Raw genomic sequence first — 57671 nt, 5'->3', positions numbered from 1 at the left:
GCACGGCGTTGCGGTGGCGGAAAGTTTGAAGGCCAAAGCCTAAACGCTACGCGCCGATCAACAGTCATGCGTGCGAACGGTCATCGAGAATGACGGCCGTTTGCACCTTGTCGCGCAGCGAAGGGTCGCGAACCCATGCGCCGTGAACTTTATTGTGCATGGGAATGAATATCCGAGAGCCGGGGGGGCGGGATATAATATCCGCGACATCACACATATTTGTTTCAGGATGTTTGTCGTCAGGCGGTTATCACATGCCTAAAACGGCTGTCTGGTGCGCGGTGCAGTCTGGGGCGAACTGGTCTCTGACAAAATCTTCCCTGATTTACGGGATTTTTCAGGGAATATCGCAATTTTGGGCGCCTGAATTGCTGCTGATCCTGTTAGGCAATGAAGGTTTCCGTGCCTTGGACACGCAAATTCGCTAAATAAAAAACAGGGAATTAATTTGGCCGTAACAGAGAAATTGTAAAATCTTCATTGCATTTTCAGAGATTTACGGTGAAAAAATTGATGGGCGCTACTTGCGCGGCATCGCGTTGACGTGTAAACCGAACCCAGTCATCAAAGGATGATTGGTCCCTTTTATAGCAGAGCTTGATTGGGATTGAGGGCTGAGCCCTCCACTCGGGGATCGCTCCGACGAACACAGGAAGGTTGTGCCTTCCGATGAGGGGCTGAGCCTCGACCGAAGTGTGAGCAATGACAGTCTGGTTCGGCCAGGCGTGTCCTGAGGACGTCATTGCGAAGTTCGGAACTCTCATTCCTCTGTTCGAAAAGGCGATTTGCCATGTCATCATCATTGCGTCCGGCGCACGTGCGTCTTCCTCAAGCTAAACTTTCTCGTATCGAAGCCCCCTGCAATGCACGCACCCATTCCAAGAAGCAGCTGCGGCAACTGGCCCGGAGCATCACCACGTTTGGTTTCACCAATCCAGTGCTGGTTGATGCATCTGGCGAAGTGATCGCGGGACACGGCCGACTGGCCGCCGCGCGCATGTTGGGGCTATCCGAGGTTCCCACCCTGTGTCTGGATTGGCTGACCGAAGACCAAAAGCGGGCTTATGTTATTGCTGACAATCGGCTGGCTGAGAAAGCCGGATGGGACCGGGAGCTGCTCGCTATTGAGCTTGGCGAACTTGGCGCGCTTGAATTTGACGTAACACTTACCGGCTTTGAATTGCGTGAGGTTGAGCTCATCATCGATGCTGGCGCCACTCCAGTCGAAGACGACGGTATCGAAGAGCCCGTCGTGGGGCCGGCAGTCTGCCAACTTGGTGATCTGTGGCAACTGGGTCAGCACCGCCTGTTATGTGCGGATGCTTTGGATCCTGCGAGCTACACCCAGCTAATGGGCCGCGAGAAGGCACGCGTCGTGGTTACTGATCCGCCCTATAATGTGAAGATCGGTGGGCATGTTTCTGGACTTGGTCGCAATAAACACCGCGAGTTTGTTCAAGGTTCAGGGGAGCTGAGTTCAAACGAATTTACGCAGTTCCTTTGCGGGTCGCTGGAAGCCATGGCCAAGGCGAGCCGCGATGGGTCGTTGCATTATGTGTTTATGGACTGGCGGCATCTGCCCGAACTTTTGAGTGCGGGCCAGGCTGTCTATGATAACTGGCTCAACCTGTGCGTTTGGGCAAAGAGCAATGCGGGTATGGGTTCGCTGTATCGCTCCCAACATGAGCTGGTCGCAGTCTACAAGAAGGGTAAGCGTCCCCATGTTAACAATGTCGAGCTCGGCGCCAATGGCCGGCACCGTTCGAACCTGTGGACCTATGCCGGGGCCAACACTTTCAAGGCAGGGCGCGAGGTGGAGCTTGGTTGGCACCCGACAGTTAAACCGCTTGACCTCATCTGCGATATCCTGCGCGATGCCAGCGATCCAGGAGAGATTGTACTTGATGGGTTCGGGGGCTCCGGCACGACATTGATTGCTGCTGCCCATAGCGGACGGACAGCGCGCCTTATCGAACTCGATCCGCTTTACTGCGACGTGATCTTGCGGCGCTATCAAGCCACCTTTGGTGAAGCACCGGTTCACGTGCCAACAGGCCAGTCATTTACGCAGCGTGCCCAATTGGCCGGGATGGGAGGCGACCATGTCTGACACCTACGACAACGACGAAGGCAAGGTGGGCTATGGCAGGCCGCCAGTGCACAGCCGCTTTAAGCCTGGCCATTCAGGTAACCCCAAGGGGCGCCCAAAGGGTCAACGCAACCTTGCCAGCGAAATTGCGCGGGCCATGGCAATGCCGGTGCCTGTAACGGTCAACGGTAGGCGCAAAAATGTGAGCACGATGACTGCACTTGTCTGGCGGCTTCGTGAAAAGGCGCTGGGCGGGGACCACAAATCTTTGCAGCTGCTCATCAACCTGCATCAAGTTAACCATTCCGATGACAAGGGACAGCAAAGTCTGAGTGCTCTTCTGGCCGAAGATGCGGCGATCCTGCGTGATGCAGGCCTGCTTAACATTGGGGAGCACGGCGATGAGCGCAATGGATAGCCGGATTCTCGACGCTCTGCTCCGCCGCAGCCTGCACAGCTTTGTGCGAAAGGCATTTACGACAGTGAGCCCGGGTGAACAGTTCTTGCCCAATTGGCACCTTGAGTCCCTTTGCCATCACCTTGAGTTGGTGCGTGCCGGTAAAATCCGCCGGCTTAAGATTGAGGTGCCGCCGCGCTCGCTTAAGTCTGTTTGCGCCTCGGTCGCATTCCCAGCCTTTGTCCTTGGCCATGATCCGACCGCCAAGATTATCACGGTCAGTTATTCCAACGACCTTGCTGCAAAGCACGCGGCGGATTGTCGTGCCGTCATGCCGGCGCCATGGTACAAAGCGCTCTTTCCTGAAACGCGGCTCAGCGCTGATAAAAACCAGGAAAGCAATTATGAAACCACGAAGCGTGGTTACCGTTACGCGACCTCTGTCGGCGGAACGCTTACGGGTCGCGGTGGCAACCTCATTATCATTGATGACCCGCTCAAGCCTGAAGATGCGATGTCGCAGACAAAGCGTGAGGCAGTCAACGCATGGTACAGCCGGACCCTATTGTCACGGCTTAACAACAAGGCGAACGACGCAATCATTCTCGTCCAGCAGCGGCTGCACATGGATGATCTGGCGGGTCACGTAGATGCGCTCGACGATTGGGTTACACTGAGATTGCCGGCAATTGCCGAGGAAGATACGCAGGTCCCCATAGGACCAGGCAAGGTATACGACCGCAAGGCGGGTGACATCCTCCACCCTGCGCGCGAAACGCTGGCGATCCTCGAAGGGCTTAAGCTGGCACTAGGCTCGACGATCTTCTCGGCGCAGTACCAACAGTGCCCGGTTCCGCCCGATGGCGAAGTTGTGAAGTGGGCCTGGTTTAAGCGCTACGCGGCTGCGCCACCGCAACATGCAATGACTATCTGCCAGTCATGGGATACAGCGTCAAAGGCGGACGAACAGCATGATTTTAGCGTATGCACAACATGGGGCGTGGCAGGGGGGACCTTTATCTTCTCGATGTCGAGCGGGCGCGGCGAGATTTTCCATCGCTAAAGCGGCGCATGGTGGAACTGGCGACCCAATGGAACGCCCGCAATATCATCATTGAAGATAAAGGGTCAGGCACATCGCTGATCCAGCAGCTGCGCACCGAGCATCATGGTATCCCTTATCCAACCGCGTTCCTGCCAAGGGATGACAAGATCACCCGTTTGCATGCGCAATCAGCCCGCATCGAGGCTGGTCATGTTTGGCTGCCGGAGCGGGCGCCTTGGCTTGAGGATCTTCGGGCCGAGATCGCGAGCTTTCCGCATGGTCGTCACGATGACCAGGTCGACTCTATCAGTCAGTTTTTGAGCTGGCACTTCGATATGCGATCGCGGTGCGTGCAGTTTGCGAGGATAGGGGGCGTATGACGCTTGCGCTTGCTGCACCATAACCGAAAATAGAAATGCCCATTAGTCCTCTTTTGGCGGGAACGGAAGCAAGAGGGAGTGCCCCTGCTATTCGTGCAAAGTATTCACGCCCAAAAGGTCGTTCGCTTATACTAGAATGACGGTCCGCCAGAGACCCAGAATTTCAAATTCGTAATCTGGACGGAGATCGTAGTCGCGCTAGGTCTAAATAACAAATAGAGAACAAATAATTGGCGCTTTCAAGCTATGGGTCTCAAGCATGAGCAGCTGGGCGCCTTTGTAACGAAAAAGCCTAAATCCGAAACCAGTTTCACGCATTCGTCGTTAAGATAAAATAGGTTCAGGTTCGCAAAGTTACCCGGCCCCCCGGGTCAGCCATGGCAGTCGAAGTTACCTCTGCGACGTGATTGTTGGGTACTTCATGAAAAGAACACATCCTTCCATACAAGGGATTATAAGTCAGGCATTTTGATTAGTGACCTCACCTAATGCGCCAATGAACTGGTCAGTGCATCGATTCCAATCGAAACTCTGGGCATATGCAGCAGCGTCGGCTTTGCGCACTGCAAGCGCTTTCCGAATGGCACAGGACAGGTCGTCGCTTAAAGATCCGATCGGTCGTGACAATTCGGACCAGGGACCGCGACCATCCGGACCGATAATATCTAAAGGACCAGGGACGGGAAATGCAGCGACCGGAAGTCCAGATGCCAACGCTTCGATCATCACCAACCCAAATGTATCGGTTCGACTTGGAAACACAAAAACGTCTGCGGTGGCATAGGCGCTTGCCAGTTCAGTTCCCTTGAGCGTTCCCAGGAAAACGGCATTGGGATATTTTATCCTTAATTCAGACAGGGCAGGGCCGTCGCCTATAACGACCTTACTGCCTGCGACTTCCGCAGATAGAAAGGCTTCCAGATTTTTCTCCACGGAAACACGGCCCACGGAAATCATGATGGGTTTGGGTAGGTTTGCCAACCGGGGATGGTCGGGCTGATCTCCATGAAAAAGGCCATGGTCGATGCCGCGTGACCATAAGCGGGTATTGGGGATACCCCGCACTGAAAGCTCATCCATAAGACCCCTTGTTGCGGTCAGGACGGCACGAGATGGCTTATGGAACATCCGCATGATTGGCCAAAACCACTCAGCGGATAGCCCCGTTCGTACAGCAAGATAATCCGGAAAGCGGGTATGAAATGCCGAGGTAAAGGGCACATCATGCGCAAGGCACCATGCCCGTGCGCTCCAGCCAATTGGGCCTTCGGTCGCGATATGGACAATGTCCGGAGCCATGGCATGTAAAGCCTTGCGCACGCCAAAGCGGGGCGCCAGCGCAAGGCGGATTTCCGAATAGCCGGGGCAGGGAATGGTGGTGAACCGGTCCGGTGCGATCACTTCGACGGTATGTCCGCGCGATTTCAGGCGGTTGACCGTTTCGGTCATCGTCCGAACAACGCCGTTGACTTGCGGCAGCCAAGCGTCCGTTGCGATGGCGATCCTCACGCCGCGATCGAAGCCCGCTTTTCGGCAGCTTTACGGACATGCTCGGCCCAATCGATAATCGCCATGGATCCGTCTTTCGCCTCGGTCAACGCTGTGCAGCTTTCGACCCAGTCGCCGTCATTATAATATGTAATCGATCCAAACTGCCGGATTTCGGCAGAATGGATGTGACCGCAGACAACGCCCTGAACACCGCGAAGCGCGGCCTCGCGCGCCACCACTTCTTCATATTGCCCGATAAACTGTACCGCGTTTTTGACCCGCATTTTCAGATAGGATGAAAGCGACCAATAAGGCATGTTCAACCTGCGGCGCACCGCGTTGAGAACGACGTTGGCTTTCAACAGCAAGGTATATGCTTGATCACCCAAGAAGGCGAGCCAGCGGGCATATAGCACGATGCCGTCAAACGCATCGCCGTGCGTTACAAGCAAGGCACGGCCGTCGGCGGTGTGGTGGATCGCCTCCAACTGCACCTCGACCCCGCCAAAGCTCAGGCCTGCGTAATCACGGAACATTTCGTCATGATTGCCGGGAATATAGACGACGCGGGTCCCGCGATGCGCCATTTTCAACACCCGTCGGATGACTTCATTGTGCTGGTCTGGCCAATACCAACCCTTGCGTAACCGCCAGCCATCGACAATGTCGCCGACCAGATAAAGCGTCTCACATTCGATAGAATGCAGAAAATCGCTCAGCAGACCCGCCTGGCACCCTGCTGTCCCCAAATGCACATCAGAAATCCACACCGTGCGAAACCGCATCTTTGGTTGGTAGCTTTTGGGTTCGGGCTTATCGAACCATGACGGCAGTTTTGGACCTTTTCCATCGCTTTTAAAAAGCAGGCTGTCGCTTAATTCAGTGGTTGTCATATTGCCCATCCCCCGTTGTCTTAATGAAGCCCTAAACGACGGATGAGTCATGTGCGTGGCAGATCAATGACAGTTTTTTTGCCGTTAAGAATTGCCAATTGTCATTATCGGACCGCAGGCATCTCTGCGTCAGGCAGAAGCGCACCCATGGCTTTGGCAAGCGTTGGTGCGATGGAGCGCATGTCGATTTCACCTAGGCTGCGTCCCTTGGCAACGCCTTTACCCATCATCATGAAGCTTGACCGCATCAATGGACTATGGGGAAAATATCCGTGCATGCCCTTGCTGCCAGACGCGCTCACCAATGGCGCATCCGGTCCCTTGAAACCGCCTGCATACGCATTGGGGGCATAGCTGATGTAAAAGCTCGCTTCCGGATTTCCGCCAAGGCGCGCTATTTCTGCGGGCTCTGCAATTTCTGCGATGCAGTTTTTCGGATCCGCCTTGAGTTCAGCTAACACCCTCGCGACACGCGCTTTCAGCGCGGCATCATCCGGACGCGATAGAATGATCGCTGACGATCCGCCTGAGTTCCAGGGGCTGGCTTCCCAGCTTTTGATTTTGCCGTTACCGTCGAGCACAATCAGGCCAGCGTCGATGAAGGCACGGTACAGGTTGATTTCGGTGTCGACCTTGGAAAAGCCATGGTCCGATACGACAGCAATGACGCTATCGGGATGCGCGGCCATTTGTGCGGCAATGATCTGGCCAACGACCTTATCGATCCGGGTTAAAGCAGCATAAGCTGCGGCTGTATCGGGACCTTTTTCATGCTGCTCATGGTCGAGCGCGGTCAGATACACAGTTGTGAAATCGGGTTTTTCGCGCCTGATAAGCGCGGCGGCAAAACGGCCGCGGGTTTCGTCACCCTCTATGCTCTCGTTAATGCCCGGCGCGTAGCTGCCAAGGTCTGTTTCAAGCGTTTCGATAAGGCCGGGCGTCGCAAGCGCCTTTAGCAGCTTTGCATCATCATTATGCCCAGTCCGCCATATCTGCGGGATGTTCCATGTAACGGCTTTTGCCTGAACGCTGACCGGCCAGTGAATATTTGCCGTGCGCAGTCCGGCCTTGGCAGCCGCATCCCACAAGGTGGGGACTTTGAAATCTGTGGCGTACCAATACCATCCGCCTTGGTTGATCTGCATGGGATCAAAGCTGTTATTGCCCACAATGCCGTGCTTTGCGGGGCTAACACCCGTCAGCAAAGTTGCATGGCTGGGATAAGTGACGGTCGGAAGAACGCCCTTCACCTTATCAGCGTAGGTTCCGTTCGTAATAAATTGTTTCAGGTTGGGAACCTGCATGCCGCGCTCTTCGGACTTCAAAATGTCTGCGGGCTGCAAACCATCAATTGAGATCAGCAGCACCGGCTCGGCCGAGGCCGCCGACGGCAGCGCGCTCACAAGGAGCGCGCTGCCAATCAGCAAAGCCGATTTCATCAGAAACCAGCTTTCAATGTTACAAATATCTGGCGCGGTGAACCCGCCAGCAAGGTTTGGTTATCGCCGCTATTGCCAAAGCCGTTTGAACCAATGGTCGAGACATAATCTTTGCCGAACAGATTCGTGGCATTCAGTTGCAGTTCAAGCGGTGCACGGAGCCCCGCATCCAGGCGGTAACCCACTGTGGCGTCAACGAGGACACGGCTGGGTACCGAGCGATCATTCAAATAGTTGAAGTAACGCTTGCTCATGTAATTGGCACCAACGCGTCCGAAGAATGCGTCACTGTCATACGCAACTTCGCCGCGCAGCAGATGCTTTGGCGTGTCGACGACTTCTTTGCCCTTCGTGGCAATAACCGCCGTTGGGGTGATAACGTTTTCACGATATGTTGCACCTGTGTAGCTATATGATGCGAACAAGGTCATGCCGCCGCCCAGACGTACATCGCCTGCGGCTTCAAAGCCGAGCGAGCGGACGCTGCCGACATTTTGAAGAATGGCAGGGTTTCCAACGATGCCTGCGCCGGTTTGTACACCCAACAGGCGGTTGCGGAAGTTGACATAATATACACCGATCACGCCGTTGAAGACATTGTCGTTGTAACGTGCGCCAAGCTCAAACGTGTCTGAGCTTTCTGGTTTCAGGCCACGTGCGAGCAAAGCGTCGAAGCCCGCTTGTGTCGTCGCGAATGGTCCGCTTGTTGCTGATGAAACAAACGCGCGGGTGACTTGAGTGAAACCGCCGAAGATTTCGGCCTTTTCCGTCAGCTTATATGCAACGCCTGCATGCGGCTGGAACCAGTCTTGTGACTTGATTTTGCCGGCAGCCAACGAACCCTGAATACGTGGGTCGGATTCATTATTGACCTGGAAACCCTTCCAACCAAGGTTGATAGTCAGATCGCCAAGGCTGATCTTGTCCTGCACATAATATTGCAGCGTGTCGGTGTTGAAATCGAACAGCCACTGCGTGAAGAACGGGTTGCGCAAGAACTTAGTGTGATCAAGGCCAGGCGTCGTGTTGCTTTCATAGGCATAAAAACGACGCGCTTGCGTGAAGTCATTATGCTCGTACCAGCCACCGACAGTCACTTCATGGTCGCCAACTTCAGCGTTCAGCGAGCTGAATACGCCGCCACGTTGGATGTCATACTCGGTTGTGCGCGCCGACATGGGCACGCCATTTGGACTTGGAACATATGGAGTGCCCCATGTGCCTTGACCGGTATTATTGTGATAATATGCTTTGATCTTGAAGGTCACGCCATCGGCCAAAGGCGCGGTCAGGCCATAAGAAGCGAGCGTATCTTTACGCAGGCCTGATGCATCATAATAGCTGTCGTCGAGATTATTGATTGGGGCAACATATACACCACGAGCCGCGGAAATCGCCTTGGCATAATCAGGGAAATAGTTGTCATGGTCATAACCGAGGCGATTAATCATCTCGAGCGAGAGATCCTGATAATCCTGCTCGGCGCGGTCGGAATAGGAGAAGAATCCGTCAAATTCGGCATCACCCACGGGAATGATGGCCTTGGCGTTTACGTGCATGCTGCGCTGTTCGCCGCCGCCCTTCCACTTGTCGGCATTGTGGTAAACGCCGGATAGAAATCCGCGAACGCCGCCCGCTTCTCCAAAGTTGATGCGGCCAAATGCGCGCATCGTGTTTGACGAACCATAAGTCAGGTTCGCATCAACGCCGAAGCCGTCGCTTGGGTCCGCCGAGAAAAACTCGAGCGTGCCGCCAAGGTTGTTCGTGGCTTGTGTGCCAATTGAACCCGAACCTTGCGAAACGCGGGTAACGCCGATGTTTTCCGAAATGATGGCGCGGCCAATGTGCAGGCCGTTGTTGTTGCCATAGCTTGAATCGCCCAACGGAATTCCGTCGAGTGTGTAGCCGAGCTGGTTCTGGTTAAAGCCACGGATCGAGACCCGGCTTGACCATTCATATGTCCCAAACGGGTCGGCAGATTGAAAGCTTACGCTTGGCAGCTTCTCAATGGCCTTTAGCGGGCTGGTGCCTGGCGCGAGGATCAGAAGTTCTTTGCTCGACACTTCTTGAACCTGACGGGTCTCACCCTGGCCGAATACGACGATTTCGGCTTCTTCTGAGTCGGCTGTTGTTGGTGCAGTCGTTTGCTGCGCCATAACTGGCACAGATCCGAAAGCGACTCCGGCTAAAAGCATCACAGTAATTTTACGCATTTGGTATCTTCCCTGCATTGGTTTGCAGCGCCCAACTAGGGAAGGGTGGTGGCACTTTGATGCGGTTCTTGTGCGACTTTGATAGAAGTTATGTGTCTGAAATATTACCGAATTTAAAGCGCGGATTTTGCATCATCAAACAAGTGGCCAATATATTACAATTTTATTGCAGTGATGTCATATAAGTGTCATATTTAAGGCAGAGATGAGGAGAACACGGATGAAACTGCTATTCGTAGGTGCTTTAGTAACTGGCCTGATGGGCGGTGCAGCCCACGCCCAACCGACCATGAATATTGAAACAGCCTACCCAAAGGGGTCCATTGGCTATGAGGCTCTCGTAAAGGGCGACAATGAACGGGCAGTTTCTCAAATACTGACAAGCGCGCAAGTGAGCCGGCATGATCCTGCGAAGCTGCTCAACCTTGGCCGTGCCTATGCGCGTATGGGCCGTATGGAAGAGGCTTCGAATATGTTCGCCGCCGCGATGCAGAGCCGTGATACCGTCGATCTGGTGCTCGCCGACGGTCGCGTGATGAATTCAAAAGACGCTGCGCGTAAGGCCTATGCCGGTTTGCAGATGCGGATTGCGACGCGCTGATCCAAATGTACTGACGTAACATCTCACGTCTAACGCTTTATAAAAGGCGGGCCTAACGGCTCGCCTTTCGTCTTTTGTAGCGCATAATTTTGCCGTGACCCGCCTGTTCTGCGGCTGTCATATATCTGACGCAAAACATTCTTCTAAATGCAATGTGATAAGCACAGCCATGTCACAGCTCGCCCCTATTTGCCGCATGGTCAACGGGTGGGGCCTTATGATGATTCGATTCTGGTCCGTTGCATTTGCCCATATCGGGCACGTCTTATTTGTTGCGGAGATTTAGAATGTTAAACCCAAAATTGCGTGGGATCGTGTACGCGACGGCAGCAGCTGCCCTCGTCACCGGCTGTGGCGCAGATGATATCGCATCACCAGGCACTGGTGGTAACATCACCATCAACAACCCGGCTGCACCTCCGCCGCCGCCACCACCGCCACCGCCAACTGCGACAGTTACACCTGCGGGCGGCTGCCCAACGATCGCTGATGCGCAGGGCTTGACCGACAGCGGTACGATCACTGGCCCAACCGGCACATATCGCGTCTGCACATTGCCAGCGCGCGTCAACACCACCAGCACATTGCCAAAGATTGCGGGCGTTCTGTATCGTCTTGGTGGCCGTGTTGACGTTGGTACAGACCAAGGTCCTTCATCGACAAACAATGTCGTCACACTTAACATCGAACCAGGCGTTATCGTCTTTGGCGGAACCGGCGTGTCATGGTTGAATGTTAACCGCGGTAACCGCATCAACGCTGTTGGTACGGCTGCCCTCCCAATCATCTTCACCAGCCGTGACAACGTCCTCGGTCTCAACAACGACAGCTCGATTGGTCAGTGGGGCGGTATCGTTCTTAACGGCCGCGCACCCATCACCGATTGCGCAGCACCTGCTGCAACTCCAGGCACTGTTGCTTGCGAGCGTCAGGTTGAAGGCGCAGTTGACCCGGCACTTTATGGTGGCGCGAACACCGCCGATAACAGCGGCCGTTTGAGCTTTGTCCAAATCCGCTTCTCGGGCTTTGTCCTTTCGGGTAACTCCGAACTGCAATCGCTGACCACGGGCGGTACCGGCACCGGTACTATTCTGAACAACATCCAGTCGTTCAACAGCTCTGACGATGGCGCAGAATTCTTCGGCGGTAACGTCAACATGAAGTATTTCGTGTCGATTGGTGCGGATGACGATAACTTGGACACGGACACCGGCGTAAAGGCGAACTTCCAATATGTATTGGCAGTGCAGCGTCCAAATGCCGGTGACTCGATGATCGAAGCTGACTCGGACAACGCTCTGGACGGCAATACGCCACGCCAGAACACACGCCTGTCGAACTTCACCTTCATTCAGCGCAACAACACCGGTAACCTGTCGGCAATGTTGCTGCGTGGTGGTACCGACTACAGCATGTTTAACGGTGTGGTTGTCAGCCCATCGACATCATGCCTGCGGATCAGCCGTCCACAGACCATATCGGCAACAGCAGATGCAACCATTGACGAAGCTGGCGCACCAGTATTCCGTTCGGTTGTTATGCAGTGCGGATCGCCAGCGTTTGTTGGTTCGAATGGTGTAACAGAGGCGCAAGTCAGCGCGGTGTTCGGTTCGGGAGCGAACAACAATAACAGCGCGTTCACACCAAGCTTGACGTCATTGTTCATCAATGGTGCCACCGAAAACGCAGTTACAGCGTTCAACGCCAGCAGCATCGCTTCTTACTTTGATGCAACAACCTATATCGGTGCTGTCCGTGACGCCAACGACCTTTGGTATGCAGGTTGGACCTGCAACAGCGCGACGGCCAATCTGGGCACCAGCGTAACCGGTCTCTGCACCTCACTGCCAACATATTAATAGCTGGCGGATAATATCGGGTGAGGTGCGGCCAAGCGGGCATGCACCTCACCCTTTTTTCGAATTTATAAAAGGGAATTACAATGTTGAAGCCAGTGGAGGCAATCAGACTGTTGCTTTTGACGTCGGCGCTCGTTTCGCCTTCCATGCTGATGGCGCAAGACGCCGCAGCGGAACAGGCCGAACAAGCCAGTGCTGAAGCAGCACCAGCAGACACGCCAGCAGACGCAGCCGAGCCAGTCGAAGAGGATGTCGATGTCTCTATTCCGGGTGGCGAAGAAATCGTCGTGCGCGGATATCTGGATCGCAACATTTCCAAGAACGCGGCGCAAGTTGTTTCCGTGCTGTCGAGCGCGGATATTGAACGTACCGGTGAAGGCGACATTGCCGGCGCACTATCGCGTGTCACTGGCCTAAGCGTCGTTGGCGGCGGTTTTGTCTATGTTCGTGGCCTTGGTGATCGTTATTCGCTCGCTTTGCTTAACGGTTCTCCGCTCCCGAGCCCTGAGCCATTGAAGCGCGTTGTTCCGCTCGATCTTTTTCCCACAAGCGTGATTGCATCTTCGCTTGTGCAAAAAACCTACTCGGCAAACTTCCCCGGTGAATTTGGCGGCGGCGTTATCAATCTGACCACCAAGGCGATCCCGCGCGAAACATTCCTGACGGTCGGCGGTGACTTGAGCGCCAATAGCGAGACCACCAATCAACTGGGCTACACATATTATGGTAGCTCGCAGGATTGGAGTGGTTTCGACAATGGTAACCGTAACCTAAAGCCCGCGCTTGCATCCTATCTTGCCAGCGGCGCACGCATCAGCGCGGGTAACGTTGATACGCAGGCTATTGCCGGCGAGCTCATCACCGGCCGGAATGCTGTTGTTCAGCGTGACAAGAATCTGCCGCCCAATGGCTCAGCCACGATTACCGGTGGCACGAACGTTGAAATTGGCGATGACGCCACTATGGGGGTCATCTTCAACGCTGGTTACAGCAACAAATGGCGTACCCGCGACACGATCCAACAAACGGCATCGACGCTTGATCTGAGCCAGAAAGAGCTGGATTTCCAGAAAGTCATTACCGACAACCGTATGGTTGTGAACGGCTTGCTTGGCTTCGGTATCGAAGTGGGCGAACAAAAAATCCGTTGGACCAATCTGTTCATTCGCGACACGCTGAAACAAGCGCGTCTTGGCGTCGGCACCCGTCAGACCACATCGCCCACCGCGACATTGTTGCAACAGGATACAGCATGGTTCGAACGCCAGTTGGTGGATAGCCAGCTGGTCGGTGAGTTCAAACTGTCACCTGACGTGAATTTGAGCGTCCGTGCAGCCTACGCCAATTCCCAACGTGAAGCGCCGGATGAAATCGGCCTGGAATATTACCGCAGCAACATCACGTCGGATCCTTACGGCCAATTGTTCATCAACCGTCTTAACAACGGTCAACAGGGAAGCGCTGAAGTCAGCTATTCCTATTTGAATGAAAATCTGTGGGCCGGTGGTGTGGATCTGTCGGCAAAGGTCACGCCGGATATTACCGCAACGATAGGCTATGCCTATTCCGACACGGTTCGCCGCACCGAACGCCGTGACTTCCAGTTTGTTGCACCCGGCGGCACGCCGATCGCGCCGTCATTATTCCGTCCAGACCTTTTGCTGCAGCCGGGCATTATCGATTTTTACAACATTGCGTTGATCGATACCAACGAAGCAAACCCCGTCTTTGATGCAAGCTTGTTGAACCACGCTGGGTATGGCCAAATTCAGGCGTTCATTACGCCAGCAATCAGCCTGAACCTTGGTGTGCGTTACGAAACCGCTGAACAGACCGTTGTGCCGGTTCAGGTGTTCACCACGCCAACAGCATCGCTTGCCTCCACCAGCTTGGATCGGAGCTATTGGTTGCCCGCAGCGACGCTGACGTGGGACATGAATGAACAGATGAAGTTCCGGGTGAGCGCGTCGAAAACCATCGCGCGTCCGCAATTCCGCGAACTGATTTTCCAGAACTTCTACGATACCGACTCCAACCGTCTTTTCCGCGGTAACCCGCTGTTGACGGACAGCCAGTTGTACAATGCTGAAGCGCGCTATGAATGGTATTTTGACCGTGAGCAACGTTTCACTATTGCCGGTTTCTTCAAGCGTATCGACAGTCCCATCGAGTCGTTCTCAAGCTTTGATGATAACTCAGTTATCACCAGCTTCGCGAACGCACCGAAGGCTGATTTGTACGGGGTAGAAATCGAAACGCAGAAATATTTCGATCTCTCTGCGATTGGCGACGAAGGCTTTTTTGCGACACGCCGCGCGGTTGTCATTGCCAACTACACCTACACCAAATCAAAAATCAGTGTGAAGGCTGGGGACACGGTTGCGGTGTTTAACGCATCGTCCACCAACGCCCTCGACTTCTTCACCGACGGCTCGCCATTGACGGGGCAGGCGGATCATCTGGTCAATCTGCAATTCGGTCTCGAAGATACCGAGCGCCTGTCGCAGCAGACCATCTTGTTCAGCTATTCGACCGACCGGGTTACCAGCCGTGGTGCATCGGGTCAGCCGGATATCAAGGAAAAACCTGGTATCCAGCTCGATTTCGTTGCGCGTGAAGGCTTTACGCTTGGCGGCAAAGAAGCTGAATTGAAACTCGAAGTCCGCAACCTGACCAACACCAAATATCAGGAGTTTCAGGAAAACGGAGCGAACAAGATTTTCTACAACCGTTACAAACAAGGCATCAGCGCCTCAATCGGTGTAGAGCTTAACTTCTAAAGGGAATACAGCCCCCTGACTCGCGGCGGCATGTTGGATTCAACATGTCGCCGTCATTTTGTCTGGCACGCTGCCTTCGTTTGTGGGCGTCACTAAACTGTCATTTAGGAGTCACTCGACGGTCACAGCCGCGCGTTAGGGCGGTATCATCAAGCGGATTCGTCCGGGGGGATTCAGTGGCAATGACATGGGCAGAAAGGGTTAAAGCGCAGTCGCACCGCTTAAGTTCTGTGTCCGCCGGTCGCCTGATTCTTGGCGTTCTGGCCACATTGACCGCCGTTCAAACGGCGCGTCTGTTCTGGATATTGATAACGCCCGTTGGTCCAGTCAATGACTGGCGTGCGCCGTCGGTCAATGTGGTACCACAGTCCGCCCGTTTGGCGCTATTTGCCGGATTTGACCCGTTTTTTCGCAATGACGCGGCCGCAGATTCCACCCGGAATGTCACATCGTTAAGCCTGACATTGTTCGGCGTCCGCACCAATGAAAGCTCGGGCGGTGGTTCGGCTATCATCGCTGGTGAAGATGGCGTGCAGAACAGTTTTGCCATTGGCGAAGAAGTCGCGCCCGGCGTAACTTTGGATTCCGTTGCCTTTGACCATGTCATTTTGTCGCGCGGCGGCGTCAAAGAATCGCTATATCTCGATCAGTCGGTGCCTGCGGAAACGGTTGGTCCGCCTGCATCAGGCACGTCAGCCACGCCAATGGCGCCCGGCGGAGGCGTCGGCCTGAATGCCGAGACGCTTCAGAAATCGATCGGCTTTGCGCCGCGTAATGAAGGGGGCAGGGTCACCGGTCTCGTTCTGCAAGCCCGCGATGATGGCACGATGTTGCGCCTCGCCGGATTTCAGGCTGGCGACATTGTCGTTGGCATAAACGGCCGTCCGGTATCTTCGGCGGCTGACATTGCTTCTCAAATCAGGCCCGGAGCCCGCTTAAGCGTTGAAGTTGAACGCGGCGGCGCAAAGGTCCCCATTGCTCTAAATCTGGAACAACCGTGATCCGTAAATTTACCCTTTTGCTGGCATGCAGCGCGCTTGTTTTTGCCCAGCCTATCGCCGCGCAGCAGACATTGAATGTGCGTGATGCCGATATCCGTGCCTTTGTTCAGGATGCGGCCCGCGTCACCGGACAGACGTTCATTGTCGATGGCCGCGTGAATGGGAAGGTATCGGTGGTTACGGACCGGCCATTGTCGCGTTCGGAATATTTTGAGGTGTTCCTCTCGACACTGCGCGCAAACGGCCTTGTCGCGATTCCCATTCGTGGCGGTGGTTACCGGATCCAACCTTCCGACGGCGCCGCAACGCAACCGACACGCGTCGGTAGCCGGTCCGCAACATCAAGCCAATTTGTGACGGAAGTATTCCGCCTTCGCTCAATTGATGCCACCTCAGCCGTTGAAACGCTGCGTCCATTGATAAGCCGCGAAGGTTCGTTGACGGCCAACAAAAGCGCGAACAGCCTTGTGGTCGCCGATTATGCCGACAATATTGGCCGCATCCGCGATTTGCTCCGCCAGATTGACCGCGACAGCGCAGCGACGCAGATCGTCGCACTCGATAACGCCGGTGCGCGTGAAATAGCCACCGCACTTCAGGCGCTGGCTGGTCAAGGCGGCGGCGAGGGCGCGAGGCCGCCTGTTTCCATCGCGGCCATTGACAGCAGCAACGCCATTGCCCTGCGTGGTGACCCGACGTCGGTTGCGCGCTTTGCTGCGATGGCCAAAGAATTGGATGCGCGCGCACAATCAGGCGCCGAAATTCGCGTGTACCGGCTTGAGCATGCCAACGCCGCTACCTTGCTGGAGACCGTCCAGTCGTTGATTGGCGGGCAGAGCGGATCGTCTGTATCTAGTAACGTGCCACCTGTTTCTGCGCCAGCTGCAGGCGGCGGCGCTGCCGCTGTCGTTGCGCCTATCGTTGCATCTTCGTCGGGAACCGGCCCCAATGGCATTGGTGGCCGTGGCCCCGTTGTGGTGACCCGCTATGAAGGCACCAACGCCCTTATCATCGCGGCAAACCCCGAAATGCAACGCACGTTGGGCGAGCTCATCCGTCAGCTGGACACACGGCCCGAACAGGTTTTGGTTGAGGCAATCGTTGTCGAAATCGGCAATGAAGCGGCGAAAAAGCTTGGCGTACAATTCCTCGTCGGTGGCAAGGACGCGCCATTTGCGGCGACAAATTACGCCAACGCTTCACCCAATATCCTGACGATTGCGGGCGCAATTGGTGCCGAAGAACTGACGCGCACCACGACGACGGTGAATGGCAATACGACCACGACTGCGACGAATAGCGCGCTGGGTGACAGCCTTCAGGAAGCAGCGGCGGCGTCGATCCTGAGCGCTACTGGCGGCTTTGGTGGTTTTGCGCTGGATATCGGTAAGAATGCGATCTTTGGCACGATTATCAATGCGATTGCGGCGGACACCGAGTCCAACTTGCTGGCGACGCCGCATATTGTGACGCTGAATAACCAAAAGGCGAAGTTCCTCGTCGGGCAAGAAGTGCCCGTGAGCAGCGGCGAGCAATTATCCGCCAATTTCGAAAACGCCTTCCGGACGGTTCAGCGTCAGGAAGTGGGCATCAAGCTTGAGGTGACCCCGCAAGTGAACGCGCAGGGCGACGTGAAGCTGTTCCTTAAACAGGAAGTGTCGAGCGTTGCAGGGCCGGTGTCATCGCGTTCCAGCGACCTCATCCTCAACAAGCGCGAGTTTGAAACGACATTGACCGTTGGCGACGGCCAATTGCTGGCCATTGGTGGCTTGCTCAATGACGATGAACGCCGCACCATTGAGCGTATCCCGCTGTTGAGTGACATTCCGCTCATTGGCGAACTGTTCAAATCACGCAGCCGCAGCCGCAGCAAAACCAATTTGATGGTCTTCATTAGGCCGACCATCTTGCGTAGCCGCGAAGATGGCGACCAGTTGACGGCCCGACGTTATGACTATGTCCGCGACATGCAGTTGACGCGCAATCCAGATGCCGAACCAAGCATCGACGAATTGCTGCGCGATTATATGGGCACTGTGCCGCCCGTTGCGCCGGATGTGCGGACAAATGACATCATGATCGGTGCTGATGGCAATTTGACGCGGCCCCAGACAGGTGGCCCGTTGCAACCGGCGGAGGTTCCCGCAAGCGCGGTCTCTTCCGCCACTGGGGATCCGCAATCATGACATCGCACGAGGAGACAACCGAGCAAGCATCCAATATACCGGTCGAGCCAGACGTCGCCATTGCACCGGCTTTGATCGCACCTCTGGTCGATTTACCTTATGCCTTTGCCAAGGCGCATGGTCTGGTGCTGCGGCATGAAAGCGATGGTCGCATTGTGGTGGCGATGCGTGAGGGCGCTGATCCGTTGATGTTGCTTGAGGTCCGGCGCTATCTGTCGATGCCATTTGATGTCGAAATGGCCGACAATGCGACCTTTGACCGTTATTTGTCCGACCATTACGCGATGGACGGCAGCGCCGCGGCGATGGCTGGTTCAATCGGCGCCAATGACGGCGATTTGCTGTCGGATATGTTGCCGAGCGCGGACGATTTGCTCGACAGCGCCGATGACGCGCCGGTTATCCGGTTAATCAACGGCATCATTGCTGAGGCTGTCCGCCAGGGCGTATCCGATATTCACGTCGAGCCATATGAAACGGGCCTTGTCATTCGCATGCGCGCCGACGGCGTGTTGCAGGAACGCCTCCGCTTGCCTGCTAATGTCGCACCGGTTGTCGTCAGCCGTATCAAGGTCATGGCGCGCCTCGACATCGCTGAACGCCGCATTCCGCAGGATGGCCGCATCGGTCTGACGCTGGGTGGCAAGCTTGTCGATGTGCGTGTGTCGACCCTGCCAAGCCGTGCAGGCGAGCGTGTGGTCATGCGTATTCTCGATAAGGAAAATGCCGGCATTTCGCTCGATTTGCTTGGCATGTCGGAAGAAACGCTAAAAATCCTACATGAAGCATTGGCTGAACCCAATGGCATCATCTTGGTCACAGGGCCAACGGGGTCGGGTAAAACGACGACCTTATATGCCGGTCTGAAGAGCTTGAACGACGGAACACGCAATATTTTGACGGTGGAAGATCCCGTGGAATATGCGGTGGATGGCATTGGCCAGACACAGGTAAATTCCAAAGTCGGGATGACTTTTGCCGCAGGACTGCGCGCCATTTTGCGTCAGGATCCCGATGTCGTCATGGTCGGCGAAATCCGCGATCGTGAGACGGCCGATATCGCCGTGCAGGCTGCGTTGACGGGGCACCTCGTGCTCACCACCGTGCATACCAACGATGCACTCGGTGCGATCACGCGTATGCGCGATATGAAGGTTGAGCCATTCCTGCTCGCCTCAACCTTGCGTGCTGTCGTCGCCCAGCGATTGGTGCGCCGTCTATGCCCAAGCTGCCGCGAAACAGTTCAGGCCGATGGTAACGCGGCGTCGTTGTTGGGCTTTGACAAGGGGACAGCGGTCTACAAGGCCGTCGGTTGCCCAGAGTGCAACAACACAGGGTTCCAGGGTCGCATCGGGGTGTTTGAAGCGGTCCGTGTCGATGACACCATTCGCCGTCTCATCAACGATGGTGGCGACGAAGCAATTTTGGCGCGACATGCCTTTGTTAATCAACCCAATCTCAGCGCGGCTGCACGCAAGCTTGTTCGCGCCGGTCATACGACCCCTCAGGAAGCGATCCGAATTTCGCGCCGCGAAGACATTGTAGATGCCTGACTTCGCATATCATGCGATTGACCCGGATGGCCGCGAGCAACGCGGGCGGATAACTGCTGCCAATGACGATGCGGCGCGCGATCGCCTTATATCGAAGGATCTATATATTGTGAGCGTCGCGCCAGCACCCGCGCGCGCGCCTGTCCTCGCCAGCCTGCCGATTAAGCGGCAGCCGCGTTTGAATGCCAAGCAGCTCACTTTGTTTACCCGGCAATTGTCGTCATTGGCGCAGGTTTCTCCGCTGGAGGAAGCGTTGCGGACGATCAGCCGTCAGAGCGAACAGCCACATGTCCGGAAGATACTGACCGAAGTGCATGCAGGCGTGGTCGAGGGACAGCGCCTGTCCGAAGCCATGCGCCGTGAAGGCAACAGCTTTCCCCCATTATACCGCGCAATGATTGCCGCGGGCGAGGGGGCGGGCACATTGCCGCTTATTACGGAACGTCTCGCGATATTGCTTGAACGGCAGGCCGAGATGCGCGGCAAGTTGATTGGTGCGCTGGCCTATCCGGCGATTTTGTCACTGGTTGCGATTCTGGTGGTGATGGGGCTCATGGTCTCGGTGGTCCCGCGTGTTGTTGAACAGTTTGACAATGTCGACCAGCAACTGCCGCTGATTACGCGCATCGTCATCGGCATATCGGCGTTTTTGGCGAATTATTATTGGGTGATTATCATCGCCTTTGTCCTTGGGGGCTTGCTGTTTGTGCAAGCGCTTAAGCGGCCGGCGTTCCGCTTGTCGGTGGACCGCACGGTGCTGCGCATTCCGTTGCTTGGGAAGCTGCTGCGCAACTTGCATGCTGCGCGCATGGCGCGCACCTTGGCAACAATGGTCGCTAGCCGCTTGCCGTTGCTGGAGGGCCTACGCCTGACGGGCGGCACCATTCGCAATAAAGTGCTCTCCGCCGCCAATGACGATATCGTCGAATCGGTGCGGAGCGGGGGCAGTCTGTCGGGTGCGATGCGTACAAGCGGGGTTTTCCCACCGCTGCTGGTATATTTGACCGCAAGCGGCGAGAGCGCCGGGCAGTTGGATATAATGCTCGAACGCGCGGCGGAATATCTTGAGCGCGAATTTGATAATTTCACCAGCACCGCTTTATCGCTTCTTGAACCGCTCATCATCGTTGCAATGGGCGGTGTCGTCGCTGTCATCATTTTGGCAATTTTGCTGCCGATACTTCAACTCCAAAACCTCACGGGACTTTAGTCATGCTCCGCATCATTTATAATCTTTTCACTGACACAAGCCGTCCGTCGGCGAAATTTAGCCGTAAGGCTGCGGCGGCACAGCGTAATGGCTTCACCTTGGTCGAAATGATGGTGACATTGTTCATTCTCGCGCTGCTGACGACCATCGTCGCCCTCAATGTCTTGCCCAATCAAGACAAGGCGATGGTGCAAAAGGCAAAGGCTGACATAGCTGTCTTGGGACAAGCGCTTGAGACATATCGTTTGGATAATCTGACCTATCCAGATGCTGGTGCCGGATTGCAGGCATTGGTCACGCCGCCTGCCGCTGCAGGCATGCGCAGCGCGGGTTATATCAAAAAACTGCCGTCGGATCCGTGGAACCGCCCTTACCAATATACAATGCCGGGCAAGAACGGCGCCTTTGACATCTACTCGCTTGGTGCCGATGGCGCGCCGGGTGGCGAGAATGAAAATGCTGATATTTACGGCGACTAAGCCGTCAATCCATCCTCATATGAAAGCGGATGAACGGGGTTTCACTTTGGTGGAACTGATGGTGGTTATTTTCATCATCGGCATTGCGAGTGCAGCCGTCGTCATGACGGTGCAGTCAACCGATCGCGGTGCACGCGACGAGGCGGAGCAATTTGCCGCGCGCGTTGCCGCCTTGCGCGATCACGCCATATTGCAGTCGCGCAGCATGGCGGTAACCGTGCGCCCGTCGGGCTATGGTTTTGAGGCGCGGAATGCTGGCGCGTGGCAACCATTGTCTGGGGCACCCTTTACGCCGACAGACTGGAAAAGCGGTACCTCTGTGCACATGGCTGGTGCACGGCAAATGCGCATCGCCTTCGACAGCACAGGCATGCCATCAAGCGCGGCCAATATTACGCTAAAGCATGATGCGGTGACCGTGACACTTGCGCTGGCCGCGACCGGAGACGTGCGCATTGTCCGGTAATTCACAACCAACACAAAATGGCTTCACATTGTTGGAGATCATGGTTGCGCTCGCGATTTTCAGCCTTGCTGCGCTGGCGATGGTCCGCCTGCAGGGCTATTCGGTGCGCTCCACGTCCAATTTGGGCGACAGCAGCATGGCATGGCAAGTGGCGCGCAATGTGGCGGTCGAAATCCTGTCAAACCCCGCGCCGCCAACCTTAGGCGAAACACGTGGCGAAGAAATGAATGGCGGCCAGAATTGGCGCTGGACAGCAACCGCAAGCCCGACCGACAACACGCGCCTCGTGATGGTCGAAATCGACGTTGTCGGCACCGGCAATGCGGCCTTGCGTAAGGCGCGTCTGACGATCGCAAGGCCTGTTGAACAATGAATGCGGCGCGGCAATCGGAGGCGGGATTCACGCTGATTGAGCTGCTTGTGGCGCTGGCCATTTTTGCGCTCATTTCGGTTGCGGGCGTTACGCTTCTGCGGTCAGGCACAGACACGCAAATTGCGGTCAAAGAACGTCTTGGCGAAATGGCGCTTTCACAACGGCTGACCAACGCGCTGGAGGCAGACCTTGCGCAAGCCATCGCGCGGCCGGTGCGCGACCAATCCGGACAGCCCGTGCCCGCCTTTACCCAAGGCGATGCCACTGTGCCCGGTGGGATATTCGGGCTGGTGCGGGCCGGCTGGTCCAATTTCGATGGCGCGCCCCGCGCGGGCCTACAACGCGTGACCTATGTGCTTGAGAACGGCGCGTTGAAACGTCTAAGCTGGCCCATGCTGGACGGTGCTGCGCCTGCTGACGCGGCAACAATGCTTGAGGATGTTGTTTCAGCGACCGCCGAATATCGCGACGATAAAGGGCAATGGCGGAGCGATTGGACCGCAACCGATGCGAACGCCTTGCCGCGCGCGATCGCCCTGACGGTTACCGTCAAGGGCAAGCCTGAACAGCGTATGTTGTTCCTTGTAGGGCCGCAGACACGCATCTTGCCAACGCCGAGTGCAGAAGAAGGGGCGGCTGGCTGATGTTGCCCAAATCATCTGAACGCGGCGCGGCATTGCTGTCGGTCTTGCTGATGGTCGCGGTACTTTCGGTCATTGCAGCGACGACGCTGGACAGGCTGACGCTGTCCAGCAAGTTATCCACCAATGGTAATGCTTTGGCGCAGGCGCGGATGTTTACCTATGCCGCTGAATCGATTGCGGCGGCGCGGATTGAGGACTTGGTCGCACGCGATGCTGCGCAGACAACTTTGGCAGGCGGCTGGCTGGGGGCACCACAAAGCCTGCCTATTCCCATCGGTACGGCAACGGCGACAGTGCGTGATGCCGGGAATTGTTTTAACCTCAATAGTTTGGTCACAAAATCGGAGGAACGATATCAGGCCAGCACGGCGGGTCAGGATCAGTTGACGTCGTTGTTGGTGGTTCTTGGTACCGATGAGAATGCTGCTCGCGCAATCGCAGCTGCAGCAGCAGATTGGGCCGATAGCGATATTACACCGTTGCCGAATGGCGCTGAGGATGATGCGTACCGCGCCGCGCCTGTGCCTTATATGGTTGCCAATCGGCCTTTCGCCCACCCGAGCGAACTGCGCGCGGTAAAAGGCGTGAGCCCCGCCATTTATAGCAAGCTGCAGAACTGGATTTGCGTTCTGCCCGAAACCATATTGTCGCCGTTGAACGTTAATACCTTGTTGCCCGAACAGGCGCCATTGTTGGCGATGCTTTTCCCGCCAGGTAAATTGAATATCGCGACCGCACGGAGCTATCTCGCCAAGCGGCCATCGAGTGGCTATGGCAGCCTCATTCGATTCTGGGCTGCCCCCGAGCTGGCAGCGTTGGAGCCGGCACCTCTGGTTCAAGGGCAGGTAAAACTGACGAGCAATTATTTCTTGCTGGATACACGGGTATCGCTTGGGGAACTGGCGCTCGCTGGCGAATCGATGATCGTCGCTTCGCCTGCGCCTGCGCGCGTCATTTGGCGCAGTTGGGGGGAAGAGGAATGACCGTCGTCATCCTGCGCTTCCCTTCGTCCGACGTCGATGATCCCGCACTTTTCCGCGTGACGGACGGCGTGTGGCAACATGCCGGTGCATTGTCCGAATTTATGCCTTCGGCGGATGACGAAACAGTGATGGCTGTGGTCTCACCTGCTGATGTGCGCTGCAGCTGGTTTTCGCTGCAAGGGCTGGAGCCGCGGCAAGCCGAAGGCGTGGCCAAGTTACGCGCCGCCGAACAATCACTTGGACTGGTGCACACGAGCGCGGCGCAGCATGTTGGCGATAATTATGTCACAGCCACAATTGCACCCGAAGTCATGCAGCGCGGATTGGATCGCCTAGCAGCGCACGGCGTGAATCCAGACATTATTTTGCCCTTTGGCCTCGCAATTGATCCGCCTGCGGACGTGGTCGTCACGGCCGATTTTGAAGGTTTGAACGTCCTTCGCAGTGCGCAATTTGCAATGCCGGATGAGCCTGTTTTCCGCAGCATTTTTGCAGGCGAGACCGCCGTTGAGACTTTGGACGCGGACACAGTGCGGACAATGCTTTGGACAGCGAGCCAGCAACCGCTGCTAAATTTGCGCGAGGGTATCTTTGCCAAGAAAGTGCGGTCCATCTGGGCAACGGCAGAACAGTTGAAATGGATTAAGCGCCTGTGCATCGCGCTTGTTGTGATCAGCACGCTGACCATGTTGGTGACGCTCGGGAAATATTGGAGCGCAACCAGCAACGAAAATAGCATCGCACTTGCCGCGGCACAAAAGGTTGATCCGGCGATTACCGATATTGATCAGGCGGAGGTGCAACTCGCTGCTGCCATGCGCAAACAAGGCATATTGCAGGGGCGCTTTTCGCCATTATCGGCGGCATTGTGGCGCAGTGTGAAAGCGTCGCCCAATGTATCGGTGCGTGACATGCGCTTTGCCCAAGATGGCGTTCTGACGGTCGTTTTGGCTGCGCCCAGTTCAGACAATATCAACCAGACGTTACTCGCCATTCAGCAAGATGGTTACCCCATCACCGCCACACCGCGTACAGACGCGACGGGCGCGACGCTGGTCGATCTTACGATGAGGATGCCATGATAGCTGCAGCACGTATGTGGTTTGCTGCGCTAACGCGGCGTGAGCAATGGCTGGTCGGTTCAGCCGGCGGGCTGACGGCGTTCGTAGTGTTGGTTTTTGGGATTATCATGCCGGTGTTATCCGCCGTCGAGCAGGCAAAGCTTGACCATGACACCGCGGTGCAGCGTCGTGGGCGTATTGTCGCAACGGTTGATGCGGCACTGGCAAAGCCACGCGTTGCCAGTGCAACGGCTCCCGCCAATATCGATGTGCTGATTACACAAAGTGCGGGCGAGAAGGGCTTTGACATCATCACGTCCGGCAATGCCGCGCCGGGCCAAATGCGCTTTCGTATTGATCAGGCACGTGCGCCTGCTTTTCTTGCATGGCTGACGGAGCTTGAGAGCCAGAATGTCACCGTAAGCGGCCTTACATTGCGTACAGGCACGAATGGCAGTGTCACCGTCGATGCCCAGTTGCAGCAGGATGCGCCATGAGCCGCCGTCTGGTTGTCATGTGGGCTGTGTTGCTGATGCTGTCGGTGATCCTATTCATGCCGCTGCGGGCAATCGTTAGCGGTGAGGGCGTTTCGGCGCGCACAGTGGGTGGCATCATCTGGGACGGGTCTATCCGTGACTTGCGTCTTGGCAAATTGCCCATTGGCGATGTGAATGCGCGTCTTTTGGTTGGGCCACTGTTTTTGGGCCGCGCGGACATCCTATTGTCGCGGGGCAATGCACCCTATCGCCCCGGATTTACCGGAACAGTGTCGCGCGGCTTTGGCAGCATGTCCGTCAATAATCTGAACGCAACACTTCCGATCGCAGCGCTTTTTGCGCCTTTTCCAGCTGAAAATATCCAGTTTGAAGGCTTCTCCGCGAAATTCGCGGCGGGCCGGTGCATGCAGGCAGGTGGGCAAGTTCGCCTGATCATGTCGGACAGTTTGCCCGGGCTGAACCTGCAAAATGGCATGCTTGGACAACCGCGCTGCGATGGTGCTGGGATTTTGCTGCCCTTGGTCAGCCAATCCGCAATGGAACGCGCCGACATCCGGCTGTCCGCGGACGGCATCTACACGGTGACCGTAACGCTTGACGCCGAGGCGGTAGAGCAGGGTACGATGCTGACGCTTGCCGGATTCCGTCCGGTCGCTGGCGGCTATCGCCTTGTGCAAAAGGGCCGGTTCTGAACAGCGCTCTGTTACATTTCAGCGCGATAGTTGCGGGATTGCCTTTATGGTTCCTGCTAGCCTCACAACTGACGGTGGGCGCGATCTGGGGAAGCTTCGTCGCCGCCATGTGCAGTCGGTGGCCGACTGGCAAAAGTGTGGCAACTGGGCGCTCTCACTGCGATAACTGCGGGCATCAGATTGCTGCCTATGACCTAGTTCCAATTGCCTCTTACCTAATGTTAAAGGGCAAATGTAGACATTGCGGTGGGCCTATCGGACTGCTGCCTTTGGCAACCGAATTGATCGCAGCCTTAATCGGTGCCGTGGCTGTTCTCCTGCTTCCGCCAGCGCAAGCCATCGCAGCGGCTGTGTTTGGCTGGCTATTACTTCCGCTCATCATGCTCGATTATCAGCACCTTTGGCTACCAAACCGACTGGTGCTTTTGTTAGCGGTCATGGGTGTTCTGGTGGGCCCGATGCTCACACCCGACATCGCCTGGACAGGCAGGGCCACAGGAATGGTGGCAGGCTTTTTGAGCTTGGAAATTATTAGGCAGGCTTACAAACTTTTTAGGAAACATGATGGCATGGGTGCTGGCGATCCTAAGCTCTTTGGTGCTTTGGGAATCTGGTTGGGTTGGCAGGCCCTGCCGATGACGTTGCTGATTGCGAGCGCCATCGGACTAACTGTGGTTTCCACCCTGCATGTAATCGCCAAACATCAGCGCAATGCACTTCCATTTGGAAGCTTTCTTGGCGTTGCAGCATTCGCCATCGTCCTGATAGGATGAACAAATTTATGCAGTCGTCGCAATTGCTCATTTGTTTTGGATCACTGAAAGGCAACTTCAAGTGAAAGTGTTACAACTCCAAATATCAAACTTCCGCGGAATTTCCTCGGGGGTAATAAACCTGCACGGGCATACGCTTTTAGTCGGTGCTCATGGAAGTGGCAGAACTAGCATTTGTGAGGCCTTGGGTTTGGTCCTGAGCGTGGATGCTCTGAATCGCCATCCTGTCGTTGATGAATATGATTTTTATAATCGTCAGTATATCGACAGCAACAACCAACCAATTGAAATACGGTTAAATGTTATTCTGACTGATCTTTCGGTTGAAGACCGGTTTTTATTCAAAAAACATATAAGGGCATGGAACGATGACATGCATGGCTTCGCCGACGACGTGGATGACCGCTCCTTGGTAGGCGACGGGTCCCACTTGCATTGGGTGCTACCTGTGGTTTTTATTGCTAGATACGAACAGAACGAGCAGGATTTTATTACAGGAACTTTTTTTGATTATCCTTCGGCGCTAGATGTCGACAGCGCACAAGTCGATCAATCGTTTGGTGGCGGACGGACCATTTTTGGGCGAGCCGAAAAGCGTCACTGTGGATTTATTTTTCTTGGGCCTAGCCGGAATACTTCGAAACTGTTGAGCCTGCATAGCGGCAGCTTGCTGGAACGAATATTAGTTCTAGGCAGGAAAAATTTTTCCGACAGTTGCGAGCCGCCGCCGCCGTCTTCTAGTGGCAGCATAAACGTGGAATCCCCAGCAACTGGCCACAAAGGAAATGCGCGCCTTAAATCTTTCATAACGCGCCCATTAACTGCTGAGACGGCACGCTACGTGTTAGAAAATTTGCCTTCCGGCAAAAGAAGCGCTGATTTAATAGAAAACATCGCTCTGTTCACCGGTGAATGTTTGGATCGAATTGACCTTCCTGTAGAGAAGCGAGGCACTGGTGCACATGGTTTGTTGCTAATCGAACTCCTTGAATCACTGTTGGAATTGAAGGGCAGCACTGCGGTCAATCTGGTTATTGAGGAACTGGAAGAAGGCCAGCCCACACACATGCTCGTGCAACTCGTTCGTTTGATTTTGTCGGGAATAAATCAGGTGATCACGACAACCAACTCCCCAATTGTAACGGCGTTATTCGAAACGCATAGCATCTTAGCTCTGTCAAACAACGCAAGACATGAAGTTTGCGCGTCATCGTTTGGGCGAAAGAATTTACCAATTGAGTTGAGAAAGTCGCAACACCGCCAGTTAACCAACGCTATTTTAGGTCAATCTGTTTTCGTAGTCGATAGTGAAGCTGCCTCATCGGCTTTTCGAGCAGCATCTCTAGTGTTTCAAAAATCGTCAACACATGAAGAGTATGCAGAACTTGCTCAGGCTGGAATTTTTGTATTCGCGTGCGGTAATGCGCACCTGGTGCCCCAATTTGGTCCTATGTTTAAAGGAATGCAAAAGAAGGCTTTCGCATTCTATAATTTGCCTGCGAAAGATTTTGATGATGAAGCCTCGTTGAAATTGGAAGATTATACTGCTTCGTGGCAATCGACGAACGAAGATTTTGAGGCTCTTATAATTTCGGAAACTTCTCCTGAGGTTCATCGCAGATTTCTTGAAGTTGCTGATACATTCGATACCTACCCCAGACATTGCGGCACGTACGATGCATTCCTACATGGCGACGACGAGGTTAGCGAAATTGCGATTTCTGTACTTCGCGATCGGCGCGATTGCTCAGACGATATGGTGGGTCTCTTCATCGAACAATGTCGATCGGTAGATGAGCTCCCGATTACGGTTAGAAATATTTTGTCTGAAATACATCACTTGACCGCTACAAGATTTTAATTGCGAGCAACTGTCTTTACATCCTAAAATCCAGTGGTTTCTTCTATGCGGGCTAATCTTCCGATATCCTGCCATAAAATCGCCATGTAATTACAGGCTAATCACCCTAAATTAAGCCGCTTTATAATGTGTCCACAAGATGGTGTCAGCGATAAATTGGCAACAAGCTTTATCCTATTAAGGATTTACCCGAAGGGTCGACAGGACCTACCCAATAAGGTCAAAGTCAAGCAGGTTTTAGATCAGCTTGTTGAACTTAGCTGCCCCAAAGGGTGGCCTGTTGAAACTCGCGTTAGGGGGCGAGTATGACATCAATTCTTACATTGCCAAGCAGCAGGTTTGTCCGACCTTTGTATGGTGGATAATTTGCGAAGCAAAATAGCGCGGGCGAAAGCCCCGACGAGCGCATCCAAACCACCTGCATCAAAACGCTGAAACGGATCCTCCAATGAGATGTGAAATTGAGTAAGATTAACGGCGCAAATATCGAATTACCATTGGCTGATGGTGGCGATTAGTTCTGCGCGGATCTGAGCTTGTTCCCATGTCTTGATAGCATAATTGGAAGCGTGACGGGCGGCATTTGGCTGCAAAGCTGATATTTACATCACTTCTTACTGCAGCCGCCACGGTGCGCCGTACGGAATAAACCGAGCATGTTCCACTGGACTTCATTTCCAATTCGAGCAGTAGGGTAGTGTATAGCGGCGCTAGTGAGCGCTGCTTGCCCCGCTGGGCCTGATCCACGGTGCTTTGGGTGGTGGAGGCAGGCATGAGGCCTACTCACAAAGAGGGCCACTCATGCAACCCATTACTGATGATTCCTGGCTGGAAGAGCTCAACGTCCTTCCTGCCCTTTCGACAGCAGAACTGCACGCCTGCTGGGAGCGGCTTGAAGGTACTAAGCCCCCCAACATCTCAACCGGCCTACTGCGTCTGCTCTACGCTCAGCGTACCCGCGAACATGCCTATGGCGGCATTCCTGCTTGGGTGCTTGCTGAGTTCGATCGCGTATTGGTCGAGAGCCGCAAGCCAAGAGAGAATAAACGCGTGGATTCTGTTCGGCGCTCTCTGTCTGTCGGCACCCGCCTAGTCCGAGAATGGAATGGCAAGACAATCAGCGTTGAGGTGAGAGAAGAGGGATATCTGTATGCGGATAAACTCTATGGCTCTCTGAGTGAGATTGCGAGAGTGGTAACAGGCGCACATTGGTCAGGTCCAAGGTTCTTCGGGATGAAGCGCCGTGGTTGAGAAGGTATTCCGCTGTGCGGTTTATACGCGCAAGTCCCCCGAGGACGGGCTGGAAAAAGAGTTTAACAGCCTCGACGCGCAATATGAGGCCTGTGCTGCTTATGCGCTGAGCCAGAAGCATGAAGGCTGGCATCTTCTGCCTGAGCGTTATGATGATGGCGGATATTCAGGGGGGAATATGGAACGTCCTGGCCTTAAGCGTCTGCTGAGTGATGTGGCAGATGGCAGGGTCGATATCATCCTTGTCTACAAGATCGACAGGCTTACCCGAAGCTTGTCTGACTTTGCCAAGATCGTCGATGTGTTGGACACGGCCAAGGCGAGCTTTGTGTCCATTACCCAGTCGTTCAACACTACAACCAGCATGGGCAGGCTTACGCTCAACATGCTTCTCTCGTTTGCCCAGTTTGAACGTGAGGTCACAGGCGAACGGATCAGAGATAAGATCGCTGCCTCAAAACGCAAAGGCATGTGGATGGGAGGCCCTGTTCCTCTGGGATATGGTCTTGAGAACAGGCGGCTGATCCCGAACCCCAAAGAAGCGATGCTCGTCCGATACATCCTCGAACAATATCTCAAGCACCCATCCGTTCAGGACCTTGGCAATCATCTGAACGCCCAAGGCTATACGACCAAGGTTCAGCACCGGGCCAGCGGCCCGCACAGGGGTGGATGTCGTTTTAGACGAGGCACGCTTTATCACCTGCTTTCTAACCAGATCTACCTTGGCAAGATCGTCCACAAAGGACAGGTTTATGACGGTGAGCATGAAGCTATCGTCTCTCAAGACCTGTTTGATGCCGTCCAGGCCAAGCTTAAGGAGAATGCTTCGGGCAGCTCTAGGCGCCTTAAAGCACAACATCCAAGCCTGCTGACAGGCCTCCTGTTCGATAGCGAGCAGCGACCTATGACGCCTGTCCATGCCACTAAGGGCAAGACTACCCGCTATCGCTACTACATCACGCGGGCCCACAAGGCAGACACCACGCCCGTCTGGCGCGTCAACGCACATGACATAGAGCAGCTTACAACTGACCGTCTGGCAGCTTATCTTAACAGCCCAGCAGAGATCGCAAAGCTCGCAGGGTCTGACGTCGAAGCAACCACGCTCCAAAATGCACTTGCCCAAGCTGACCTTACAGCAGCAATGCTTCAAAGTGGCGCAGCCAATAGCAAGTATGAGCTTATCCACAGGCTTACAGAGCGGATTACACTCTATGCTGACCATATTGTTGTTCGGCTAAGGCCAGAGAGGCTGGCATCTCTTCTGGGCTTCCCGGCATCTGACGAACAAACGGCGGTTGCTTTAACGGTGCCTGCCAAGCGCGCCCGAAAAGGACACCAGATAAGGCTGGTTATACCAGACGAAGAAGAAGCAGGGCGGCCAGCGCCGCCCAAGCGCAATGAAAAGGCGATCTTTAAGCTGGCTGAGGCGTTCGAAGCCCGCAAGCTTGTGATGGAGAACCCCACCTTATCGCTTGCAGCACTCGCAAAGGCGCATGGACGGTGTCACAAGCACCTAGCGAAACTCATTGAGCGATCTTTCGTCACTCCTGAAGATCTCGTCGCCATTTTCGCCGTCAGATCGGCTGCGCAGCCGGATTATCTCCATAAAGGCCTGGCAAGCACGGCTTTCTGGGATTGGCGAAAAGCTGATGTCGGAGACGCCAGCACCAAATGCAGGTCGCAGACCCTCTAAACCAGATGCTCACGAAAGCGTCTCGCCCATCGCAAAAATCAAAAAACTAGCCTAAACTGGCCTTTTGAGAGCTGCCTGGGGTTAGGTTTTTGAGTGTCTGGGTGACGAATACAGACTGTCTGGTGCGGCCAAGAAGACTCGAACTTCCACGGGCTTTCGCCCACAACGACCTCAACGTTGCGCGTCTACCAATTCCGCCATGGCCGCACGCGCCTCGACAGGTAGGAGGGGGCCACTAGCAAAGCCCGTTGGCCGGCGCAACAGGCTTTATCGGTTTAGAAGCGACCGGGACAATGTCGGAAATCGGTACATGATTAAGCTTGGCCGGCGATTGGCCGTATTTCCCGCCCATGGCACCGCCATGCACCACCATTAATTGTTGCCAAAATTGGTAAATGGTTCGTTTACTATAAGCATGATTCTCACCGCAGTCCTTTTGGCGGCGGCAGCAGCTGCAGCTGCTGCTGGAGGCCCCATCCAACGTCGCAGCGCGGTGCGGGTTGCAACGGCGACAGTGACAATCGTTCGGGCAGAGCGCATTGCACCTGCTGTGGTCGCGCAAAGGGCGCCAAAACAGGATCGCCAAATCAGTGTGCGGGAAGCCAAGCCGCTGGTTGAGTTTTACTGAAAGGCCATATGGCCGACGCGATATCGGGGCATCTTTTCGACGCCGGACTATTTTCGGCGCAGTTTGAACACAGCATGTTGCGCCAGCAGGTTGGCGAAGCGATCACCGCGCGGCTTGTTCCCAGACAGAAACCACTGGCCTTCAATCTCGATATTCCGGTCGTGTAACAAGCTTCGGAAATCGTCGATGGTCACATGGTGGATATTGGGTGTGTCGTACCAGAGGTGTGGAAGTTGCTTCGTGACGGGCATACGTCCCCCAAACATATGGGCAAAACGGATGCGCCACTGGGCGAAGTTGGGGAAGGAGACAAATGCCTCCCGCCCGATCCGGACCAGATGGTCGAGAACCAGATCAGGCCTTTTGGTCGTCTGCAATGTCTGGCTGAGAATGGCATAATCAAAGCTGCCGTCTGGATATTCCGCCAAATCGGTGTCGGCATCCCCTTGAATGACCGATAGGCCCCGGGATACGGCGGTCGCAACATCGTGCGCATTCAGTTCAAGACCGCGGGCATCCACATTTTTGGTGTCACGCAACGCCGCCATCAACGCGCCATCGCCGCAGCCAACGTCCAGCACACGGGCCCCCTCGCGGACTTCGCGGGCGATGATGGCAAGGTCAGGGCGAAGTGCGCTCATGATTGCTCTCCAGCGCGCAAGAAACCGTCCACGATGCGGTTCATCTCCGGCGCTTCCAGCAAGAAGGCATCATGGCCAAACGGGCTTGATAGCTCAACAAAACTGACCGCAGCACCCGCAGCGTTTAACGCGTGAACAATGCGCCGCGATTCGGCGGTCGGATACAACCAATCACTGTCAAAACTGATCAGGCAAAAGCGTGTTTTTGTGCGTGCAAATGCTTTTGCCAGAACGCCGTCATGCGGTTCGGCAAGGTCAAAATAGTCCATCGCTCGCGTGATGTAGAGATAGCTGTTGGCATCAAAGCGGTCGACAAAGCTAAGACCTTGATAACGCAAATAGCTTTCAACCTGAAAATCAGCATCAAATCCGAAGCTTTTGGCATCGCGGTTTTGCAGGCGGCGGCCAAATTTCTCGGTGAGGCCTGCCTCCGATAGATAGGTGATGTGCGCGGCCATACGGGCAACGGCGAGGCCCGACGATGGCGCCTCGTGGCCATAATAAGCGCCATTGTTCCAGCGAGGGTCCGCCATAATGGCCTGACGCCCGACCTCGTGAAAGGCGATATTCTGCGCGGAATGGCGGGCGGTAGACGCAATCACGACCGCAGACTTCACCCGTTCGGGATATAAGGCTGCCCAGCTTAACGCCTGCATGCCGCCCATCGATCCGCCCACGACGGCCTCCAGCGTTTCAATGCCCAGATGGTCAAGCAAGAGCGCCTGCGCGCGCACCATGTCGGGGATGGTGATGACGGGAAAACCCATGGCGTAGGCGGCACCCGTTGTGGGGTCGATGCTGGCGGGCCCTGAAGAACCCATGCAACTGCCCATGACGTTGATGCTGATGATACAATGCCGTGCAGGATCGATGGGCTTGCCTGGCCCGACCATACGCGTCCACCAACCGTCCTTGCCGGTCATGGGATGCGTGGACGCAACATATTGGTCGCCGGTCAGCGCATGGCAGATGAGAATGGCGTTCGATTTATCGGCGTTTAATGCGCCATAGGTTTCATACGCGATATCGACAGGCACAAATTCCGCGCCGCTGTCCAGTCGCACTGGTCCCAGCAGGCGTATCTTCCTATCCAGACCGAAACGCGTATCTTCTTGCATAAGCAACGCCATATCAGCGTGGCCGTGCGAAACAATAGAAACTCTTTAATGTGCGTTGGCCAAATAGGGCGAGCGTTGCGCTTCGCTGCTTGCGCCGCTATGGCCGCGGGCATGAACACGCCTACCGCCAAACCATGGATCGAAGCCATCAGCGCCTATACCCCCGGCAAAGCCAAGTCGGATGATGGACGGGTGCTGATAAAATTATCCGCGAACGAAAATCCGCTTGGGTGCAGCCCACATGCGGCCGCAGCGCTGGTCGATAAAGGCGCATCGCTTGCGCGGTATCCTGACCCTGCCAGCACCGCGCTGCGCGAGGCGTTGGGCGCAGCCTATGACGTCGACAGCGACCTGATCGTTTGCGGTACCGGTTCTGACGAACTGCTGAACCTCATCGCCATGGGCTATGCTGGCGCTGGTGATGATATCATTTATGTCCGCTACGGCTTTTCGGTGTACGACATCGCCGCGCGGAAAACCGCTGCCAATGTGATTGTCGCCCCTGATAAGGATTATGGCACGGACGTGGATGCGTTGCTGGCGTTGGTGACGGATAAGACACGCGTTGTTTTCGTCGCAAATCCCAATAACCCGACCGGCACCTATTGCAGCGACGCCGAAATCGCACGGCTTCATGCCGGCCTACCGGGCAACTGCGTCCTTGTTTTGGACCAAGCCTATGGCGAATATCTTGAGGATGACGGCCCTGCCGCGCTCGAGCTTGCGCGCCAGCATGACAATGTCCTGATTACGCGCACTTTTTCCAAAATCTATGGCCTTGCGGCCGAACGTATTGGCTGGTGCTATGGTCAGCCGGGCCTGATCGCGACGCTCAACCGCGTGCGTGCGCCGTTCAATGTCACCACTGCAGGGCAAGCCGCAGCGATTGCCGCGCTTGGCGATACAGATTTCGTGACGCGCAGCCGCCAGCATAATGCCGAATGGCGTGACTGGATGGCAGCAGAGTTTGCGGCATTGTCGAACTATGGCGTGAAAGTCATCCCGTCGTGGGCGAACTTCCTGATGATATTGTTTGAAGGCAATTGCAGCGCGGAAGCTGCCTATAATGGTCTTATGGCCGAAGGCTATATCGTGCGCTGGTTGCCGGGGCAGGGCCTTGGCAGCGGGCTGCGGATTACGATTGGCACCGAGGATGAAAATCGCGGTGTCATGGCGGCGTTGCGCAAGATATTGGAAGCGCACGCCTGATGCTGCCATTTGCGCGTTTAACGGTGATCGGGCTTGGGCTCATTGGCTCGTCCGTCGCCCGTGCCGTAAAGGCGAACATGCCGTCGGTGCGGATCACCGGCCATGATGCCGATCCGCTTGTTCGTGCACGTGCGGTCGAATTGGGCATATGCGACGATGTCACCGATACCGCGGGCGCGTCGGTCATGGACGCCGACCTTGTCATTTTGTGCGTACCCGTAGGCGCCATGGGGGCAGTGGCGGCGGACTTCGCGTCCGACCTGCCTGCCGACGCCATTGTCAGTGACGTCGGCTCATGTAAGCAAAGCGTTGCGGACGCGCTTGCGGCCGTTCTGCCTAACGCCATGATCATTCCCGCCCATCCTGTTGCGGGTACGGAAAAAAGCGGCCCGGATGCGGGTTTTGCAACCCTGTTCAAAGGGCGGTGGTGCATATTGACGCCGCCCGAGAATGCGCCAGAGGCTGCTGTCGAGCGCTTGCGCAATTTTTGGCAGCGCCTTGGCGCGGATGTCGAAATCATGGATGCGCGCCACCATGATATGGTGTTGGCCGTCACCAGCCATCTGCCGCATCTTATTGCCTATACGATTGTTGGAACCGCCGATGATCTTGAAGGTGTGACGCAAAGCGAAGTTATCAAATATTCCGCCGGTGGTTTCCGCGATTTCACCCGCATCGCCGCGTCCGATCCCGTGATGTGGCGTGACGTGTTCCTGTCGAACAAGGACGCTGTGCTTGAAATGCTGCAGCGTTTTTCGGAAGATTTAAGCGCCCTGCAACGCGCCATCCGGTACGGCAAAGGCGACGAGTTGGAGGCGTTGTTCAGCCGTACGCGTGACATCCGGCGGTCGATTGTCGAACAGGGCCAAGATGATGACGCGCCCGACTTTGGACGCAAGCATTAATTCAGCGCGTTAATCGCGGCATGCACCCGCGCTTCAATGTCTTCGCGCGGCAGGCCGGTGGGCAGTTCTTCGCCTACCTTGTACGTAATCGTCCCCGATTTCCAGATACCGGTCCTGCGCGGGCTTAAGGTGCCGCTGTTGACCGCAATTGGTACGACGGGCAAGTTTATGAGCTTATACAATCCGGCAAATCCCGATTGCAGCGGCGGTTGGCTGCCCGGCGCGACGCGCGTGCCTTCCGGGAAAATCACAATGGGTCGCCCGTCGGCGATCATCTTTTTCGCCAAAACGAGCATCGCGCGCAATGCGGTGGCGCCGCCGTTGCGGTCAACGGGTATCATGCCATAAGCGCGCGCTGCGGGCCCCCAAAAGGGTATGTCGAACAGTTCTTTTTTGGTGACCACGGCGGGCTTGTTAAACATACGGGGCATGTCGATTGTCTCAAACATGCTTTCATGCTTGATCGCGTAGAGCACGGGCTTGTGCGGCAAGTGGCCTTCAATTTTAATCGTGATGCCCAAAATCCGGCGGTAGCAGGCATATTGCCAGCGCGACCAGCCGCGTACCGCCCATTGCATCAGCGGAATGGAAAACCACTGCGCGAAAAACGCTGTGGCAACGAAAAACACCGATCCAGTGTAGAAAATGGCAATGTATAAAGCAGATCGGATCATCGCGATCATCGGCTACATACCCAGCAGAGACGCGACAGCCCGCAACCAATATTTATTATATTCTTTGAACAGCGCGCCCAGCGATGGGTGCGTCGATACGGCATCATTGGTGACAGCAACATTGGCGGACAATTCCCGGTCGAGTTCAAAGCGCGCGCGCCGCATATGCCAATCATGCGTAATAAGCCGCAAACTGGTCACTTTGTTCCGTTTTGCCCATGCCGCCGTTTCCAATGCGTTCGATCGCGTATCGACCGACTGGAAACCCAGATCGATGCAGCATTTAAAATATTTCGAAGAACCCGGATATTGCGCGGCAAGCTCCCGCGGTTTTACATCGCGGTCGACCCCGGAAATCAGCATTTTTCGCGACTGCCCCGATGCCAATATCTCAAGCCCGCGGTCAATCCGGTTCGGACCGCCCGTCAGGACAACGACGGCGTCGGTTGGAGTGATTGCGGCGGGTTGCGGCAAAAGCAACGCAAACCAGGCGAAGCCAAGCATCCAGACAAGCAACACAAAAGCAATGGACCGTCTGATCATAAAATTCTCTTTAACGCCGAAATCACCGTCATGCGAGCCATAAGCATAGCAAGCGCCATTACGGCAAGCGGAATGAGCGCGAGGATTGCCCAGCCATAATATGGAAAGTGCGCACCAGATAAAAGCCCAGGCTCAACGGCCGCAAACCGGTCACCCACGGTAACGATAACAACTGCTGCAACTATGAAACCGACGGCTCCCCCGAGCAATGCATCCAAGGCAACGCGGCGTTGGAATAGGCGTGCGGCCTGAACATCGGTGCCGCCCATCATGTGCATAATCTCTATCGTTTCCCGATGGGTATTCAGCGTGCTTCGAACCGCCAAAATCACGACAGCCGACGTGGCGACGAGCAGTAAAAGGAACACGGCCGCCGCCAGCCATAGCAGCGCGCGCATGAGTTCGAAAAACGGCGCCATCCAACTGCTGTGCGAATCCACCCGGATATTTGGCGCAACCGAACGCAGCGTTGACTGTAACCGGGTGATCGTTTCGGCAGTGGGTACAGAAGCGAAGCGCACATCCACCAACGCCGGGACGGGAACATCTGCGTCAATAACGCCTGTGCCCAGCCATGGTTCGAGCAAAGCACGCACTTGGGCATCGGGCACGGGCTTTACCTCTGCAATGCTGTCCAACTTGCGCAGCGCGCGGGTGACTGCGGCACGTTGCGCCGCACGCTGTGCAGGGTCTGACTCGATGATTTGGACAGTCACTTGCCGCGCAAGATCCTGACCCCCTTGGCGCGCAGCCTCAGCAAGCGTCAGCCCGCCTGCCGCCACCAGCAATGTCAGAAACAACATGATGGCAATCACCCATGGCATCGGCCCTGATAAACGGCCCTCGGGGATGAGCTTGCGGTCATGCGCAGGAAGGACGAAATCCAGCAGCATCAGTTGTCCAAAACCAATGGCCGTGGCGGGTGACGCAGGGATCCGGTGGGATCAGACAGGCGGCCTTTGTCCAACCGCATCATCTGCGCGCCTTCAATCTCTTGCAGCAAATGGATGTCGTGCGTTGCGACCACAACGGTGGTTCCCAGCTTGTTCAGCGCAGCAAACAGCTGAAGCAACCGGCGGGCCATTTCCGGATCGACATTTCCGGTCGGTTCGTCGGCCACAAGCATTTCAGGGCGGCCAATGACAGCGCGGGCAATTGCGACCCGTTGCTGTTCACCGCCCGAAAGCGTCGCTGGCCGTGCATCCGCCCGCTCGGTAAGGCCAATCCATGCCAGCATTTCAGTGACTGGGCCGCGTAAATCCTTTTCTTGAATGCCGGCAATCCGCAACGGCAGAGCGATATTGTCGAAGGTCGACAAATGCGCAACGAGGCGAAAGTCTTGAAAAACGACACCAATCCGGCGCCGAAAACCTGGCAGGCGGTCGCGCGGCAAGGTGATGGTGTCATGCCCGAACATACGCATTGCACCTCGGCTTGGGCGGTGCGCGAGATATAATAATTTCAGCAACGACGTCTTGCCTGCGCCCGATGCGCCGGTGAGAAAATAGAAGCTTCCCGGGTGCAAGGTAAAGCTGATGTCGGTGAGTGTTTCCACCCCCGTTCCGTATCTTAACCCCACATTGTCGAATTCCACCACGCTCTGCATCGATGCGATAAATGCCACAAACGGCATGACGGGGCAAAGGCTATTCATGCGACCAGCGGCCGATGAACCTGCACCGTCCACAGCATTTTATGAAAGAGGGTTGCAAGTCACCGGCTGCTGCTGTTTATGGGCAGGAATGCTGCTCGTCTGTCCATCCTGCCGCACACGTTATGTTGTCCCTGACAATGCCGTTGGCGTTGACGGCCGCCAAGTGCGCTGTGCTAGCTGCCAGCATAGCTGGTTCCAGGCAGCGGTTGTGCCCGAGGTAGCACCGGCACCCGCCGTTGTTGCACCCGTGGACACGCATAGCGCGCCACCCGCCGAGGCAACAACGCCAGCGCAGGCGGTGCCACCGGCTACACCCGTGGGTGAGCCCGCGCCCGCACCCGTTCCGCAACCTGCGCCTCCGGCACCGCCATTCGTTTCGCCAAGTGCGGTGGACGCAGAACGCAGAAATGATGCCGGCGCGACTGAACCTGCATTTCCAAATTTTGCTGAAATGCGCGCTGGATCAGCTGAACCAGCCGCAGCCTCTGCGGAACCTTCTGTGCCGCGGGGCGGATTATTGGACGATGCGCCTGCGCAGAGCCGTTTTGCCCATGAGCCACCGTTCAAGGCCCGCCGGAATCCTTCGAAGATGTGGACGATGGCGGCTGTCGCCTTTGCCATTTTGGTAGCCGCTATTGGCGGCGCGGCATCCTATTTTGGCATGCCCGATTTCGGCCTTTCAAGCGCGGCCGCGGAACCCGATCTGACCATCGTTTTAAACGACAATCTCGAACTCAACGAACGCGAGGATGGCACGCCATATTTCATTGCGAGCGGCAGTATCGTTAATCCCACAGCCGTGAAGCAAAATGTACCTGAAATGCTGGTCACGCTGAAGGATGCGAGCGGCCGGTCCGTCTACAGCTGGAAAATGAAGGCAAAGACACGCACGCTTGGCCCCGGAGAAAAGGTCGATTTTAGCGAGGCACGGCTTGACGTTCCGCTGGCTGCCAAAGAAATCAGCGTCGGCTGGGTCCTGTCCGGAGAATAAGGACGCGCAATTTCGCGCGTGCATTCCATGCGGTCGCGGTATTTGGCACAAGGTCACTTGAACTCACAGACGCACTTGGCTATGCGCTCCCCACGGCCAACAGGCCAGCGCCGCCTTAGCTCAGTTGGTAGAGCATCGCATTCGTAATGCGGGGGTCGTAGGTTCGAATCCTATAGGCGGCACCATTTCCCTCATACACTTTACTTCGGCCCGTATTGGGCCTCACCGGTTTGACTCCAGCTGGGCTGCAACTGGCTGTTTATTCAGTACATAAGTCACTTCAGCTTGACCAAGCGCGACTTGCGCGGCAGGAAACGCGGTATGAACAATCTGACTGTTAGCGAAGCCGTACTTTCCCGCCGTTCCATCCGGGCGTTTAAGCCTGATCCCGTTCCTTTGGATGTGCTGCATCGGGTTATGGATACCGCGCGGTGGGCGCCTTCTGGCTGTAACTTCCAACCTTGGGAGGCAACGATCCTCACCGGGGAGCCGCTCGCGGAGCTGCAGAAGAAGATGTTGGCTTCGCCGATGCAGGACCCGCCTGAATATTCATGGTCAGAGCCCGAAGTCATCCCGGAATGTAAGGCGCGCCTGCAACAGGTTGGGGCGTCGATGTATCAGGCAATGGGTATTGGGCGTTCCGACGCCGATGCGCGCAGTCAATTCGTGCACAACAATGTCATGTCGTTCAAAGCGCCTGCTGTGCTGATGTGCTATTTCGACCGCCGCATGGGCTCGCCGCAATGGTCAGATGTCGGTATGTGGCTGCAAACAATCATGCTGCTGCTGCGTGGCGAAGGTTTAGACACATGCCCGCAAGAATTCCTCGCCATGCATGCAAAGCTTATCAAGGAATTCATCGGCGTGTCGGATGAGACGCATATTTTCTTCTGCGGCATTGCCATTGGCTACCGCGATGAAGAGGCTGCGGTGAATGCTTTTGATCGCCAGCGCGAGCCGGTTGAAGGCAATGTGCGCTTCATGGGTTTTTAGTCGCAGGATCGCGATGGTGCCGGTGGCATAAACGCGTAGACTATGGCGTCGCCGAGCATCGGTAGACTATCGGCGCACCCCAACATCCTTCATAAAATAGCGACCCCCGGGCCGGGGCGTTCCACCATGATCAGTGGCGAAGTGCCTTCCGGCGTTTTATACTCGGCAGCAATCGCGGCGCGGACTTTATCGACGCTGGTCGCTGGCATGACGGCGACACAGGCGCCACCAAAGCCGCCGCCGGTCATCCGTGCGCCGCCCACGGGACCGATCGCGCGTTGCAACAGCGCGACCAATTCATCAATGGCCGGAACGGTAATCTCGAAATCGTCGCGCATCGATGCATGGCTTTGCGCCATCAGGGCCCCAAGCGTGGTCAGGTCGTTTTTCGCAAGCGCGTCCGCTGCATCCAAAGTCCGTTGGTTCTCGGTAATCACATGGCGTGCCCGTGACATCGTGACGGCATCAAGCCCCGCCGCCGCGAGCATATCGAGGTTCGCATCACGCAGCGCGGCGACACTCATTGCTTTGGCGGCTGCCTCACATTGGCGGCGGCGTTCGTTGTAATGCCCGTCGACGAGGCCACGTGTGACGCCGGAATGGACAATCATGATCGCAATATCATCGGGTACGGGTGCATCTGTCAGCGCAAGGCTTCGGCAATCGATCAAGAGCGCATGGCCGGCTTTACCTTGGGCGGAAATGAGCTGGTCCATGATCCCGCATTTGGTGCCCACAAAATCGCATTCCGCACTTTGCGCGATTTGCGCGAGGCGGCTGTGGTCAATCTCGATATTGGCCAGAGCGAGCATGGCCTTGCCGACAGCGACCTCAAGCGAGGCCGATGACGATAGGCCTGCGCCTTTGGGTAAGTTACCCGCGATGGCTATGTTCGCGCCGGTAAGCGCATGCCCGTCATTTTGCAGGGCCATTATCATGCCGCGGACATAATCGGCCCAGGGCTGGTCCGTATTGCGTCCGATGGGCTGTTTGAGGTCGAACGCGTCCACCGCGTTGTCAAAGTCCACAGCGACGACATGCACAGCATTGTCGTCACGCCGGCTGACGGCAACCATCGTCGACGGGCCAATGGCGCAGGGCAGAACAAACCCGTCATTATAGTCGGTATGCTCGCCAATCAGGTTCACCCGTCCGGGCGCGCGGGCCAGCAGATCAGGCGCTGACCCAAATTGTGCGGCAAAGGCCGCACTGACGTTGTCATATAGCGCCTTGTCGAGCGGGGTCATGCTGTGGCCCGGTAATGGATTTTGCTTTGCGCGCGCAACTGTTCGGCCGCCGCTTCGGGCGTCAGATCACGCTGTGCTTCGGCAAGCATTTCATATCCCACCATGTACTTGCGCACGCTCGCGGAACGCAGCAGGGGCGGATAAAAATGGGCATGCAGTTGCCAGTGCGGTGCGCCCGGTGTTGCGCTCGGTGCGCCATGCCACCCCATCGAATAAGGAAAGCTTGTCTGGAACAGATTGTCGTAAGCGATCGTGACGGACTTTAGGATGTCGGCCAAGTCATGGCGTTGTGCTGAAGTCAGTGCACTTAGCCGCTGGACAGCAAAATGCGGGAGCAGGAGCACCTCAAACGGCCAGCTCGCCCAATAAGGTACAACCGCAATCCAATGGTCATTCATGGCGACGGTACGCGCACCGTCCCCTGCCTCTTGGGCCGCATAAGTGAGCAGCATCGCGCTTTGATGTTTGTCGAAATATTCGGCCTGCGTTTCGTCCTCGCGCGCCGGTTCGGCGGGGACATAATCGGTCGCCCATATTTGCCCGTGCGGGTGCGGGCTTGAACAGCCCATCATCGCGCCTTTGTTTTCAAAGACCTGCACATAGGCATGGTTGGCCGACAACTCGGCTTCCTGCGCCGCCCAATTGTCGACGACGGCCGCGATCTCGGCCACGGGCATTTCGGGCAATGTCTTTCCATGGTCCGGCGAGAAACAAATGACTCGGCATGTGCCATGGGCAGGTGCTGCACGAAATAAAGCGTTGTCCTCGTCGGTTTCGTCGCCGTCTCCGGGCATCAGCGCGGCAAAGTCATTGTCGAAAATGAAGACATTTTTGTAATCGGGGTTGTGTGTCCCGCCAGCGCGTTCATTGCCCGGGCACAAATAGCAGTTCGCGTCATGGCTTGGCCGCACTTCATTATCTGGCCTGTCCTGCTGCCCCTGCCATGGACGCTTTGCCCGGTGCGGCGACACCAAAATCCATTCGTTTTTCAGCGGATTGAAACGGCGGTGGGGCTGTTCACTAAACCGCATCGGGCAATGTCCAATCAATCGGAGGCTGACCCTTGCTAGTCAGAAAGGCATTGCATTGCGAGAAATGTTTGCAGCCCAGAAAGCCGTTATAGGCGGACAATGGCGATGGATGCGCAGCCTTCAGCACCAAATGGCGGCTGGCATCAACATTTGCCGCTTTCTTATGGGCATAGGCACCCCACAGCATGAACACGACCGGATCTGGCTTGTCATTCACGCGCCCAACAATCGCGTCGGTAAACTGCTCCCATCCTTTCCGGCTATGCGAAGCGGCCTTCGTCATTTCGACCGTCAGGACGCTGTTCAACAACAGCACGCCTTGCTTTGCCCAATGCTCCAAAAAGCCATGGGTCGGACGGCGTATGCCGAGATCGCTTTCCAGTTCCTTGTAAATGTTCACAAGGCTTGGCGGCGGCCGGACGCCCGGCGGCACGCTGAAGCTCAACCCATGGGCTTGACCCGGGCCGTGATAGGGATCTTGCCCCAAAATGACGACCCGCACCTGATCGAGCGGGGTCAGTTCAAGCGCACGAAACCATGCGGATCGTTCCGGATAGATGGTTTTGCCAGTCGCCTGCTCGGCCTCCAAAAACCGTGCAAGTGCGGCCATGCCTTCGCTGGCCAGCGCCGCGCTTAAGGGTGCTTCCCAGCCATTTGGAATGGAAAGCCCGCTCATTCTGCCTTTGGCGGGGCCGTCAGCAAATCGGTCCAAGCCTTGACCTCTTTCGATGTCGCTGGCCCAAGCAGCTCCATGGCGTGGCGCAGCCGTTCACGAATGATGTCGCGGCCCAGATGCGTAATGGCGTCAAACAAGGGCACGCCCTGCGCGCTGCCGGTTATGGCCAGATAGAATGGCCGGATAACATCCTTCAACTTTGCATCCAGAACTTCGGCGGTGCGGCGCAATGTTCCCTCAACACCGTCCCGGTGCCATTCGATCATTCCGTCAAACTGCTGCAACGCAATCGTATAGGCTGCGCGTTGCGCATCTTGCTCCAGCTTCACGCCATCGCGCAGCCGTTCAAGCGTCATGCCTTCAATGCGGTTCATGAAGAACATGGCGGTAAGCCCACCAAGATCCGACATTTTGGTAATCCGCGCCTGCGCCATTTCGGCGATGGGCGTCAGATAGCTGTCATTCAATGCCCATGCTTTTACGGCGTCCAGAAACTCCGAAACGCTCAATTCTTCGCGCAGATAACGGCCATTCAGCCAGTCCAGCTTTGACGTGTCGAACACGGGACCGCCGAGCGATATGTTGTGCACGTCAAATTCGTCGATAAGCGTTTGGAGCGAGGTTTTTTCGTCTTCTTCGCTTGCGGATTTAATGAACAGTCCTAGAAAGTTCTGCATCGCCTGCGGCAAATAACCTGCGCGCTGATAATATAAGATGCTCGTCGGGTTCTTCCGCTTTGACAGCTTTGATTTGTCGGCATTGCGCAGCAACGGTAAATGCGTGAGCACTGGCGGTTCCCAACCAAAATATTGATATAGCAACAAATGCTTTGGCGCCGACGAAATCCACTCTTCGCCGCGCATGACATGCGTGATGCCCATCAGATGGTCATCGACAACATTGGCCAGATGATAGGTCGGCAATCCGTCTGATTTCATCAGGACCTGCATATCGACCACCGAATATTCAAACTCGATCTCGCCGCGCAACGTGTCCTGAACGATGCATGTGCCGGTCGTCGGAATTTTCATGCGGACAACATGCGGCACGCCGTCTGCGTCGAGCTTCACGCAGTCGTCGGCCGTCAATGAAAGGCAGGTGCCGTCATATTTGGGCGGCAACTTTGCGGCCATTTGGGCCGCACGCGAGGCGCTTAGCTTTTCAGGCGTGCAATAGCATTTGAACGCATGGCCATCGGCCAACAGGCGGTCGCAATGTTCGGTGTAGATCGCGCTCCGTTCCGACTGGCGATAGGGCCCGTGCGGTCCGCCAACATCCGGACCTTCATCCCAGCTAAGCCCAAGCCAGCGGAGCGATTCCAGAATCATTTTTTCCGATTGCGGCGTTGACCGCACTTGATCGGTATCCTCAATCCGCAGCAAGAATTGCCCGCCATGCTTCTTGGCAAAGCAATAGTTGATGAGCGCGATATAGGCCGTGCCGACGTGCGGATCGCCAGTGGGTGAAGGAGCTACCCGGGTACGGACGGGACGGGTGATGGCATTCATGTTCAGTGCTTCTTTCAATCTCGGTTTGGCGGTCCTCTATCAAGCCCCGCCATGCTTGTCATCTTCGCGCTGCAATTGTGAAAGGGCGATATGTCGGTTGGGCGTAAATCGAGGTAGGGTAAAGTCTACCTAGCGCAAAGCCGATAACAGGCGTAGCTGACTGACCAATGACGCTTATTTCCCCCCGCTTGCTCTCGCTTGGAACCGCTGTGCCGCCGCATCGCATTACGCAAGATCAGGTCTTGTCGATATTGGCGCAGGCCAAAGGTCATGCCCTACCGGCGCGTATGGCGGATATTCTAGGCAATACCGGCATTGATCAGCGGCATATTGCGATGCCGCCTGAATATTATTTTGCGCCACGCTCGTGGGCCGGTCGCGCAGCGGTATATGCCGACGCTGCAGCAGTTCTGTTTGAGGCTGCCGCGGCACAGGCACTTGATCGTGCCGCCATCAATGCCGCCGACATCGGTCAGATTGTGTTTGTGTCAACCACAGGAACCATGACGCCAAGCCTGCCCAGCCGGATGATCGCGAAAATGGGATTTGCACCCGATACACGATGCGTGCCCTTATTTGGCTATGGCTGCGCGGGCGGGGTTATTGGACTTGGCGTCGCTGCGGACCTGTTCCGCGCCAATCCGGACAAGCCCGTCCTGCTCGTAAGCCTTGAGCTGTGCAGTCTTGCATATGACCATGCGCGGATGGACAAAAAAGATATGGTTGCGCTGGCTTTGTTCGCCGATGGCTGCGCGGCGGCGGTGGTTGGGGCAGGGCCCGGCCCTGTGCTTTCCGCCTTTGCCAGCCATGTGTGGCCCGACACGCTAGATATGATGGGCTGGGAAATCGGCGACACGGGCTTTGATCTGGTGCTTGCGCGGGACATTCCTGTATTCGTGAACAGCCATTTTGCGCCCGTCTGCGACGCATTCTTGGCGCGGCAAGGTCTTGAGAAAGCCGAGATGGCCGAGCCTGCCTGTCACCCGGGCGGCGGCCGCGTTGTCGATGCGCTTGCGGACTATCTGGGTGATGATTTGGCAATGACCCGTTCGGTGCTGCGGGCGCATGGCAATATGAGTTCGCCAACGGTGCTATTTGTGTTGGACGCTTTGTTGACGGCTGGGCCGATTACAAAGCCAACCTTGTTGACGGCGCTGGGCCCCGGATTTGTCGGTGCGATGGGAATCATAACGCCATGATGCTGTTCGACTGGCCATTCTGGGCACAGGCGGTCTTTGCCTATGTCATCATACAGCGGCTTGCCGAGCTTGCCTACGCCAACGCCAATACGCGGCGTTTGCTGGCCGAAGGCGGGCGTGAGCATGGGGCAAAGCATTATCCGTTGTTCATATTGCTGCACAGCGGCTGGCTTGTGTCGATTGCGCTGTTTGCGGAACCGACAGCGGGGCCGAACCTGTTATTGCTCAACGCGTTCGTCGCCAGCCAGACATTCCGTTTCTGGACGCTGGCAAGCATTGGCCGGTGGTGGACAACCCGCATCATCAGTGCGCCGCATTTCCCGCGGGTGAAGCGTGGGCCATATCGCTTTATCAAGCATCCAAATTACGCATTGGTGGTCGTGGAAATTGCGCTCCTGCCGCTCCTGCTTGGTGCGCCCGCCATGGCGCTGACTTTTTCGATATTGAACGCTGCGTTATTGTGGTGGCGGATCCGGATTGAAAATGCCGTGCTGGGCGAACGTGTGGGCACTACTTGACCCGACCGCCTGCTGGCGCTAATGGCGCGCCTTCCCATGGCCAGAGGACCGATTCTCTTTGGTCATTTGGGAAGAACTCAGAATAGCAGCACATTGTGTGATCGGCCGGGTGGGCCAAAGGCTGAGCCTCCACCGCAAAATACGGCTGCCCACCCAAAGTAACCGCTTTAAACAAGGTGAAGATATGCCAACGATTAACCAGCTGGTCCGCAAGGGCCGGACCCCGCAGAAGACCAAGTCCAAGGTCCCTGCGATGGAGCAAAATCCACAAAAGCGCGGCGTTTGCACACGCGTTTATACAACGACCCCGAAAAAGCCGAACTCGGCTTTGCGTAAGGTTGCGAAGATCCGTCTGACCAACCAGCGTGAAGTTATTTCCTATATCCCAGGTGAAGGCCACAACCTTCAGGAGCACAGCGTTGTGCTTATCCGTGGCGGCCGCGTACGCGACCTTCCCGGTGTGCGTTACCACGTGCTTCGCGGCGTACTCGATACGCAGGGCGTCAAGGACCGCAAGCAATCGCGTTCCAAATATGGTGCAAAGCGTCCGAAGTAATTCGAACGTTACCATTGGCTGGCCGATTGGCGCGCAACTGCGCTGCCACTGGTCCCATGAGATAAAGGAAATAAAATATGTCACGTCGTCGTCGTCCCGAAAAGCGCATCATTCTTCCCGATCCCAAGTTCGGTGATATCGTGCTTTCGAAGTTCATGAACAACCTGATGCTTGATGGTAAGAAGTCAGCAGCAGAGCGTATCGTTTATGGTGCGTTGGAAACTGTTGAAGCCCGCGCCAAGAAAGATCCTATCCAAACCTTCCATGAAGCGCTGGATAACGTAAAGCCAGGCATCGAAGTCCGCAGCCGCCGCGTTGGTGGTGCGACCTATCAGGTTCCTTGCGAAGTGCGTCCAGAGCGCGCGCAGGCACTTGCGATTCGTTGGTTGATTGGCGCTGCACGTAACCGCAGTGAAACCACCATGGCTGCCCGTTTGTCGGGTGAATTGATGGATGCCGCGTCAAACCGTGGCAACGCCGTCAAGAAGCGTGAAGATACGCACCGTATGGCGGAAGCCAACCGTGCATTCGCACACTACCGCTGGTAATCACATTCGGGCCACTTCGGTGGCCCACACTTCGGAGTAAAGCATATGGCACGCAGCCATCCACTCAATATGTACCGCAACATCGGGATCATGGCGCATATCGACGCCGGTAAAACCACGACCACCGAGCGCATTCTTTTCTACACCGGCAAGTCGTATAAAATCGGCGAAGTTCATGATGGCGCAGCCACCATGGATTGGATGGAGCAAGAGCAAGAGCGTGGCATCACGATCACGTCGGCTGCAACGACCTGCTTCTGGAACGACCACCGCATCAACATCATTGATACGCCAGGCCACGTTGACTTCACGATTGAAGTTGAACGTTCGCTGCGCGTTCTCGATGGCGCGGTTGCTTGCTTCGACGGTGTTGCCGGCGTTGAGCCACAGTCCGAAACCGTATGGCGTCAGGCCGATAAGTACGGCGTTCCACGCATGTGCTTCATCAACAAGCTCGACCGTACCGGCGCGAACTTCAAATATTGCGTTCAATCGATCATCGATCGTCTGGGTGCAAAGCCAGCCGTTCTGTATATTCCAATCGGTTTGGAAGCGGACCTCAAGGGTCTCGTCGACCTGGTGCACAACCGTGCGATCATCTGGAAAGACGAATCGCTTGGTGCGGACTTCTTCTACGAAGATATCCCAGCTGACCTGGCTGACGAAGCTGCGAAGTATCGCAGCGAGTTGATCGAGCTTGCTGTTGAGCAAGACGATGTTGCCATGGAAGCATATCTTGAAGGCAATGAGCCGGACGTTGCAACGCTGAAGGCGCTGATCCGCAAGGGCACGTTGAACCAGTCGTTTGTTCCTGTCTGCTGTGGTTCGGCGTTCAAGAACAAGGGCGTTCAGCCATTGCTTGACGCTGTTGTCGATTATCTGCCTTCGCCGCTTGATATTGCTGATGTTCAGGGCGTCCACATGGATACGCTTGAGCCAGACAGCCGTCCGGCAACGGACGATGCGCCGTTCTCGGCACTCGCGTTCAAGGTCATGAACGATCCATTCGTCGGCTCGCTGACCTTCATCCGCATCTATTCGGGTAGCCTTGTTAAGGGCACGTACCTGAACTCGGTGAAGGACAAGAAGGAAAAGGTCGGGCGTATGCTCGAAATGCACGCCAACGAACGTAAGGACGTTGACGAAGCATTTGCAGGCGACATCATCGCGCTTGCCGGCATGAAGGAAACAACAACCGGTGACACGTTGTGCGCCGAACGTTTCCCGATCATTCTTGAGCGTATGGAATTCCCTGAGCCCGTTATCGAGCTCTCGGTTGAACCAAAGACCAAGGCCGACCAAGAAAAGATGGGCATCGCGCTCAATCGTCTGTCTGCTGAAGATCCATCGTTCCGCGTTTCGACCGATCACGAATCGGGCCAGACGATCATTAAGGGCATGGGCGAGCTTCACCTCGACATCATCGTCGATCGTATGCGTCGTGAATTCAAGGTTGAAGCAAATGTCGGTGCGCCGCAGGTTGCTTACCGCGAATATCTCGCGCGCGAAGTTGACGTTGATTACACCCACAAGAAACAGTCGGGTGGTTCAGGTCAGTTCGGCCGTATCAAGTTCACGGTAAAGCCGGGCGAGCGTGGCACGGGCATCATCTTCAAGGATGAAGTCAAGGGCGGTAACATTCCGAAGGAATATATTCCATCGGTTGAAAAGGGCATGCGCGAAACCGCAGAGTCCGGATCGCTTATCGGCTTCCCAATCATCGATTTCGAAATCACGCTGTATGACGGCGCATACCATGACGTCGACTCGTCGGCGCTGGCATTCGAAATCGCTGGTCGTGCAGGCATGCGTGAAGCTGCGCAAAAAGCCGGCATCAAACTGCTTGAACCAATCATGAAGGTCGAAGTTGTATCTCCTGAGGAATATCTGGGCGATGTGATCGGCGACATGAACTCACGTCGTGGTCAAATTCAAGGCACTGACAGCCGCGGTAATGCGCAGGTTGTTGAGTCCATGGTGCCTTTGGCCAACATGTTCGGCTATGTGAACCAGCTCCGCTCGTTCACGCAAGGACGTGCAAACTATTCGATGTTCTTCAATCATTATGATGAAGTCCCATCGAACGTTGCGGCCGAAATCAAGGAGAAGATGGCTTAAACGCCAGACGCTATCGGGCAGCTGCTTCCTAAAAGAGGCGGCTGCCCAACGGCACCTCGCGGTCGGGTGTAAAAAGAACGACTGCCCCGCTGGCATCAGGAAAGCCGAGTGTCAGCACTTCCGACATGATTTTGCCGATTTGCCTTGGTGGTAAATTGACGACTGCAGCGACCAGTCGTCCGGGCAATTCCTCCGGCGTATAATGCTCTGTGATTTGCGCCGAGCTTTTCTTCACACCGATTGTGTCACCGAAATCGATCGTCAGCACATAGGCTGGTTTGCGCGCGTGCCTTAATGGCTCAGCGGCCAATAATTTCCCCACACGTATATCGACCGCCAGAAACTGAGCAAAATCGATCAATTCCGCGGCGTCGGCTCCTTGGTCTGGCACAAGATGCATGGCGATTTCCTTTTTACCGTTTGTGACGTTTTTGCCACATTTTGTAACAATTTTTTGAAGCCCTTCTCACCCGGACTTTTTTGACCAATAACAAGGGCGGGATGGAAGGAATAGCCGAAGGTTCACAGCCATGGAAAATGCCATGGCAAGGATCCGGTCAATCAGGGAGATTTGCATGTCACATTTTAAATCTGTATCGAGCGCGTGGTTGGCGTGCGGAACCGCCGCAGTTGCGTTGATGGCGGCGCAGCCTGCATTGGCGCAGGATAGTGAAGACACAACAACAGCAGCCACCGGCGAAGAAAAATCCATCGTCGTCATCGGTTCGCGCCGCACGGATCGGTCGGATACCGCTTCATCCTCGCCAGTCGATGTTATCGGCTCGGACGAGTTGCAGGGACAGCCGCAGGCAAACCTGCTCGACGTGGTGCGCAACCTGGTTCCGTCTTTCTATGTACCGCAGAACACGATTTCGGATGCTTCGACCTTTGTGCGCGCCCCGTCGCTCCGCGGCCTTGGTGCTGACCAGATTCTCGTCATGATTAATGGCAAGCGTTACAACCGTTCTGCGCTGGTCCAGGTCTATACAGGCGGTGATACCGCGTTGTCGTTCGGCTCACAAGGTGCCGACGTTTCCAATATTCCGGCGATCGCGCTCAAAAACCTTCAGGTGCTGCGTGACGGTGCGACTGCGCAATATGGTTCAGACGCAATTGCCGGTGTTATCAACTATCAACTGCGTGACGATGCGGGCTTTGATGTACAGGCGTTGTGGGGTCAGCAATATGAAGGCGACGGCACGCGCAAGCAGATGTCGGCCAATGCCGGTTTCAAGCTCGGCAGCAGCGGTTTCGTCAACATCTCGGGCGAATGGTTCGACAGTGAAGGCACCAGCCGCGGTGCGACGCGGCCGATCGCGCTGGAACTGGCGCGGACGCAGCCAGGCGTCGTTGGCAGCATCCCCAATTTATCCAGCGGCCTTCCCGCACAAATCTGGGGTTCGTCGCCATCGGATGGCTACAAGCTGTTCATGAACAGCGCGCTCGACGTCGGGGATAATGCCCAGCTCTATCTCGTCGCCAATTATGCGCACAGCAAGGCGAACCAGAGCTTCAACTATCGCTCTCCCATCAGCGCGCCAGTGCCGCTGACCGTTGACATCGGAACCGGAACGCCCGCGACGCGCTCGCCCGGCCGTAACGGCTCGTTCAATACCATTTATTTGACGCCGTGCCCGGCTGGTAATGCGACTTGCCCCGCTGGTTCGTTCGTGTTTTCGAATCTTGCCAACACACAACAGACATTTAATTTCTCGTCGATTTATCCCGGCGGATTTACGCCGCGCTTCATTGGCAAGGTTGATCAGTTCTACAGTGTTGCAGGCGTGAAGGGTGAAGCTGAAAGCGGCCTGACATATGATGTTTCGGCAACACTGGCGCGCAACTCACTGTCGCTGTCGATGACCGATTCGCTCAGTGCGTCGTACGGCCCGCAAAGCCAGACCGAATTCTTCTTCGGCAAGCTCATCCAGCGTGAACAGAACGTCAATCTGGATCTAACCTATCCGCTTGAGGTCGGCTTCTTTAGCCCTGTCACCTTGTCTGGTGGCGCTGAGTATCGTCGCGAGGAATATGAGACGACCGTCGGCGATCTGCAATCTTATGGTGCTGGTCCTTTTGCGGTTCAGGATCTGTATCGCGAAACCGCGCCGGGCGTATACGCGTTCAATAGCCGCGTGACCCAATCCCCCGCCGCCAGCGGCTATGGCGGTGTCAGCCCGACCTTTGCCGGCACCAACAGCCAGCAAAGCTATGCGGTTTATGTCGGCGCTGAAACCGATGTCACAGAACAATTCACTGCCGGCGTTGCTGGGCGGTGGGAACATTATGACACCTTCGGCAGCACGGTTGTCGGCAAGTTAAATGCGCGATATGACTTTTCCGATGCGGTTGCGGTGCGTTTTACGGCAGGTACCGGTTTCCATGCACCATCGCCGGGCCAGAATAACACACAGATCGTGACCACCAACTTCCGCAGCGGGAATCAGGTGCAAACCGGCACCTATCCCGTAACCAGCGACATTGCGCAATATTATGGCGCAACCTCGCTTAACCCGGAAAAATCCCTCAATTTCGGGGGCGGCATCGTGCTGACGCCGATGGACAAATTGAGCATCACGCTCGATGGTTATTCGGTCAAGGTTAAGAACCGTATCGGCATTTCGCAGACCTTTACGGTGTCGGCAGCGGACCTCGTTGCGCTGCCTTCGCTGGCAGTCGTGGGCCTTGCGGGCGACGTGAACTACTTCACCAACGGTTTTGAAACACGCACCACCGGTTTCGACTTTGTAACCAATTACCGCACCGATCTGGCTGGCGGCCCTTTAAGCCTGACGCTTGCGTATAACTATAACAAGAGCAAGGTAACCGACTTTGACCCGTTGGTGATCAGCCCGGCGCAAAGGTTCAACGTTTCGAACCTGCCACCTAAGCATCGTGTTAATGCGTCGGCAAACTGGCAGATTGGCGATTTTTCGATCAATGCGCGCGAAAATTATTTCAGTTCGTGGGCGAATCAGCTTGAATATCCAGGGCAGAAGTTCGGTGCTAAGTTCGTCACTGATCTCGACATCAGCTACACCTTCGCTGATCGCTATACCCTGACGGTCGGTGCCAACAATCTGTTTGATACCTATCCTGATAAGATTGCACCGACGGCAACTAACCCGGTTTATGCGCTGACCAACAGTCTTGCAGACGGCCAAGTCTATCCGCGTTCGGGTGGTCCATTCGGCATAAACGGTGGCTTCTATTATGTGCGAGTCGCTATCGACTATTGATTCGCATGCATATTAAGGAATGGGCGGGGGCGGTGGCCCTCGCCCTTCTTTTTTCGCCGTTTGTATTTAGGGTTTAGGATGACGGACGAATTCAAACATCGCATTGCCACGCCCGATGACCTGGAAGCGTTGCACGCGCTCATGGTCCGGTCAATTGCGCAGAACCAGTCGGATTTCCTGACACCTCAACAGGTCGCAGCCAGCGACAAGGTCATGGGGCTTGATACGCAGTTGGTGCGCGACGGCACCTATTTCCTGATTGAATGCGACGGCCGAATCGCCGGATGTGGCGGGTGGAGCTTTCGCGCGACGCTTTATGGCGGCGATGACAGTGTCGTGGCGCGTGAACCTGCCACACTCGACCCCGCCACCGACGCGGCAAAGATACGGGCCATGTATACCGACCCGGACTTTACGCGGCGTGGAATCGGCGCGCGCATCCTGGCGCTTTGCGAAGATGCAGCACGACAGGCGGGCTTTCAGCGCGTTGAATTGATGGGAACGGCGGCTGGGGTTCCGCTCTATCGTGCGCAGGGATATACGCCCGCAGCAGAGCAGGAATATGCTAGCGTGGGCGATGTCAAAATACCCTTGCTCCGTATGGAGAAGCATTTCGACTGATACGATAAATCATCGGTTCGGCAAGGATATGCAGGCAAAGCTTGCAGAACCGGAAAAGACCTACTAAAGGCCACGCCTGATTCAGCAGGCGCGTCCCATCTGAACGTAATCCGACATTTCTAAAGTAAGAAGGTTTGAAAAATGGCAAAGGCTAAATTTGAGCGGACGAAGCCGCACTGCAATATCGGCACCATCGGTCACGTTGACCACGGCAAGACCACGCTGACTGCAGCAATCACGAAGATCATGGCTGAAACTTACGGCGGTACCGCTGTTGATTTCGCCAACATCGATAAGGCTCCAGAAGAGCGCGAGCGCGGCATCACCATTTCGACGGCACACGTTGAATATGAAACTGCTGGTCGTCACTACGCACACGTCGACTGCCCAGGTCACGCTGACTATGTTAAGAACATGATCACCGGTGCTGCTCAGATGGACGGCGCTATCCTCGTTGTGAACGCAGCTGACGGCCCGATGCCACAGACTCGCGAGCACATCCTGCTTGCACGTCAGGTTGGCGTTCCTGCACTTGTTGTTTACATGAACAAGGTTGACCAGGTTGACGATGAAGAAATTCTCGAACTGGTTGAAATGGAAATCCGTGAGCTTCTTTCGAAGTATGATTTCCCAGGCGACGATATTCCAATCGTTCGTGGTTCGGCACTTGCTGCACTCGAAGGCCGTGACGACAACATCGGTAAGGAATCTGTCCTTGCACTGATGGCTGCTGTTGACGAAGCTATTCCTCAGCCAGAGCGTCCAATCGACAAGCCATTCCTGATGCCAGTTGAAGACGTGTTCTCGATCTCGGGTCGTGGTACGGTTGTTACCGGCCGCGTTGAAACCGGAATCGTCAAGGTTGGCGAAGAAGTTGAAATCGTTGGTATCAAGGACACCAAGAAGACGACCGTTACCGGCGTTGAAATGTTCCGCAAGCTGCTCGACGAAGGTCGTGCAGGCGACAACATCGGTGCGCTTGTTCGTGGCGTAGGCCGTGAAGAAGTTGAGCGTGGTCAGGTTCTCTGCAAGCCAGGTTCGGTTACGCCGCACACTGAGTTCTCGGCAGAAATCTACGTTCTTTCGAAGGACGAAGGCGGCCGTCACACGCCATTCTTCGCAAACTACCGTCCACAGTTCTACTTCCGTACAACTGACGTGACCGGCGAAGTGATCCTTCCAGAAGGCACTGAAATGGTTATGCCAGGCGACAACGTAACCATCGCGGTTAAGTTGATTGCTCCAATCGCTATGGACCCAGGTCTTCGCTTCGCAATTCGCGAAGGCGGACGCACCGTCGGTTCTGGGGTTGTCAGCACCATCACGAAGTAATATAGGCCGCGCATCCCGCCCGACTCTTTGATTCGGGCGGGGCGGTTTTTAGAATTTCAAAACAGTTGTTCCGGCTTCGAAAGCGCAAGTCGGAATGGCTGTTTTTCGGCTCTTTGATATTGATAGAATTTGGAAATTGGTGAACCCATGGAAACGCAGAATATTCGCATCCGTCTGAAAGCATTTGACCATCGCGTCCTCGATCAGGCGACTGGCGATATCGCAGACACCGCACGCCGCACTGGTGCGCTTATCCGTGGTCCAATTCCACTTCCTACCCGTATCGAAAAGTTCACAGTGAACCGCGGACCGCACGTTGACAAAAAGTCACGCGAGCAGTTCGAAGTTCGTACCTATAAAAGGTTGCTCGACATTGTGCAGCCCACGCCACAGACCGTAGACGCGCTCATGAAGCTCGATCTTGCTGCCGGTGTGAATGTCGAAATCAAATTGGCGTAAGCCGATATCTCTACCCAAGTAGAGTGAGACAATAGGAATACCGCCGAGTTTACTCGGGCTGCGTTCCCCGTCTTACCAGATTGCTCATTAAGGTGAGCCACTGGTGCCTAGCCCGGACGGGGCAATGCTTGAAAATTCAGGGCTGGATTTAGGCGTCACGCCCTCCTGGCAATCCTGCCAGCCGGGCCTCTGACATAAGTTGGAGTATGGATCATGCGCACTGGCGTGATCGCGAAAAAGATGGGTATGATGCGCCTCTTCAATGAAGATGGCCGTCACGTACCTGTGACCGTTTTGGCGCTGGAAGGCTGCCAAGTGGTCGGAGCCCGCAATGCAGAGAAGGATGGCTATTTTGCTGTTCGTCTCGGTGCCGGCGCCCGTAAAGCGAAAAATGTAAACAAACCACAGCGCGGCGAGTTCGCTAAAGCACAGGTCGAGCCAAAAGCTCGCGTTGCTGAATTCCGCGTTGATAATGCCGACGGCTTGCTGCCCGTCGGCGCTTCTCTTTCCGCAGACCATTTTGTTGACGGCCAGCTCGTCGACATCACTGGCCACACGCAGGGTAAAGGCTTTGCCGGCGCCATGAAGCGTTGGGGCTTCGGTGGTATGCGCGCATCGCACGGTGTGTCCATCACCCACCGTGCCCATGGTTCGACTGGCCAACGCCAGGATCCAGGCAAGGTGTTCAAGAACAAGAAGATGGCCGGCCACATGGGCGACCGTCAGCGCACACAACAAAATCTTGAAATCGTCCGCACTGATGTTGCGCGCGGTCTCATCTTCGTAAAGGGTTCAGTACCTGGCGCGAAGAACGGTTGGTTGCTTGTTCGCGATGCCGTTAAGGTTCCTACACCTGAAGCTGCTCCGTTCCCCGGCGCGTTGAAGAATGACAATGAAGCCCCAGTGGTCGAAGATGTCATCATCAACACCGAAGTTGAAGTTGCAGACACCCCCGCTGTCGAAGCTGAAGCGCCTGCCGCTGAAGCTGCGCCCGTTGCCGAAGCACCTGCTGCTGACGCCGGCGAAGAAAAGAAGGAGGGCTAAGCCATGAAGCTCAAGGTTCAAACCCTCGACGCCAAGGCAAAGGGCGACATCGATCTGAATGACGACGTATTTGGCATTGAGCCGCGCGCCGACATTCTGCACCGTGTTGTTACCTGGCAGCGTGAAAAGGCCCGCGTTACGGCTCGTCCTACCCGTGAGCGTTCAGACGTTGCACGCACCGGCAAGAAATTCGGCAACCAAAAGGGTGGCGGTACTGCCCGTCACGGTGACCGCGCTGCTCCGATCTTCATCGGTGGTGGTAAGGCCCATGGTGCCCGTCTGCGTGACTTTAACCCATCGTTG

Annotated in this window: 55 protein-coding genes and 2 tRNA genes (2 of these 57 running past the window's edge); 41 read left to right on the top strand and 16 right to left on the bottom strand. The window is 55.8% G+C overall.

All coding sequences use genetic code 11. The annotated features are described in order from the left end of the window. The 5 genes from GGR91_RS09875 to terL form a co-directional block, all read left to right on the top strand. Positions 1 to 43, top strand: partial view of a 3-hydroxyacyl-CoA dehydrogenase NAD-binding domain-containing protein gene (locus GGR91_RS09875; protein ID WP_183942009.1) — the 3' portion only. It extends 1988 nt beyond the left edge of the window; 43 of the gene's 2031 nt are visible here — the last part of the coding sequence; its start codon lies beyond the left edge, outside the window; its stop codon occupies positions 41 to 43. Positions 44 to 790: 747 nt separating this feature from the next. Then, complete coding sequence (locus GGR91_RS09870) at positions 791 to 2110, top strand: site-specific DNA-methyltransferase (protein ID WP_183942008.1); 1320 nt, start codon at positions 791 to 793, stop codon at positions 2108 to 2110. Beyond that, on the top strand, positions 2103 to 2507 hold the full coding sequence (locus GGR91_RS09865; protein WP_183942007.1) for a DUF5681 domain-containing protein: 405 nt from the start codon (positions 2103 to 2105) through the stop codon (positions 2505 to 2507). The genes GGR91_RS09870 and GGR91_RS09865 overlap by 8 nt, the downstream gene beginning before the upstream one ends. Continuing rightward, positions 2491 to 3549, top strand: coding sequence for a hypothetical protein (locus GGR91_RS09860; RefSeq protein WP_183942006.1), 1059 nt, complete (start codon positions 2491 to 2493; stop codon positions 3547 to 3549). The genes GGR91_RS09865 and GGR91_RS09860 overlap by 17 nt, the downstream gene beginning before the upstream one ends. Further along, positions 3471 to 3911, top strand: coding sequence for a phage terminase large subunit (gene terL / locus GGR91_RS09855; protein WP_183942005.1), 441 nt, complete (start codon positions 3471 to 3473; stop codon positions 3909 to 3911). The genes GGR91_RS09860 and terL overlap by 79 nt, the downstream gene beginning before the upstream one ends. A gap of 459 nt (positions 3912 to 4370) precedes the next feature. Here the strand turns inward: terL and GGR91_RS09850 are convergent, their stop codons facing one another. The 4 genes from GGR91_RS09850 to GGR91_RS09835 all read right to left on the bottom strand — a co-directional run bounded on the left by GGR91_RS09850 (position 4371) and on the right by GGR91_RS09835 (position 9947). Next, positions 4371 to 5420, bottom strand: a complete 1050-nt coding sequence (locus GGR91_RS09850; protein WP_183942004.1) for a glycosyltransferase family 4 protein — start codon at positions 5418 to 5420, stop codon at positions 4371 to 4373. Beyond that, the gene (locus tag GGR91_RS09845) at positions 5417 to 6295 is read right to left on the bottom strand and encodes a UDP-2,3-diacylglucosamine diphosphatase (protein WP_183942003.1); all 879 of its coding nucleotides are present in this window, start codon (positions 6293 to 6295) and stop codon (positions 5417 to 5419) included. The genes GGR91_RS09850 and GGR91_RS09845 overlap by 4 nt, the downstream gene beginning before the upstream one ends. Positions 6296 to 6399: 104 nt before the next feature. Beyond that, positions 6400 to 7734: an alkaline phosphatase family protein gene (locus GGR91_RS09840; RefSeq protein WP_183942002.1), complete on the bottom strand. Its 1335-nt coding sequence runs from the start codon at positions 7732 to 7734 to the stop codon at positions 6400 to 6402. Then, entirely contained in the window at positions 7734 to 9947 is a 2214-nt protein-coding gene (locus GGR91_RS09835) for a TonB-dependent receptor (protein ID WP_183942001.1), read from the bottom strand. The genes GGR91_RS09840 and GGR91_RS09835 overlap by 1 nt, the downstream gene beginning before the upstream one ends. Positions 9948 to 10167: 220 nt before the next feature. Between GGR91_RS09835 and GGR91_RS09830 the strand changes: the two genes are divergently transcribed. From GGR91_RS09830 to GGR91_RS09740, 19 genes are all read left to right on the top strand, one after another. Further along, positions 10168 to 10548, top strand: coding sequence for a tetratricopeptide repeat protein (locus GGR91_RS09830; RefSeq protein ID WP_183942000.1), 381 nt, complete (start codon positions 10168 to 10170; stop codon positions 10546 to 10548). Between the two features lie 287 nt (positions 10549 to 10835). Beyond that, entirely contained in the window at positions 10836 to 12407 is a 1572-nt protein-coding gene (locus GGR91_RS09825; RefSeq protein ID WP_183941999.1) for a hypothetical protein, read from the top strand. Between the two features lie 83 nt (positions 12408 to 12490). After that, complete coding sequence (locus GGR91_RS09820) at positions 12491 to 15187, top strand: TonB-dependent receptor domain-containing protein (protein WP_183941998.1); 2697 nt, start codon at positions 12491 to 12493, stop codon at positions 15185 to 15187. A 182-nt stretch (positions 15188 to 15369) separates the two neighbouring features. Next, complete coding sequence (locus GGR91_RS09815; protein ID WP_183941997.1) at positions 15370 to 16188, top strand: type II secretion system protein N; 819 nt, start codon at positions 15370 to 15372, stop codon at positions 16186 to 16188. After that, complete coding sequence (gspD, locus tag GGR91_RS09810; RefSeq protein WP_183941996.1) at positions 16185 to 18374, top strand: type II secretion system secretin GspD; 2190 nt, start codon at positions 16185 to 16187, stop codon at positions 18372 to 18374. Before GGR91_RS09815 ends, gspD begins: the two co-directional genes overlap by 4 nt. After that, entirely contained in the window at positions 18371 to 19927 is a 1557-nt protein-coding gene (gene gspE / locus GGR91_RS09805; RefSeq protein ID WP_183941995.1) for a type II secretion system ATPase GspE, read from the top strand. Before gspD ends, gspE begins: the two co-directional genes overlap by 4 nt. Further along, entirely contained in the window at positions 19920 to 21137 is a 1218-nt protein-coding gene (gspF, locus tag GGR91_RS09800) for a type II secretion system inner membrane protein GspF (protein ID WP_183941994.1), read from the top strand. Before gspE ends, gspF begins: the two co-directional genes overlap by 8 nt. A gap of 2 nt (positions 21138 to 21139) precedes the next feature. Further along, on the top strand, positions 21140 to 21616 hold the full coding sequence (gspG, locus tag GGR91_RS09795) for a type II secretion system major pseudopilin GspG (RefSeq protein ID WP_183941993.1): 477 nt from the start codon (positions 21140 to 21142) through the stop codon (positions 21614 to 21616). A 19-nt stretch (positions 21617 to 21635) separates the two neighbouring features. Continuing rightward, entirely contained in the window at positions 21636 to 22082 is a 447-nt protein-coding gene (locus GGR91_RS09790; protein ID WP_183942072.1) for a GspH/FimT family pseudopilin, read from the top strand. Beyond that, complete coding sequence (gene gspI, locus GGR91_RS09785; RefSeq protein WP_246337138.1) at positions 22072 to 22455, top strand: type II secretion system minor pseudopilin GspI; 384 nt, start codon at positions 22072 to 22074, stop codon at positions 22453 to 22455. The genes GGR91_RS09790 and gspI overlap by 11 nt, the downstream gene beginning before the upstream one ends. After that, the gene (gene gspJ, locus GGR91_RS09780; protein ID WP_183941992.1) at positions 22452 to 23099 is read left to right on the top strand and encodes a type II secretion system minor pseudopilin GspJ; all 648 of its coding nucleotides are present in this window, start codon (positions 22452 to 22454) and stop codon (positions 23097 to 23099) included. The genes gspI and gspJ overlap by 4 nt, the downstream gene beginning before the upstream one ends. Next, on the top strand, positions 23099 to 24082 hold the full coding sequence (gspK, locus tag GGR91_RS09775; RefSeq protein WP_183941991.1) for a type II secretion system minor pseudopilin GspK: 984 nt from the start codon (positions 23099 to 23101) through the stop codon (positions 24080 to 24082). Before gspJ ends, gspK begins: the two co-directional genes overlap by 1 nt. Then, positions 24079 to 25164 carry a type II secretion system protein L gene (locus GGR91_RS09770; RefSeq protein WP_183941990.1) on the top strand — a complete coding sequence of 362 codons (1086 nt, stop codon included), beginning with the start codon at positions 24079 to 24081 and terminating at the stop codon, positions 25162 to 25164. Before gspK ends, GGR91_RS09770 begins: the two co-directional genes overlap by 4 nt. Beyond that, the gene (gene gspM / locus GGR91_RS09765; RefSeq protein ID WP_183941989.1) at positions 25161 to 25640 is read left to right on the top strand and encodes a type II secretion system protein GspM; all 480 of its coding nucleotides are present in this window, start codon (positions 25161 to 25163) and stop codon (positions 25638 to 25640) included. Before GGR91_RS09770 ends, gspM begins: the two co-directional genes overlap by 4 nt. Further along, a complete protein-coding gene (gene gspN / locus GGR91_RS09760) occupies positions 25637 to 26332 on the top strand; it encodes a type II secretion system protein N (protein ID WP_183941988.1) in 696 nt (231 codons plus the stop codon). The genes gspM and gspN overlap by 4 nt, the downstream gene beginning before the upstream one ends. 74 nt (positions 26333 to 26406) lie before the next feature. After that, the gene (locus GGR91_RS09755) at positions 26407 to 27105 is read left to right on the top strand and encodes a prepilin peptidase (RefSeq protein WP_322788801.1); all 699 of its coding nucleotides are present in this window, start codon (positions 26407 to 26409) and stop codon (positions 27103 to 27105) included. Positions 27106 to 27166: 61 nt separating this feature from the next. Next, positions 27167 to 28966: an AAA family ATPase gene (locus GGR91_RS09750; RefSeq protein ID WP_183941986.1), complete on the top strand. Its 1800-nt coding sequence runs from the start codon at positions 27167 to 27169 to the stop codon at positions 28964 to 28966. Between the two features lie 801 nt (positions 28967 to 29767). Continuing rightward, positions 29768 to 30217 carry a DUF2924 domain-containing protein gene (locus GGR91_RS09745; protein WP_183941985.1) on the top strand — a complete coding sequence of 150 codons (450 nt, stop codon included), beginning with the start codon at positions 29768 to 29770 and terminating at the stop codon, positions 30215 to 30217. Next, positions 30210 to 31916, top strand: a complete 1707-nt coding sequence (locus GGR91_RS09740; protein WP_183941984.1) for a recombinase family protein — start codon at positions 30210 to 30212, stop codon at positions 31914 to 31916. The genes GGR91_RS09745 and GGR91_RS09740 overlap by 8 nt, the downstream gene beginning before the upstream one ends. A 120-nt stretch (positions 31917 to 32036) precedes the next feature. Here GGR91_RS09740 and GGR91_RS09735 read toward each other — a convergent pair. Continuing rightward, positions 32037 to 32123 (bottom strand) — tRNA-Leu (locus GGR91_RS09735). A gap of 208 nt (positions 32124 to 32331) precedes the next feature. On the opposite strand from GGR91_RS09735, the gene GGR91_RS09730 reads away from it, so the two are divergent. Continuing rightward, the gene (locus GGR91_RS09730; RefSeq protein WP_183941983.1) at positions 32332 to 32544 is read left to right on the top strand and encodes a hypothetical protein; all 213 of its coding nucleotides are present in this window, start codon (positions 32332 to 32334) and stop codon (positions 32542 to 32544) included. 47 nt (positions 32545 to 32591) lie between these two features. Here GGR91_RS09730 and metW read toward each other — a convergent pair whose 3' ends face one another. Beyond that, complete coding sequence (gene metW / locus GGR91_RS09725) at positions 32592 to 33185, bottom strand: methionine biosynthesis protein MetW (RefSeq protein ID WP_183941982.1); 594 nt, start codon at positions 33183 to 33185, stop codon at positions 32592 to 32594. After that, entirely contained in the window at positions 33182 to 34303 is a 1122-nt protein-coding gene (metX, locus tag GGR91_RS09720; RefSeq protein WP_246337136.1) for a homoserine O-acetyltransferase MetX, read from the bottom strand. The genes metW and metX overlap by 4 nt, the downstream gene beginning before the upstream one ends. A 111-nt stretch (positions 34304 to 34414) precedes the next feature. On the opposite strand from metX, the gene hisC reads away from it, so the two are divergent. Beyond that, positions 34415 to 35512: a histidinol-phosphate transaminase gene (hisC, locus tag GGR91_RS09715; protein ID WP_183941980.1), complete on the top strand. Its 1098-nt coding sequence runs from the start codon at positions 34415 to 34417 to the stop codon at positions 35510 to 35512. Then, complete coding sequence (locus GGR91_RS09710) at positions 35512 to 36417, top strand: prephenate/arogenate dehydrogenase family protein (RefSeq protein WP_183941979.1); 906 nt, start codon at positions 35512 to 35514, stop codon at positions 36415 to 36417. The genes hisC and GGR91_RS09710 overlap by 1 nt, the downstream gene beginning before the upstream one ends. Here the strand turns inward: GGR91_RS09710 and GGR91_RS09705 are convergent. Genes GGR91_RS09705 through ftsE form a run of 4 tightly spaced genes read right to left on the bottom strand, consistent with a single transcriptional unit; the run spans position 36414 to position 39288 of the window. Beyond that, positions 36414 to 37100 carry a lysophospholipid acyltransferase family protein gene (locus GGR91_RS09705; protein WP_183941978.1) on the bottom strand — a complete coding sequence of 229 codons (687 nt, stop codon included), beginning with the start codon at positions 37098 to 37100 and terminating at the stop codon, positions 36414 to 36416. The two genes, GGR91_RS09710 and GGR91_RS09705, sit on opposite strands and share 4 nt — an antisense overlap. A gap of 3 nt (positions 37101 to 37103) precedes the next feature. Then, positions 37104 to 37634 (bottom strand): YdcF family protein, encoded by a 531-nt coding sequence (locus tag GGR91_RS09700; RefSeq protein WP_183941977.1) that lies wholly within the window; start codon positions 37632 to 37634, stop codon positions 37104 to 37106. Further along, on the bottom strand, positions 37631 to 38527 hold the full coding sequence (locus GGR91_RS09695; protein WP_183941976.1) for a cell division protein FtsX: 897 nt from the start codon (positions 38525 to 38527) through the stop codon (positions 37631 to 37633). Before GGR91_RS09695 ends, GGR91_RS09700 begins: the two co-directional genes overlap by 4 nt. Further along, a complete protein-coding gene (ftsE, locus tag GGR91_RS09690; protein ID WP_407698407.1) occupies positions 38527 to 39288 on the bottom strand; it encodes a cell division ATP-binding protein FtsE in 762 nt (253 codons plus the stop codon). The genes GGR91_RS09695 and ftsE overlap by 1 nt, the downstream gene beginning before the upstream one ends. 88 nt (positions 39289 to 39376) lie before the next feature. Between ftsE and GGR91_RS09685 the strand changes: the two genes are divergently transcribed. The 3 genes from GGR91_RS09685 to GGR91_RS09675 all read left to right on the top strand — a co-directional run bounded on the left by GGR91_RS09685 (position 39377) and on the right by GGR91_RS09675 (position 41272). Continuing rightward, positions 39377 to 40279: a zinc-ribbon domain-containing protein gene (locus GGR91_RS09685; protein ID WP_183941975.1), complete on the top strand. Its 903-nt coding sequence runs from the start codon at positions 39377 to 39379 to the stop codon at positions 40277 to 40279. A gap of 109 nt (positions 40280 to 40388) precedes the next feature. Continuing rightward, positions 40389 to 40464, top strand: a tRNA-Thr gene (locus tag GGR91_RS09680). A gap of 136 nt (positions 40465 to 40600) precedes the next feature. Then, positions 40601 to 41272 carry a nitroreductase gene (locus GGR91_RS09675; RefSeq protein ID WP_183941974.1) on the top strand — a complete coding sequence of 224 codons (672 nt, stop codon included), beginning with the start codon at positions 40601 to 40603 and terminating at the stop codon, positions 41270 to 41272. Positions 41273 to 41361: 89 nt separating this feature from the next. Here GGR91_RS09675 and galK read toward each other — a convergent pair whose 3' ends face one another. The 4 genes from galK to gltX are packed head-to-tail and all read right to left on the bottom strand — an operon-like array spanning position 41362 to position 45734. Further along, entirely contained in the window at positions 41362 to 42519 is a 1158-nt protein-coding gene (gene galK, locus GGR91_RS09670) for a galactokinase (protein ID WP_183941973.1), read from the bottom strand. After that, complete coding sequence (locus GGR91_RS09665; protein ID WP_183941972.1) at positions 42516 to 43550, bottom strand: UDP-glucose--hexose-1-phosphate uridylyltransferase; 1035 nt, start codon at positions 43548 to 43550, stop codon at positions 42516 to 42518. The genes galK and GGR91_RS09665 overlap by 4 nt, the downstream gene beginning before the upstream one ends. Then, positions 43540 to 44226 (bottom strand): uracil-DNA glycosylase, encoded by a 687-nt coding sequence (ung, locus tag GGR91_RS09660; RefSeq protein WP_183942069.1) that lies wholly within the window; start codon positions 44224 to 44226, stop codon positions 43540 to 43542. The genes GGR91_RS09665 and ung overlap by 11 nt, the downstream gene beginning before the upstream one ends. Then, on the bottom strand, positions 44223 to 45734 hold the full coding sequence (gene gltX, locus GGR91_RS09655; RefSeq protein WP_183941971.1) for a glutamate--tRNA ligase: 1512 nt from the start codon (positions 45732 to 45734) through the stop codon (positions 44223 to 44225). Before gltX ends, ung begins: the two co-directional genes overlap by 4 nt. Positions 45735 to 45901: 167 nt before the next feature. Here gltX and GGR91_RS09650 point away from each other — a divergent pair, with 167 nt between their 5' ends. The 5 genes from GGR91_RS09650 (at position 45902) to fusA (ending at position 50673) form a co-directional block, all read left to right on the top strand. Then, a complete protein-coding gene (locus GGR91_RS09650) occupies positions 45902 to 46933 on the top strand; it encodes a type III polyketide synthase (RefSeq protein ID WP_183941970.1) in 1032 nt (343 codons plus the stop codon). After that, positions 46930 to 47451 carry an isoprenylcysteine carboxyl methyltransferase family protein gene (locus GGR91_RS09645; RefSeq protein WP_246337135.1) on the top strand — a complete coding sequence of 174 codons (522 nt, stop codon included), beginning with the start codon at positions 46930 to 46932 and terminating at the stop codon, positions 47449 to 47451. The genes GGR91_RS09650 and GGR91_RS09645 overlap by 4 nt, the downstream gene beginning before the upstream one ends. A gap of 184 nt (positions 47452 to 47635) precedes the next feature. Further along, a complete protein-coding gene (gene rpsL, locus GGR91_RS09640; protein WP_125229575.1) occupies positions 47636 to 48007 on the top strand; it encodes a 30S ribosomal protein S12 in 372 nt (123 codons plus the stop codon). Between the two features lie 77 nt (positions 48008 to 48084). Next, a complete protein-coding gene (rpsG, locus tag GGR91_RS09635) occupies positions 48085 to 48555 on the top strand; it encodes a 30S ribosomal protein S7 (protein ID WP_125229576.1) in 471 nt (156 codons plus the stop codon). A gap of 45 nt (positions 48556 to 48600) precedes the next feature. After that, a complete protein-coding gene (gene fusA, locus GGR91_RS09630; RefSeq protein WP_183941969.1) occupies positions 48601 to 50673 on the top strand; it encodes an elongation factor G in 2073 nt (690 codons plus the stop codon). Positions 50674 to 50701: 28 nt separating this feature from the next. Here fusA and GGR91_RS09625 read toward each other — a convergent pair whose 3' ends face one another. Next, positions 50702 to 51073 carry a tRNA-binding protein gene (locus GGR91_RS09625; RefSeq protein WP_183941968.1) on the bottom strand — a complete coding sequence of 124 codons (372 nt, stop codon included), beginning with the start codon at positions 51071 to 51073 and terminating at the stop codon, positions 50702 to 50704. Positions 51074 to 51248: 175 nt separating this feature from the next. Between GGR91_RS09625 and GGR91_RS09620 the strand changes: the two genes are divergently transcribed. From GGR91_RS09620 to rplD, 6 genes are all read left to right on the top strand, one after another. Beyond that, on the top strand, positions 51249 to 53912 hold the full coding sequence (locus GGR91_RS09620) for a TonB-dependent receptor plug domain-containing protein (protein ID WP_246337134.1): 2664 nt from the start codon (positions 51249 to 51251) through the stop codon (positions 53910 to 53912). A 78-nt stretch (positions 53913 to 53990) separates the two neighbouring features. Continuing rightward, entirely contained in the window at positions 53991 to 54533 is a 543-nt protein-coding gene (locus GGR91_RS09615; RefSeq protein WP_183941967.1) for a GNAT family N-acetyltransferase, read from the top strand. Positions 54534 to 54674: 141 nt separating this feature from the next. Continuing rightward, the gene (gene tuf / locus GGR91_RS09610) at positions 54675 to 55865 is read left to right on the top strand and encodes an elongation factor Tu (RefSeq protein ID WP_183941966.1); all 1191 of its coding nucleotides are present in this window, start codon (positions 54675 to 54677) and stop codon (positions 55863 to 55865) included. A gap of 147 nt (positions 55866 to 56012) precedes the next feature. After that, positions 56013 to 56324: a 30S ribosomal protein S10 gene (rpsJ, locus tag GGR91_RS09605; protein ID WP_022672862.1), complete on the top strand. Its 312-nt coding sequence runs from the start codon at positions 56013 to 56015 to the stop codon at positions 56322 to 56324. Positions 56325 to 56537: 213 nt separating this feature from the next. Then, positions 56538 to 57368, top strand: coding sequence for a 50S ribosomal protein L3 (gene rplC / locus GGR91_RS09600; protein ID WP_183941965.1), 831 nt, complete (start codon positions 56538 to 56540; stop codon positions 57366 to 57368). 3 nt (positions 57369 to 57371) lie between these two features. After that, positions 57372 to 57671, top strand: the beginning of a protein-coding gene (gene rplD / locus GGR91_RS09595) for a 50S ribosomal protein L4 (RefSeq protein ID WP_183941964.1). The gene runs 327 nt beyond the window's last position; the window shows 300 of its 627 coding nt (coding positions 1-300); its start codon is at positions 57372 to 57374; its stop codon lies beyond the right edge, outside the window.

This window comes from Sphingorhabdus rigui (assembly GCF_014196595.1).
Lineage (GTDB): Bacteria > Pseudomonadota > Alphaproteobacteria > Sphingomonadales > Sphingomonadaceae > Sphingorhabdus_B > Sphingorhabdus_B rigui.
The sequence above is the reverse complement of the archived record's forward strand: the minus strand, read 5'-3'. Positions and strand labels throughout refer to the sequence as shown.

Excerpts from the sequence above, each read along its gene's own strand:
- GGR91_RS09870 (WP_183942008.1), top strand. The coding sequence starts at position 791 with ATGTCATCATCATTGCGTCCGGCGCACGTGCGTCTTCCTCAAGCTAAA.
- GGR91_RS09865 (WP_183942007.1), top strand. The coding sequence starts at position 2,103 with ATGTCTGACACCTACGACAACGACGAAGGCAAGGTGGGCTATGGCAGG.
- GGR91_RS09860 (WP_183942006.1), top strand. The coding sequence starts at position 2,491 with ATGAGCGCAATGGATAGCCGGATTCTCGACGCTCTGCTCCGCCGCAGC.
- terL (WP_183942005.1), top strand. The coding sequence starts at position 3,471 with ATGCACAACATGGGGCGTGGCAGGGGGGACCTTTATCTTCTCGATGTC.
- GGR91_RS09845 (WP_183942003.1), bottom strand. The coding sequence starts at position 6,295 with ATGACAACCACTGAATTAAGCGACAGCCTGCTTTTTAAAAGCGATGGA.
- GGR91_RS09840 (WP_183942002.1), bottom strand. The coding sequence starts at position 7,734 with ATGAAATCGGCTTTGCTGATTGGCAGCGCGCTCCTTGTGAGCGCGCTG.
- GGR91_RS09835 (WP_183942001.1), bottom strand. The coding sequence starts at position 9,947 with ATGCGTAAAATTACTGTGATGCTTTTAGCCGGAGTCGCTTTCGGATCT.
- GGR91_RS09830 (WP_183942000.1), top strand. The coding sequence starts at position 10,168 with ATGAAACTGCTATTCGTAGGTGCTTTAGTAACTGGCCTGATGGGCGGT.
- GGR91_RS09825 (WP_183941999.1), top strand. The coding sequence starts at position 10,836 with ATGTTAAACCCAAAATTGCGTGGGATCGTGTACGCGACGGCAGCAGCT.
- GGR91_RS09820 (WP_183941998.1), top strand. The coding sequence starts at position 12,491 with ATGTTGAAGCCAGTGGAGGCAATCAGACTGTTGCTTTTGACGTCGGCG.
- GGR91_RS09815 (WP_183941997.1), top strand. The coding sequence starts at position 15,370 with ATGACATGGGCAGAAAGGGTTAAAGCGCAGTCGCACCGCTTAAGTTCT.
- gspE (WP_183941995.1), top strand. The coding sequence starts at position 18,371 with ATGACATCGCACGAGGAGACAACCGAGCAAGCATCCAATATACCGGTC.
- gspF (WP_183941994.1), top strand. The coding sequence starts at position 19,920 with ATGCCTGACTTCGCATATCATGCGATTGACCCGGATGGCCGCGAGCAA.
- gspG (WP_183941993.1), top strand. The coding sequence starts at position 21,140 with ATGCTCCGCATCATTTATAATCTTTTCACTGACACAAGCCGTCCGTCG.
- GGR91_RS09790 (WP_183942072.1), top strand. The coding sequence starts at position 21,636 with ATGAAAGCGGATGAACGGGGTTTCACTTTGGTGGAACTGATGGTGGTT.
- gspJ (WP_183941992.1), top strand. The coding sequence starts at position 22,452 with ATGAATGCGGCGCGGCAATCGGAGGCGGGATTCACGCTGATTGAGCTG.
- gspK (WP_183941991.1), top strand. The coding sequence starts at position 23,099 with ATGTTGCCCAAATCATCTGAACGCGGCGCGGCATTGCTGTCGGTCTTG.
- GGR91_RS09770 (WP_183941990.1), top strand. The coding sequence starts at position 24,079 with ATGACCGTCGTCATCCTGCGCTTCCCTTCGTCCGACGTCGATGATCCC.
- gspM (WP_183941989.1), top strand. The coding sequence starts at position 25,161 with ATGATAGCTGCAGCACGTATGTGGTTTGCTGCGCTAACGCGGCGTGAG.
- gspN (WP_183941988.1), top strand. The coding sequence starts at position 25,637 with ATGAGCCGCCGTCTGGTTGTCATGTGGGCTGTGTTGCTGATGCTGTCG.
- GGR91_RS09745 (WP_183941985.1), top strand. The coding sequence starts at position 29,768 with ATGCAACCCATTACTGATGATTCCTGGCTGGAAGAGCTCAACGTCCTT.
- GGR91_RS09730 (WP_183941983.1), top strand. The coding sequence starts at position 32,332 with ATGATTCTCACCGCAGTCCTTTTGGCGGCGGCAGCAGCTGCAGCTGCT.
- metW (WP_183941982.1), bottom strand. The coding sequence starts at position 33,185 with ATGAGCGCACTTCGCCCTGACCTTGCCATCATCGCCCGCGAAGTCCGC.
- metX (WP_246337136.1), bottom strand. The coding sequence starts at position 34,303 with ATGCAAGAAGATACGCGTTTCGGTCTGGATAGGAAGATACGCCTGCTG.
- hisC (WP_183941980.1), top strand. The coding sequence starts at position 34,415 with ATGAACACGCCTACCGCCAAACCATGGATCGAAGCCATCAGCGCCTAT.
- GGR91_RS09710 (WP_183941979.1), top strand. The coding sequence starts at position 35,512 with ATGCTGCCATTTGCGCGTTTAACGGTGATCGGGCTTGGGCTCATTGGC.
- GGR91_RS09705 (WP_183941978.1), bottom strand. The coding sequence starts at position 37,100 with ATGATCGCGATGATCCGATCTGCTTTATACATTGCCATTTTCTACACT.
- GGR91_RS09700 (WP_183941977.1), bottom strand. The coding sequence starts at position 37,634 with ATGATCAGACGGTCCATTGCTTTTGTGTTGCTTGTCTGGATGCTTGGC.
- GGR91_RS09695 (WP_183941976.1), bottom strand. The coding sequence starts at position 38,527 with ATGCTGCTGGATTTCGTCCTTCCTGCGCATGACCGCAAGCTCATCCCC.
- ftsE (WP_407698407.1), bottom strand. The coding sequence starts at position 39,288 with ATGAATAGCCTTTGCCCCGTCATGCCGTTTGTGGCATTTATCGCATCG.
- GGR91_RS09685 (WP_183941975.1), top strand. The coding sequence starts at position 39,377 with ATGCTGCTCGTCTGTCCATCCTGCCGCACACGTTATGTTGTCCCTGAC.
- GGR91_RS09675 (WP_183941974.1), top strand. The coding sequence starts at position 40,601 with ATGAACAATCTGACTGTTAGCGAAGCCGTACTTTCCCGCCGTTCCATC.
- galK (WP_183941973.1), bottom strand. The coding sequence starts at position 42,519 with ATGACCCCGCTCGACAAGGCGCTATATGACAACGTCAGTGCGGCCTTT.
- GGR91_RS09665 (WP_183941972.1), bottom strand. The coding sequence starts at position 43,550 with ATGCGGTTTAGTGAACAGCCCCACCGCCGTTTCAATCCGCTGAAAAAC.
- ung (WP_183942069.1), bottom strand. The coding sequence starts at position 44,226 with ATGAGCGGGCTTTCCATTCCAAATGGCTGGGAAGCACCCTTAAGCGCG.
- gltX (WP_183941971.1), bottom strand. The coding sequence starts at position 45,734 with ATGAATGCCATCACCCGTCCCGTCCGTACCCGGGTAGCTCCTTCACCC.
- GGR91_RS09650 (WP_183941970.1), top strand. The coding sequence starts at position 45,902 with ATGACGCTTATTTCCCCCCGCTTGCTCTCGCTTGGAACCGCTGTGCCG.
- GGR91_RS09645 (WP_246337135.1), top strand. The coding sequence starts at position 46,930 with ATGATGCTGTTCGACTGGCCATTCTGGGCACAGGCGGTCTTTGCCTAT.
- rpsL (WP_125229575.1), top strand. The coding sequence starts at position 47,636 with ATGCCAACGATTAACCAGCTGGTCCGCAAGGGCCGGACCCCGCAGAAG.
- rpsG (WP_125229576.1), top strand. The coding sequence starts at position 48,085 with ATGTCACGTCGTCGTCGTCCCGAAAAGCGCATCATTCTTCCCGATCCC.
- fusA (WP_183941969.1), top strand. The coding sequence starts at position 48,601 with ATGGCACGCAGCCATCCACTCAATATGTACCGCAACATCGGGATCATG.
- GGR91_RS09625 (WP_183941968.1), bottom strand. The coding sequence starts at position 51,073 with ATGCATCTTGTGCCAGACCAAGGAGCCGACGCCGCGGAATTGATCGAT.
- GGR91_RS09620 (WP_246337134.1), top strand. The coding sequence starts at position 51,249 with ATGTCACATTTTAAATCTGTATCGAGCGCGTGGTTGGCGTGCGGAACC.
- GGR91_RS09615 (WP_183941967.1), top strand. The coding sequence starts at position 53,991 with ATGACGGACGAATTCAAACATCGCATTGCCACGCCCGATGACCTGGAA.
- tuf (WP_183941966.1), top strand. The coding sequence starts at position 54,675 with ATGGCAAAGGCTAAATTTGAGCGGACGAAGCCGCACTGCAATATCGGC.
- rpsJ (WP_022672862.1), top strand. The coding sequence starts at position 56,013 with ATGGAAACGCAGAATATTCGCATCCGTCTGAAAGCATTTGACCATCGC.
- rplC (WP_183941965.1), top strand. The coding sequence starts at position 56,538 with ATGCGCACTGGCGTGATCGCGAAAAAGATGGGTATGATGCGCCTCTTC.